This window comes from Pseudomonas sp. p99-361, from assembly GCF_003935475.1.
In the GTDB taxonomy this organism is placed as follows: Bacteria; Pseudomonadota; Gammaproteobacteria; order Pseudomonadales; family Pseudomonadaceae; genus Aquipseudomonas; species Aquipseudomonas juntendi.
The window spans coordinates 55,669-113,339 of the sequence record NZ_RHQO01000007.1; the positions used below are offsets into that span (position 1 = coordinate 55,669).

Here is a 57,671-nt window from a genome sequence, read left to right on the forward strand (position 1 = left end):
TTGGCCTTGAGCATCGGGTAGATCGCCGGCAGTACCGACTGGATCAGGTCGTTGATCAGGTGCGCCAGCGCGCAGAAACCGATGATACGCATCACCAGCGGCGTGGCCTGGTTGGCCGGTGCCTGGCTGGATGCGGTGGAGGCGCTACTGGTGGCCATTTGCCTAAATCTCCGTCCTCAGGTTTGGGATCCGATTATCGGGAAACAAATAGATACTTAGCTACCTTTTTTTCCCGCTGTCGCGACGTTCTTGAAAATGGTTCTCAATATAATTAGCATCCCTGTCTACTTCCCCTGTCATCGTTGGGCCCACTGGCCCCACTCGCGAGCAGACCGTACCCATGAGCCCGATGCCCGCCAAACAGCTGCAATCCGACCCCGAGCAGGAAGCGCTCGAGTGGTTCTCGGCGTTGCGCCACCCCAACTGTGACGACGCCCAGCGCCGGGCCTTCGCGGCCTGGTGCCAAGCCGCTGAAAACGCCCAGGCCTATGCCGAGCTGGAGCGTTTCTGGCAGCAGGTGCAGCCCTCACCCGCCCGCCCTCGCCCACGGCCGCCAAGCGAGCGCCGCAGTCACCTGGGCAAATGGGTGGCGCTGTTCTTTCTCCTGGGCCTGGCCGCCGCTACCTACCTTTACTGGCCGTGGATGCAGCGCCTGGCCAGCGAGCTGCACACCGATGTGGGCGAGCGGCGCAGCACGCGCCTGGCCGATGGCACGACCTTGAGCCTGGACAGCGCCAGTGCGATGAACGTGGACCTGCGCGGCCGTACCCGCCAGCTGCATCTGGTACAGGGCCAGGTGTACCTGCAGGTGGCGCTCGATGGGCGCGCCCTAGAGGTGGCAGTGGGTAACGCACGCATCCAGGTGTTCAGCACCCGTCTGCAGGTCACCCGCCATGCCGACCATGACGAACTGGTGGTCATCAGTGGCAAGGCCATGGTCGTGCAGGGGGGTGAGCAGCGCCTGGTCTCGACAGGTGAACGGGTAACCTTCGATGACACGCGCATCGGCACGGTACGCCCAGCGGACCTGAAAACCGTAGACAGTTGGCGCAGCGGCTACCTGAAGGCCAGCGACATGCCGCTGGGGCAGGTGCTGGAGCGCCTGGCCAGCTACCAGGGCCAGCGGGTATGGCTTATGGATGAACAACTGGCCCATCGCCGTGTAAGCGGCGATTTCAACCTCGACCGCGCCGGGAAAACCCTGCAATCCCTGGCCGCCGCCCAGCATCTGCAGCTACAAGGCGTGCTCGGGCACTGGCTTATGGTGCGCTAGAACCGGCCCTGGCCGCTAAGTTTTTGAAAGCGTGCAAATTTTTTTTGAAATGAGTGTTGACAGGGGGGGCGTTCAAGAGAATAATGCGCGCCATCGGCTACATAGCTCAGTTGGTTAGAGCATAGCATTCATAATGCTGGGGTCCGGGGTTCAAGTCCCTGTGTAGCCACCAAACAAGACGAAGGGCTTACCGCAAGGTAAGCCCTTTTTCTTTGCCTGCGAGAACTGCCGCATCTAAAGCAGCCCCGGGGCTACTCCTTCTTGCCCCTTGGGCGTCAGCGGATGCCGCTCACTGCCACAGTCAACCCGAGCCCGATCAGCGCCACGCCGATCACCCGGTCCACCAGCACTTGGCGGTCGATCATGGCCTTGCGCAAGGCAGTGCTGGAAAAAAACACCGCGACCAGGCTGAACCACAGCCAGTGCGCGAACGACATGAACGCACCATAGGCAAATGCCAGCTGCAACGAGCTGCCCGGTTGCACGACCTGGGTGTAGGCACTGACCACGAACAACATGGTCTTGGGGTTCAGTGCGTTGGTCAAAAACCCCGTGCGCAGGGCTTGCAGCACCGAGGCACTGTTAGGCGCCCCACCCTCAAGGCTGATGCGCCGGGTATTGGTGACCGACTTGTACCCCAGGTAGATCAGATACCCGGCGCCCACCACCTTCATGGCCAGGAACAGCATCGGGCTCTGGCTGATGATCACGGCAATGCCCAGTACCGTGTATAGCACGTGCACCTGGACCCCCAAGGCGATCCCCACTGCGGCAGCCAGCCCGGCCTTGCGGCCTTGTGCATAACTGCTGCGGGTCACCATGGCGAAGTCGGCACCGGGGCTGATGACGGCAAGCAGGGTGAATACGGCGACGGCGACGAGTTCGGTCATGGGGATAGCTCTCGATAGGCGATGAAAATGCACAGACCGAGGATTATCGCGAGCTTACGGTGCAGGAAAAATCGATTTATCGTGGCGTAAATCTGATAGTTTCAGTCACAGATAGCTAGCGCCTGCTCCAGCCAGCGTGTGATTGTGCAGGCTGCCCAACGCTGCAGTGCCGGCTTGGAGAACTGCCATGAAACTGCCCCCTCTCAACGCCTTCCGCTACTTCGACAGCGCCGCCCAAAGCGAAAGCTTCGTGCGCGCCGCCGAACACCTGCACGTCACCCACGGCGCCGTCAGCCGGCAAGTGCGCTTGCTCGAAGAAAGCCTTGGCGTAGAACTGTTCGAGCGCCGCAACCGGGCCATTTTTCTCACCGCCGCCGGCCGCGCGCTGCACGGCACCACCCAGGCGATCTTCGAACAACTGGAAGGCGCCGTGCAGCGCTTGCAACACCAGGCCCGCGACAATGTGCTGGTGCTGTCCTGCGAACCGACCATCGCCATGCGCTGGCTGATCCCGCGGCTGCCGCGTTTCCATGCAGCCCACCCCGATCTGCAGTTGCACCTGGTAGCCGCTGGCGGTCCGCTGGACTTCGCCCGCGGCGGCGTCGACCTGGCCATCCGCCGTGACGACTTCCATTGGGGTAACCAGTTGTTCAACCAGAAGGTCTGCGATGAGTGGGTCGGCCCGGTGTGCCGCCCCAGCGCCGGGTTCCGGCTCGACGGCCAACGCCTGCTGCACAGCACCACCCGCCCCGCTGCCTGGCCCACTTGGCTGCGCCTCAGCGGCCAACGGGCGCGGCACTGCGAACGCAGCGACTACGAGCATTTCTATCTGTCGATCCAGGCTGCCAGCGCCGGTTTGGGCGTGGCCATGGCCTCTGCCTTGATGGTGCGAGACGAACTCGACAGCGGGCAGTTGCAGGCGCCGTTCGGGTTTATCCGCGATGGCTCGGCCTACCACCTGCTCAGCCCCCAGCCGTTGAACGATGGTGGCAAGCGCCAGCGCTTCACAGGCTGGGTCATGGAAGAGTGTCACGCCTGTCTGGCTCATTTGGGCTTGTTGCAGCCTGACGCCCCGGCACCCCCGGTGCCGGGGCAGCCGCGCTAGGCGATGTTAACCAGGCAGCACGCAGGGTCAGTCTTCAAGCAGGGTACAAGCCATCACCAGGGCATCTTCACGGCCACCCGCCACGGGGTAATAGTCACGGCGACGGCCGATTTCATTGAAGCCGTAGCGCTCGTACAAGCGGTAGGCCGACTGGTTGCTGGCGCGCACTTCCAGGAAGCATTCGCGGCCATTTAGCTGGTAGGCACGGGCCATCAGGTGCTCCAGCAGGCGCAGGCCCAGGCCGCAGCCTTGGTTCTCGGGTTTGACGGTAATGTTGAGCAGGTGCGCTTCGTCGATGATCACGTTGATCACCCCATGGCCCACTTGCTGCTCGCCATCGAACATCAGCCAGACTTCGTAGGATTTGAGCGCATCCTGGAAAATCCCGCGGGTCCAGGGGTGGCTGAACGCGGCATATTCGATCTTAAGTACGGCATCCAGATCCGCCTCGGTCATCGGGCGAAAACTGATCGAGTCACTCATTCAACGCTCTTCCAGCGCGCCATCAGCTGGCGCATGGCTTTCCAGACGTCCGCCTTGCGCTGCGGCTCGTCCATCAACAGTTCAAGGCCCGGCAAGACCCAGGCGTCGCCCAGGCCGTCGAGCTTCAGGGTTTGATAGTAGGCCTGGGCGTCGGCGTTGGCGGCAAAGCGCACCGCTGGCAGGCCCACCAGCCAGAGGCAGGTGCAGGGCGCGTCTTCCAGGCGCGCCTGGACGAAGCCCTGGACAAAATCACGCGCTGCCTCCGGGCCCTGGTCCATGTTGCCGCGTACCAGCAACGGCCAGCGCACCGGCTCGCCGATGATCTGCGGTGCATCGGGTAGCCCGGCGGCGCGCAGCATGTCCTTGAGCAGCAGGTAGGAAGGGTCGCGGCTCTGGAACGGCTGGCCGGTGGCCAGTTCGACCAGCAGCAGGCAACTGCCGGCGCGCAGCAACTGCAGCGCGAAACGTGGCGGTGGCACCGGCGCCGGCCTTGGTGGTGCGGGTTGCGCCTCGGCCTCGACCGCCTTGACCGCCGGCTTGGGCCCACTGCCGGGCCGCGGGATCTCGATTTTGGGCCGCTCGGCGGAGCGCGCCTGGGGCGCGATTGGCTTTTCGTTGCCAGGGGGGGCCGGCCGCACATCGAAGTCGAGGTCCTCGACCGGGGCCACCGGCAGCAGCAACTCGGGGCGCGACGGCGCAGCGAACGGCAGTTCGGCGCGCGGCAGCCAGTGCACCACTTGCATGGCGGAAAGGAAGGCGCGGCGGCGGGGTTCGGTGAGCAAGGGGCGGGGTCCGAGGGGTGGAGGCAGTTGGGCATTCTAACGTGTACGCCTTGGTTTTTGCAGCGTCTATCAGACCGAGCGCCGCGCGGGCGGCGCTCGATCTCACTGTCACCACAAAAACCACGCCATACACCCATGTGACATGAGGTTATCCCCCCATTACAGACCAAGGGGTGAAACCCTGCCCCCCGGATGCAGTACAATCGCCCCTTTTTCTTGGCAACGAGTCGAAGCCAATGATCGAACCCAAGCGCGTCCTGCGCGCCCTAGCCGAACACTGGGCCCTGATCGAGCCGCTGTGCGAGCGTTTCGACCAGGGCACCCTGAGCCTGGTCGAGCTGCGCCAGCATGTGGCCCGCCAGCAAGTAGAAAGCACCCCGCAGGACATCACCCAGCTGCTCGACGTGTGGATCCGCCTGGACATCCTGGTCCCGGTGGCCAAAAGCCCGAACCGTTTCGAGCTCAATGCGCAGATACACGACTTTCTCGCCTACCTGCGCCGCGAGCACCGGCTGGGCCTGTGCCTGGAGATCGAAGCCTACCTGCGCCACCTGGAGCGCCTTGCCGGGCACATCCAGGATGCCTTCGACAACCGCGACAGCGACGACCTGGCGCGCCAGCTGCGCCTGCTCGACATGCGCGTGCGCGATGTGCTCAAAAAGCTCGACAACGACGAGCAGGCGCTGGTGGCCGTGGCCGAACGGGCCAAGACCAGCAACCGCCAGATCCCGCTGCGCCAGCGCTATGCCGAGGTCCTGGCCACCTGGGACGAGTACGTCGAGCCGATGATCCAGCTGGTCAACGCCGACGGCGCCTTCGAGCAAGGCGTGCGCAAGGTCGAGACCGTGCTGCTCAAGCTGCTGGGCGAACAGGCGCGCCTGGGCCACCTGGTCGATGACGACATGCTGCTGCGCACCCATGCGCGCATCCTGGAGATGCAGACCAACGCTCAGCTCACCCTGCGCCACGCCCGCGAACTGCTGTTGCCGCTGCGCGAAGAAGCCCGTCGGCACAACGCCGTGACCCGTGGCGCCGCACTGGCCCTGTCGGTGATCCGGCGCAAGGGCCTGGATGCCGTGCCGCAAGCGGCCATGCCGATGTTCACCCGCCCGCAAAGCACCTTTCTCGGCAGTGCCAGCCAGGTCGAAGCCTACGTGTACGCCCTGGCCCGCTTCGAGCCCAAGCCGGCGCGCTTCCCCAAGGCCCACAAGACGCAGTCCGGTGCCCTGCCCCGCGCCCCACGCACGGTCAAGGAAATGGCCGAACGTTGCGAACAGGCGCTGCCCCTGCCCGACCTGATGGTCTGGCTGCTGGAGCAGGAGCCCGAAGGCGCCACCGACGAGTTGCTGTACTGGTTCTCGCGCCTGTCGCGGGAAAAGCGCTTCAAGCGCGAACGCCTGGACCGGCGCGAGTACACCACCCAGGAACACTTGGTCAGCCTGCGCTCGTTCGCCCTGACCTCCAGCCGCGAAGACGCCAACAGCGCGCCTACCGACCCCAACGCGAGCCCAGCCCATGCATCTTGATCTTTCCGAACTGTCCCAGCTCGCGCCGATCTTTCGCGAGCTGTTCAAAGGCTTCCACATCAGCCGTCGCGACCCCGAGCTGTACGCTCAGCTGTCGAACTTCCAGGACCAGTACCGCACCCTGTTCAAGGCCCTGGGCTTCGAGCTGGTGTGCGACACCCGTGGTTTCTACTACTTCGTGCCGGACATGACCGCGGCGCAGGTCAACAAGACCGCGCAACGCCTGTCGCTGTTCACCTTCATCCTGGTCGAGCACCTGGCGGACCAGGGCCGCGACCCCATGGCAGTGCTGGACGGCGGCAGTATCGGCCGCGACGAGCTGCCCTCGTTGCTGGACAAGTACCGCGACCTGTTCCTGCAGGCCGAGGTGCAGACCGTCGACGAGCTTGAAGAGAAGATCCTGCGGCGCATGACCCAGCTGGGCTTCGCCCACGAAGAAGGCGGCATCTACCGCTTCCTGCCGCCCATGCACCGTTTCCTCGACGTGTGCCTGTCGGTGCAGCAGGACCGCGACCTGGCCGCCACGCTGCACAGCGACCTGCCGCTGCCGACCCCGGTATTGGTCGAGGAAGAAAGCCCCGAAGAACTCAACCGCACCGACGACCCGCTGGACCTCACGCCGTTCGAGGGCGAGGAAAGCGAAGAGGACGCCCTGGCCCGGGCCATCCGCGAAGAGCAACAGGAGATTGACGCATGAGCCAGGAACGCTACGGCATCCGCCGCTTCGCACTGCTCAACACTGCAGGCTACAGCCTTGGCCTGTTCCCGCTGGAGCACCCGCTGTCGGTCTACGGCGCCAACAACCTGGGCAAATCGGCGTCGATCAACGCGCTGCAGTTCCCGATCCTGGCACGCATGTCAGACATGAGCTTCGGCAAGTACAGCCTCGAGCAGTCGCGCCGCTTCTACTTTGCCAGCGACACCTCGTACATTCTCTGCGAACTGAGCCTGCCCCATGGCCCCCACGTGATTGGCGTGGTCGGCCGCGGGCCGGGCGGTGGTTTCGGTCACCAGTTCTTCGCCTACAAGGGCGAACTGGACCTGGCCCACTACCAGAAGAACGACACCTGCCTGCGCCAGAAAGAGCTCTTCACCAACCTCGAGCGCCTGGGCATAAAGGCTTACGAGGTCAAGCCCGACGAGCTGCGCCGGCTGCTGGTCGGCGGCCACACGTCGGTGCCGCTGGACCTGACCATGATCCCGCTGCGCTCCACCAGCGAGCAAAGCCTGAAAACCTTCCGCGCACTGTTCATCAACCTGCTGCACATGCGCGAGATCACTGCGGCCAAGCTCAAGCAACTGTTCCTCGATGCCTTCGAGCACAGCCTGCGCTCGGGCAGCGTTGACTACATCGCCGCCTGCGAAGAGGCCTTCCGCGACGTACGCCGCATGGAACAGGACTACAACGCCCTGGTCGCGGCCGGCCCGCTGGTCGAGGCGCTGGCGGGCGGCGTGGCCCAGCGTGACATCCTGCGCGGCAAGCTGCACCGCATTTCCCCGGTGCTCGACACCTTGCTGGGCACCTGGCAGGAATACGCCATGGCGCGCAAGGAAGAGCTGGTGATCCAGGCCGAGCACTACCGTGGCGAGCAGGACCGCCTGCAGAACGACCAGCGCGGCGGCACCCAGGAGCTGATGCGCCTGGAGCGCGAAATCACCGGTATCCAGCGCTGGCTGGGTGAGCTGTCGGCCCTCAAGCACCGCTTTGCGCTGGTCGATGACGTGAAGGTGCTGGAGCAGCAACTGCTGGCAGCCAAGGACGCGCACGACGAACTGGCCGGTGCCCTGGCCCAGTCGCGGCAGTTCAGCGCCGAAGACCTCGACGAGCGTGTGCGCGACCTGGAAAAGCGCCTGAAGCAGGTCAAGCAGCAGCTCGACCATGCCGACAACAACAGCTATGCGCGCCTGCGCGAAGAGTTCTCGCAGCAGGACGTCGACCGCCTGATGCGCCTGTTCAACGGTGCGCTGTTCAGCCTGCCATTGGGCGAGCGCGGCATCGAGCTGGACGACAGCGACCTGTGGGTAAAATCGCTGGAAGCGGTGCTCGACGGCTTCAAGGGCGAGCGCTTCGAGGCGCCGGGCCTGGCCATCGACCTGACCAACATCGACCCGCCGGCCCTGCAGGCCCTGGCCGACCGCGCCGCCCTGCGCGACCAGAAAGAGCGCCTGGAGAAAGAGCTGAAACAGCTCAAGACCCAGCAGGCCGTAGCCGCCGACCGCTCGGCCTCCAAGGCCCAGACCGAAACCCTGTATCAGGAAGTGCTGGACGCCCAGAAGGCCCTGGAAGACTACCGCCGCAGCCAGACCCTCGCGGCCGAAGAGCCGGAAAAACTCGAGCAACTGTCGCAACTGGAAGCCGCCCAGGACGAGCTCAAGCGCTCCAGCGACGCGTTCACCGAACGCGTCCAGCAACTGTCGGCCAAGCTGCAACTGGTCGGCCGCCAGCTCGGCGACCTGGAGTCCAAGCAGCGCACCCTGGAAGACGCCCTGCGCCGCCGCCAACTGCTGCCGGCCGACCTGCCCTACGGTACGCCTTTCATGGAAGCCATCGACGATTCGATGGACAACCTGCTGCCGCTGCTCAACGACTACCAGGACAGCTGGCAGAGCCTGCAGCGCGTCGATAACCAGATCGAGGCACTGTATGCCCAGGTGCGCCTGAAAGGCGTGGCCAAGTTCGACAGTGAAGACGACATGGAGCGCCGCCTGCAATTGCTGGTGAACGCCTATGCGCACCGCACCGACGAAGCCCTGACCCTGGCCAAGGCGCGCCGCGCGGCGGTGACCGACATCGCCCGCACCCTGCGCAACATCCGCAGCGACTACGACAGCCTCGAGCACCAGCTGGCGCTGTTCAACCGCGAGATCAACAAGCGCCAGGTATCCAACCTGGAAAGCTTCCGCGTGGTGCTGGCGCCGAACAAGGAAGCGCTCAAGCATATCGACCAGATCATCCACAGTGCCGGCCAGTACGAGGAAGGCGAAACCCTGTCGGTATTCGACCTGACCCAGAGCGCCGAGCAGGACAACAAGAACGAAGAGGCCAAGGAGTACCTGGCGCGCCTGGTGGCGGCCAACCACAACCAACTGGGTTTGAAGGACCTGTTCGAGCTGGCGTTCGAGATCACCAAGGTCAACGGCCAGCCGGTCATCCATGCCGACATCGATGGCGCGGCCTCCAACGGCACCACCATGACCATCAAGGCGCTGACCAACATGTACCTGTTGCTGCACCTGATGGACCGCGACCTGGCCGGCCGTATTCGCCTGCCGTACTACCTGGACGAAGCGGCCGACATCGACGAGCGCAACCAGGCGGCACTGCTGGAAACCAGCCTGCAGCTGGGCTTCGTGCCGATTCTGGCGAGCGTGAAGCCCCAGGTATCGGCACGTGTGGCGATCGACCTGGAAGGTGGCAGCGGGCCGAATGGCATCTACATCGACGAGGCGGACTGGAAGTTCATCAGCCGCTTGGATGAGGTGAAAGCGGTTGTGCGTGAGGACCAGGCCGAAGAGTTGGCCTGAGGAACCTGGGGCCGCTTTGCGGCCCTTTCGCGACACAAGGCCGCTCCCACATTGACCGGCATATGCAGGACCTTTGTGGGAGCGGCCTTGCGTCGCGATGGAGGCCAAAGGCCTCCCGGCCATCTACCAGGCGATCACTGCGCCCAAGGCAAGATCGGAATCGCCGTCACCGCATTCTGTGGGCTGCCCTCGACGATGCGGTCGCTGTACACCAGGTACACCAGGGTATTGCGCTTCTTGTCGAGGAAGCGCACCACCTGCATGGTCTTGAACACCAGCGAGGTGCGCTCCTTGAACACCTCCTCGCCATCCTTGAGCTCACCCTTGAAGCTGATCGGCCCGACCTGGCGGCAGGCGATGGAGGCCTCCGCCCGATCTTCGGCAAGGCCCAGCCCGCCTTTCACCCCGCCCGTCTTGGCCCGCGACAGGTAGCAAGTCACACCTTCGACCTTGGGGTCGTCGAAGGCTTCCACCACGATGCGGTCGTTCGGCCCAAGGAACTTGAACACGGTGGACACCTGGCCGATTTCCTCAGCCCCGGCCAGCATGGGCAAAGCCAACGCGGCAACGGCAATCATCCTTTTCAACACAGCCAAACCCTCAGACCAGAACCAGGTTGTCGCGGTGCACCAGTTCTGGCTCCGCAATGTAGCCCAAGGTGCTCTCGATGGCATCCGAAGGCTGGCCAATGATCTTCTGCGCCTCCAAGGCGCTGTAGTTGGCCAGGCCACGGGCGACCTCTGCACCGTCCGGGCCGACGCACACCACCATCTCGCCACGGCGGAAACTGCCTTGCACGGTTTTCACCCCCACCGGCAGCAAGCTCTTGTTGGCCTGGCGCAGCGCCTGCACGGCACCGGCATCCAGCACCAGGGTGCCACGGGTTTGCAAGTGCCCAGCCAGCCACTGCTTGCGCGCCGCGAGCATGCCGCGCTCGGGTGACAGCAAGGTCCCCAGACGCTCGCCAGCCTTCAGGCGGTCGAGCACGCGCTCGATGCGGCCACCGATGATGATGGTGTGGGCACCCGAGCGGGCCGCCAGGCGCGCGGCGCGCAGCTTGGTCTGCATGCCGCCACGGCCCAGCGCGCCACCGGTGCCGCCGGCCACGGCATCCAGCGCCGGGTCGTCGGCACGGGCTTCGTAGATCAGCTGGGCCTCGGGGTTGTTGCGCGGGTCGGCGTCGAACATGCCATCACGGTCGGTAAGGATCACCAACAGGTCGGCCTCGACCAGGTTGGCCACCAGCGCCGCCAGGGTATCGTTGTCGCCGAAACGGATTTCATCGGTGACCACGGTGTCGTTTTCGTTGATGACGGGCACCACACCCAGGTCGACCAGGGTACGCAGGGTGCTGCGGGCGTTCAGGTAACGCTTGCGGTCGGACAGGTCGTCATGGGTCAGCAGGATCTGCGCGGTGTGCTTGCCGTGCTCGCCGAAGCTCGACTCCCAGGCCTGCACCAGGCGCATCTGGCCGATCGACGCAGCGGCCTGCAGCTCGTTCATCGCGCTCGGTCGCGAGGTCCAGCCCAGCTGGCTCATGCCGGCAGCAACGGCCCCGGAGGACACCAGTACCAACTCCACGCCCGCCTCACGCAGCGCGACCATCTGCTCGACCCAAACGGCCATGGCCCCGCGGTCGAGGCCCTTGCCATCGGCGGTCAGCAGAGCACTGCCAATCTTCACGACCCAGCGCTTGGCGCCCGTCACCTTGCTTCGCATCTTCTTCCAACCTATGTCGAATCTGTAGATACCGTGGATACAAAAACGCCGCTCCAGAGAGCGGCGTTTAGTGTACTGCAACCGGTCAGTCGCGCACGTAAATGATTTCCGGGCCGTCTTCGTCGTCCTCGAAATCATCGTCCCAACCGTCATCGTCGCCGATGTCGTGCACGCTCTTGACGCCGGTGCGACGCAGGGTGCGGGCGTCGTCCAGGGCCTGCAGCTGGGCACGGGCTTCGTCTTCGATGCGCTGGTCGAGGTCGGCCAGCTCTTCGGCGTAGGCCGGGTCGTTGGCCAGGCGGTCGGCGCGGTCTTCGAGGTAGCGCATCAGGTCGTGGCTGAGCTTTTCGGTGCCCTGCTTGGAGATGGCCGAAATCACGTAGACCGGACCGTCCCACTGCAGGCGCTCGACCACTTCCTGCACGCGTGCGTCGCGCTCGTCGTCCATGACCATGTCGGCCTTGTTCAGCACCAGCCAGCGCTCACGCTCGGCCAGCGACGGGCTGAAGCGGGTCAGCTCGTTGACGATCACTTCGGCTGCGTCGGCAGGGCTGCTCTCGTCCAGCGGCGCGATGTCCACCAGGTGCAGCAGCACGCGGGTGCGGGCCAGGTGCTTGAGGAAGCGGATACCCAGGCCGGCGCCATCGGAAGCACCTTCGATCAGGCCGGGGATGTCGGCGATGACGAAGCTCTTCCAGCGGTCGACGCTGACCACACCCAGGTTCGGCACCAGGGTGGTGAACGGGTAATCGGCCACTTTCGGCTTGGCGGCCGAAACCGAGCGAATGAAGGTGCTTTTGCCGGCGTTTGGCAGGCCCAGCAGGCCCACGTCGGCCAACACCTTCATTTCCATCTTCAGGTCACGCTGCTCACCCGGCTTGCCTGGGGTGGTCTGGCGCGGTGCCCGGTTGGTACTGGACTTGAAGCGCGTGTTGCCCAGGCCGTGCCAGCCGCCTTGGGCGACCATCAATTTCTGCCCCGGGGTGACCAGGTCACCGATCACTTCCTGGGTGGAAGCATCGATCACGGTAGTACCGACCGGCACACGCAGGAACAGGTCTTCACCCTTCTTGCCGGTGCAGTCGGTGCTGCCGCCGTTGGCGCCGCGCTGGGCTTCGTGGTGACGGGTGTAGCGGTAGTCGACCAGGGTGTTCAGGTTTTCGTCGGCAACCATGTACACCGAGCCGCCGTCACCGCCATCCCCGCCATTGGGGCCACCGTTCTCGATGAACTTCTCGCGACGGAAGCTCATGCAACCGTTGCCGCCGTCACCGGCCTTGACCCGAATAGATACTTCGTCAACAAACTTCATTAAAACCGCCTCTCGTCGGCAGACGAGCTGAATGACTCAAAAACATGAGGCTCTTGCAAAAATGAGCGCGGCGGCCCCGTACGACCGTAGAAACCAACGCCGGCAACCCAGACAAACAGCTTTGCAAGAGGCTCACCACAAACGAAAAAGCCCCGTCGCATGACGGGGCTTCTGGAGCGACGTCGCGATTAAGCGGCGACGATGCTCACGTAACGGCGCATGAACTCGCCTTTCTTCTCGAACTTGATCACGCCTTCGATCTTGGCGAACAAGGTGTGGTCCTTGCCCATGCCAACGCCGTAGCCAGCGTGGAATTCGGTGCCGCGCTGACGGACGATGATGTTGCCTGGCTTGATAACCTGGCCGCCATACATCTTCACGCCAAGGCGTTTCGATTCTGAGTCGCGACCGTTACGAGTACTACCACCAGCCTTCTTGTGAGCCATGGTTCAATTCTCCAAATAAATTCAGGGGATCTAGGGGATTAAGCCTGGATGCCGGTGATTTTGATCTCGGTGAACCACTGGCGGTGGCCCATACGCTTCATGTGGTGCTTACGACGACGGAACTTGATGATGCGAACCTTGTCGTGGCGGCCTTGCGAAACGACTTCGGCCACTACTTTAGCGCCAGCAACAACTGGAGCACCGATGGTGACGTCTTCACCGTTGGCGACCAGCAGGACGCGATCGAAAGTCACGGATTCGCCAGTGGCGACTTCCAGTTTTTCGATCTTGAGGAATTCACCTTCAGCGACTTTGTACTGCTTGCCGCCGGTAACGATTACTGCGTAAGACATGGTATTTCTCCGATAATCCTGCTCACCCAGCGCTTTATATGATGAGTATTGGCTGGCATGGCTGCACAGGGCTGGAACGGCCCGGCGCAATTGCGTAAGGCAGGTGCTGCCCAGGAAGTTAGGGTGCGCGATTGTACGCAACCACGGTTTTGCTTGCAAGTGCCGCCCCCGGCCAGCTGGCACCGCGCCTTGACACACCGGGACCTGCGACCTAGCATGCCGCGCAACCTCACTGGAGCAGCCGATGCAACCCCAAACCTTCTACCGCGCGGTAGCTGATGATTTCAGCGCCGTCGACGAGATCATCAAGAAGCAGCTGACCTCGCGCGTGCCGCTGGTATCGAAGATCGGCGACTATATCACGTCCGCCGGCGGCAAGCGCCTGCGCCCCCTGCTGGTCCTGCTGTGTGGCAAGGCCCTGGGCCGTGAAGGCGACGACCTGCGCCTGCTGGCTGCCACCATCGAGTTCCTGCACACCGCCACCCTGCTGCACGACGATGTGGTCGACATGTCCGGCATGCGCCGCGGCCGTTCCACCGCCAATGCCCTGTGGGGTAACGCGCCGAGCGTGCTGGTGGGTGACTTCCTTTATTCGCGCTCGTTCGAAATGATGGTCGAGCTGGGCTCGATGCCGGTCATGCAGATCCTGTCCAAGGCCACCCGGGTGATTGCCGAGGGTGAGGTGCTGCAGCTGTCGCGGGTACGCGACGCCAGCACCACCGAGGAAGTCTACATGGAGGTCATCCGGGGCAAGACGGCCATGCTGTTCGAAGCCTCCACCCACAGCGCCGCGGCGCTGGCCGAAGCCACGGACGCGCAGCGCGAAGCCCTGCGAACCTTTGGCGACCACCTGGGCGTGGCCTTTCAGCTGGTCGACGACCTGCTGGACTACAAGGGCGACTCGCAGACGCTGGGCAAGAACGTTGGCGACGACCTGGCCGAAGGCAAGCCTACCCTGCCGCTGATCTACACCATGCGCGAAGGCACCGCCGAACAGGCGGCGCTGGTGCGCCAGGCCATTCAGAAGGGCGGCCTGGAAGACCTGGAGCAGATTCGCGTGGCAGTCGAGGAATCGGGTGCGCTGCAGTACACCGCAGAGCTGGCTCGTGATTACGTGAAGCGCGCCATTGCATGCCTTGAGGTGCTGCCAGCCAGCGAGTACCGCGATGCACTGGTTGAGCTGAGCGAGTTTGCAGTCGCGCGCACGCACTGACACACCGAGCCGCTTCTTCGCGGGCTTGCCCGCTTCCACAGGTTGATACCGACACTGTGGCAGCGGGCAAGCCCGCGGTTGCTTTTGTCCGGACATAATCCCTTCTGGAAAAATACCTTTTACAATGCGGGCTTTCTACCGCCCGTCTGTTTGTTTGAGGAACCGAAGTGAGCACTCTGCCACCCTGCCCGAAATGCAATTCCGAATACACCTATGAGGATGGCACTCAGCTGATCTGCCCTGAATGCGCCCACGAGTGGTCGGCCAGCGGCGATGCCGAGGCTGCCAGCGACGAGGTGGTGAAAAAGGATTCGGTCGGCAACATCCTGCAGGATGGCGACACCGTCACCGTGATCAAGGACCTGAAGGTCAAGGGTTCATCCCTGGTGGTCAAGGTCGGCACCAAGGTCAAGAACATCCGCCTGTGCGATGGCGACCACGACATCGACTGCAAGATCGACGGCATCGGCGCCATGAAGCTGAAGTCCGAGTTCGTTCGCAAAGTCTGATTCCATGAATTCCGCCAATTGGCGCTTGCTATTCTGATAATAAGAATTATTCTCATTGGAATCGATTTCCAAGGAGAGTAGCCATGACTTATCTGATCGACGCCTGGCTGGACCGCCCTCACCCCTACCTGCGCATTCTTCATCGGGAAACCGGCGAGGTGTGCGCGGTACTCGAAGCAGAAGCCCTCGACGAACTGCGTGATCAGGGCGACCTGGACATGAGCGGGTTGAATTCGAGTGAACCGGGGGTATTGAAGGAGCTGGTGCGGAATCTGTTTCTGTTCTGCTATGCGCGGGCGTTGCGCCCCGGGGGAACGGATTGGAATTGAGGTTGGCAGCGCCGGCCTCATCGCTGGCAAGCCAGCTCCCACAAGTACTGCTAACGCGACACCTGTGGGAGCGGGCGAGCCCGCGAATGGGCCGCAAAGCGGCCCCGGCGATCTTACAGAACGTCGAGCAGCTCGACGTCGAACACCAGCACGCTGTGCGGCGGGATGCTGCCCACGCCTTGGGCGCCGTAAGCCAGCTCGCTCGGCACGTACAGGCGCCATTTGCTGCCTGCGTTCATCAGCTGCAGGGCTTCGGTCCAGCCAGCGATCACGCCGCCGACCGGGAATTCAGCCGGCTGGCCACGCTCGTAGGAGCTGTCGAACACAGTGCCGTCGATCAGGGTGCCGTGGTAGTGCGTGCGCACGTTGTCTTCACGGCTTGGCTTGGCGCCGTCGCCGGCAGTCAGCACTTCGAACTGCAGACCGGAAGCCAGGGTAGTGATGCCGTCACGCTTGGCGTTCTCGACCAGGAATTCCTTGCCCGCGGCAGCAGCGGCTTCGGCCTTGGCCGCCGCTTCGGCTTGCATCACTTCGCGGATGACCTTGAAGCTGGCCGACAGGTCGGCTTCGCTGACGCGGCTGTCGGCGCCGTTGAAAGCGTCGGTCAGGCCGGCCAGGATCGCTTCCAGGCTGACGCCTGGTGGTGGGTTGTCGCGCAGCTGGCCGCCCAGCTGACGGCCAATGCCGTAGCTGACGCGGGTTTCGTCGGTGGACAGGTTGAGTTCGGACATTGTCGTGCTCCACTGCAGGGCGCAGTGCAGCCGCGCCCTTGATGAAAAGGGCGAGCAGCCTAGCACACTGGGCCGCCGCGAGCAGCTACCAGGCCGAAGGCTGCGCGCGCGAACAGCCCTGTACAACTCAGTGCTTGGTCAGCTTGTCCAGGTAGCCCATGCAGAACGCCGAAACCACGAAGGTCATGTGAATGATCACGTACCACATCAGGTAGTCGGTGGAGATGTTCTGTGCGTCCATGAACACGCGCAGCAGGTGAATGGACGAAATGGCCACGATCGATGCGGCCACCTTCATCTTCAGCGACGAAGAGTCCATTTTGCCCAGCCAGTTGAGTTTTTCCTTGCTTTCGTCGATGTCCAGTTGCGAGACGAAGTTCTCGTAGCCAGAAATCATCACCATCACCAGCAGGCCGCCCACCAGCGACATGTCGATCAGCGACAGGATCACCAGGATCAGGTCGGCTTCGCTGAGGGCGAAGACGTTGGGCAGGACGTGGACCACTTCCTGGAAAAATTTCAGCGCCAGGGCCAGCAGGCCGAGTGACAGGCCGAAGTAGATCGGGGCGAGCAGCCAGCGCGAGGCATACATCGCGTTTTCGAGGATACGTTCCATGAAGTTCGGGACTCATCAGATGACTAAAAAAGCGACGGCGAGTATAGCCAGCCACCTGTTGCAGCAAAAGCCCGATCCAGGCGACCACGACCCCCTGTAGGGCGGCCTTGCGTCGCGATCGGCCCGCAAAGCACCCCAGCGTACGCTCAGGTCTCCGGATGAAACTGGTAATCCCCCAGGTTCCGGCAGCGCTCGCCGTTGATCCGGCGCAGCTGCGCCTGCAGGTGCAAGCACCAGATCTGCGGGTCTTCTGCCACCTGGTACCCGTGCAGGGTCAGGCTGTCGACGATGGCATGCAGCACCGACTCGGCCACCATTGGCCCATGGAACGGCCCCTGGGCCTTGATTGCAGAGGGTTGTTCACCGGCCATGCCGGCGGCGAACAGCAAGGTCCACATGCCGGTGTCGCCGGCCAATGGGCGAATGCTGCATTCGATGCGGGTCACCAGGCCCAGGCACTGGCGTGTGAGGCTGAGGTTGCGCATGGCCGCGTCCCCTCCAATGAGCCTTGTTCAGCCTGAAACCCTCAGGCTGTTTCCATCCTGAACGCTGTTCCTTCCTTAAGTTCCAGCATAGAAGAGCAAAACAGAAAGTTGGAAAACCGGCGCTGAACGGTAGCACATGGCCGCCAGCGCCGGTTTATTGACTTAGGCGGGCTTGGCCTGGGCGATGACTTCCTCAAGGCGCTCCTTTTCCGCCTTTTCGATCTCTTCCTCGCTGATCATCTCGGCAATTTCCCGTAGGCGCTCCACCACCCGGGCGTTGACACTGCCCTCGGTGAACTGGCCCTTGTCATCCAGCACGCCGGCCTCTTCGCCCACCAGCAGGCTGAGCGCCTCGTCGGCCTGGCTGACGGCGTAGACGTGGAACATGCCGTTTTCCACAGCCTGCAACACACGCTCGTCCAGCATCAGGGTAGCCACGTTGGCACGCGGGATGATGACCCCCTGCTCGCCCGTCAGGCCACGCGCTTCGCACAGGCGGAAGAAGCCCTCGATTTTCTCGTTCACCCCACCCACGGCCTGCACTTCACCAAACTGGTTGATCGAGCCAGTAATGGCGAAGCACTGCTTGAGCGGTGTACGCGACAAGGCCGAGATCAGCGTGCACGCCTCGCCCAGCGAGGCGCTGTCACCGTCCACATAGCCGTAGGACTGCTCCAGGGCGATACTCGCGGAAATCGCCAACGGGAACTCCTGGGCGTAGCGGCTGCCCAGGTAACCAGTGAGGATCATCACCCCCTTGGAGTGGATCGGCTGGCCCAGGTTGACCTCTCGCTCGATGTCGACGATACCGCTGCCGCCCGGGTATACCGTGGCCGAAATACGTGCCGGCATGCCGAACGCCGAATCGCCGACTTCCAGCACCGTCAGGCCGTTGCACTTGCCGATCGCCGCACCTTCAGTGTCGATCAGGATGATGCCGGCAAGCATGTCGTCCAGTACCCGCTGCGATACCCGGCCGGTACGGGTGGCCTTGGCCTTGAGTGCCCGCTCGATATGGCCGGCGTCAGTCATTTCGTCACCGGCCAGCTGGCGGATGAAGTCGGCTTCGCTGACCAGCTGGAACAGGTCGCCGATACGGGCCGACAAGCGCGACTGGTTCTCCGCCAGGCGTGCGCTGAACGTGGCCAGGCGCGCCACCGCATCGCTGGTCAGCGGCGCCATGCCTTCTTCGTTGGTGCGGGTGCGCAACAGCTGGGCGAATTGCTCCAGGTTCTCGTCGACCATGGGCATGTCTTCGTCGAAGTCGACCAGCACGCGGAACATCTCCTGGAAGTCCGAGTCGTGGTCCTGCAGTGCGTAGTACAGCTGCCGCGAGCCGATGATCACCAGCTTGACATTGAGCGGGATCATCTGCGGCTGCAGGCTGACAGTAGCCACCCGGCCCAGCTCACCGATCGGCGATTCCATTTTCAGCTTGCGCGATTGCAGCGCACGCTTGAGCGCGTCCCACACGAACGGTTCGCCCAGCATCTTCTCGGCTTCGAGGATCAGGAAGCCGCCATTGGCCCGGTGCAGCGCCCCCGGGCGCAACTGGCGATACGAGGTATACAGCGCGCCCTGGTCGGTGCTGTATTCGATGCGGCCAAACAGGTTGTCGTAGGTCGGATGCGGCTCGAACACCACCGGTGCGCCACCGTTGGCGTAGTGGCCCACGACCAGGCTTGGCGCGTATTGCTCTTCCAGCAGCTTGCGGGCAACGGCGTCGGTCTTGCTGTCATCGACCAGTTGCTCGACCACGGTGCGCAGCAGGTTCAATTGCACCGATTGCAGGTAGGCGCAGACCGCGGCGTTCTCGGCGTACTTTTCCGAAAGCGGCGCCAGCAGCGGTTGCAGGGCCAGGGTGATGGTTTCTTCGTTCAGCTGGCGCAACTGGTTGTTCGACTCGCGCTTCCATTGCGGCAGGCTGGCCAACTCCTCGTTCAGCTGCTCCTCGAGCTGGGCGATGTCTTCGTGGAACTGCTCGCGCACCTCTTCCGGCAACTGGGCGAATTCCGCTTCGTCCAGCGCCTTGCCATCGGCCATGGGGGTGAAGGCGACGTTGCTGGAGTCGCGGTACAAGGCCACGTCCTTCTCCAGCGACGCCCGCTCGATCACATCCAGGGCACGGTCATAGCGCTGGTTGAAGGCGCGGTCGATGGCGCCCTTCTTCTGCTGGTACGACGGGTGCTCGAACACCGCCGGGAAGGTGGCCAGCAGGTTGTCGATCAGCCCGCCCATGTCGGCGATGAACTCGGTGGCGGTGCCGGACGGCAGCTCCAGTGCCCGCGGCTCGCGGGTGTCGTCGAAGTGGTTGACGTATACCCAGTCGGCCGGGGTCTGCTGGCGTTTGCCTTCGGCCTTGAGGTAGCGTTTGACGAATGAGAAACGCCCGGTGCCGGGCTCGCCCATCACGTACACGTTGTAACCAGGGCGTGGCATGGCCACGCCGAACTGCAGGGCCTCGACAGCACGCTCCTGGCCCAGGACTCCGCGAAACGGCTCCAGATCGTCGGTATTGGTAAAGGCAAACTGCTCGGATGAGAAACGCCGGGTCAGGGCTTCAGGCGCAAGACGCAGGCGCGCAGCGACAGGATCGGGCATTGGGTTTCCTTACTTCGGCGGGGCAGATACGCAGCATTCTGGCGCTGCCCGCGCGCGCCTTGCAAGGCTCCAGGGGACTTTATATCGCCGCACCTCACCGCCAGAGCAGGTATTCGAACAGCAAATTTTTCGCAATCAACAACGCAACCTTTAGATCGTGCCTAAACTCCAAGCTGCGCGGGTGGGTGAAATGCTTTCCCGACCTGGCAACCGAGTTGCCAGAAAACACTGACCCTTGGTTATGACAAAGAGAAAAAAGCTATGAAACGGATTCTTCTGGGTACTCTGTTCACCGTGGTCTCGCTCAACGCCATGGCAGAAGCGCCAGGCGGCCCGAACTGCGGCTGGGGCAATATGCTGTTCGAGGGCCAGCGCGGCACGCCGGCTCACTTCCTGGCTTCCACCACCAACGGCACCTCTGGTAACGCCACCTTCGGTATGACCTCCGGCACCAACGGCTGCTCGACCAAGGCTTCGCTGACCTACGGCGGCAAGTCCTGGTTCGCCATGAACGGCATGATGAACGAGCTTTCCGAAGACATGGCCATGGGCCAAGGTGAAGCACTGACCACCTATGCCGTGGTACTCGGCGTGGCCCCGGAAGACCGTGGCTACTTCAACTCGGTCACCCACCAGCACTTCAACCAGATCTTCAGCAGCGCCGACGTCACCGCTGAAACTGTCCACAGCAACACCCTCGCTGTACTGAAGGGCGACCCACGCCTGGCCAAATACGCTACCGAGGCCTAAGCTGCAGCTCCCGCCCCTTCGGGGGCGGGTTTCGCCTTTTTCGGCATCGTTCAGAAGTAGTTGCCCGATATGCTCAAACGCTTCGCTGCCCTCGCGCTGTGTGTCTGCACCCCTGTTCACGCCGCCCCTGTGCTGGATCAAGGCCGCCTCCAGCAACTGGCCAATACCCCCTACTGGATTGCCTTGGGTCATTACGAAACCGCCAAGCTCGGCGGCTGGCGCAGCTATGTGGACGATGACGCGTTCTTCCTGGCCAAAGACGGTGCGCACCACCCCGACCAGGAGCTGCAAGCCACGGTGCAAGCCCTGTACGCGCCGGCCAGCCTCGGCGACAAACATGCCCAGTGCGTATTCCCCGCACGCACCCGCTGGCTGCGTGAGCAACTGAATTTGCAAGGCTTGCCACAACCGGACTGCCAGGCGTTCAACACCTGGTACAAATCGGTCGACCCGCACAGCGCCGCGCTGATTTTCCCGGCGGCCTACCTGAACAGCCCCTCGTCGATGTTCGGCCACACCCTGCTGCGCATCGACCAGTCCACTACCCGCAGCGACGACACCACGCTGCTGAGCTACGCGATCAACTTCGGCGCCTACATCGAAGGCAGCGACAACAGCATCCTGTATGCCTGGAAAGGCCTGATGGGCGGCTACCCGGGGCTGTTCGCGCTGATGCCCTACCAAGAGAAGCTCTCCGAATACCGCAGCCTGGAAAACCGCGACCTGTGGGAATACCAGCTGGACCTGACCCCACAGGAAACCGGGCGCATGGTCGAGCATGTGTGGGAACTGAAGCAGATCCAGTTCGATTACTTCTTCTTCGACGAAAACTGCTCGTACCGCCTGCTGGAACTGCTGCAGGTGGCCCGCCCAAGCCTGGACCTGACATCGCAGTTTCCGCTGACCGCGATCCCCACCGACACGGTCAAGGCCGTGAAACAGTCCGGCCTGGTCGCCAGCGAAACCTACCGCCCTTCGCGCGAACGTGAACTGCTGGCCCGCGCCGAGCCGCTGGACCACAACGAAAAGCAACAGGTGCTGGCGGTCAGCGCCGACACCGCGCAACTGCAGAGCCCTGCGTTCAAGGCGCTGCCCCGCGAGCGCCAGGCGCTGGTGCAGGACGCCGCCTATCGCCTCGAGCGCTACCGTGCCAACGGTCAGGAGCGTGACCCGGGCCAAGCCAAGCGCAGCTTCGAACTGCTGCGGGCGATCAACGGCAACCCGCCCCCGCCGCTGCAGGTAGAGCGCCCCGGCCTGCCCGAAGACGGCCATGACTCACGTACCTGGCAACTGGGCGTGGGCACCCGCGAAGACCGTGCCTACGCCGAGTATGGCCTGCGCATGGCCTACCACGACCTGAACGACAACGCCTATGGCTTCCCGCTGGGCGCCCAGATCGAGATCCTGCAATTGAAGGTGCGCCAGTACGAAGGCAACGACTGGCAGGTACAACGCCTGGACTTGGCCACCATTCGCTCGCTGACCCCACGCAATGCGTTGCTCAAGCCTTGGTCATGGCAAGTGGCTGGCGGCCTGGAGCGGGTACCCGGCAAGCATGATGACGAGGTGCTGGTAAGCCATGTGAATGGTGGCGCCGGCGGCACCTGGCAACTGGCCGATGGCTTGCTCGGTTTTGCCTTGGGCACGGTGCGGGTCGAACACCACAACGACTTCGCCGAATTCATTGCCCCGGCCGCGGGGTTCAATGGCGGGCTGCTGTGGCGCAACGGGCTGGGCAACATGACCCTGGAGGCCAAAGGTGATTACTTCACCAATGGCGAAGTGCGGCGCAGCCTGAGCCTGAACCAGCAATGGGAAATCAGCCAGAACCTGGGGGTGAGGTTGAGTGCTTCGCGTGAGCTCAGCCACCTGGCCACTGCGCAGAATGAGGTGACGCTGGAGCTGAAGTGGTACCACTACTGAAGATTGCGGGTTGCCTGCACAGGCAACAGTGTGGCCCAACCAACTCTTTGACACTGTTTTGACACCAACCCGACAAATCGCCACCTAGACTTGCCCCTATCGACGGGAGGGTCAGGTGGTTATGTCGCGGTACTGGTTCGGCGTGTGCATTGCGTTGTTGCTGTCAGGTTGTGAAACCACCCACGAGCAAATGCTCGCCAACGGCTATCCCCCTGCCTATGCCGATGGCTTTCAGGACGGCTGCAGCAGTGGCCACCAGGCCGCCGGCACCATGGCCGGCGACTTTCGCAAGGACGTACCCCGCTACCTGCACGAGCGCCAGTACGAAACCGGCTGGGACGATGGCTTTCGCCAGTGCCAGGCCATGCAGAACACTGAAGAACAGCGCCAGTACCACGAGCGCTTCTGGGACCAGCGCGACCGCGAGTGGCAGCAGGAAAAGGACCGTGGCGCCGCCAAGGCCTATCGCCACGACTGAGGTCGTTAACGGACATTTCTTTAAACCTGCGGCCTGCCATGATGGTCTTCTGCACAAGGAGGCCTTGCATGAGCCGAGCATTCGTCAATGAGGACCAAGCCGCCGCCCAGGCCGATCAACCGGTAGAGCGGCGCGTCAGTGAGCAACCCAACTATGTGACCGCCAGCGGCCTGCGCCAGCTGCAGGAACGTGTGGCCGAGTTGAATGCCTTGCGCAGCGACCTGCAGGCGCAGGGCGAGCGTGTGGACAAGCAGCGGCTGGCCGATACCGAGCGCGACCTGCGGTACTTCAGCGCGCGGGTGCAGAGCGCCCAAGTGGTACCGCCCGCGACGTCGCACAGCAAGGTGCAGATTGGCAGCCGGGTACGCTTTGTCGACGCGCAAGACCAGGCGCATGAGGTACGGCTGGTGGGCGAGGATGAGGCGGATGCCGGGCGCGGCCTGATCAACTGGGGGTCGCCGTTGGGGCGGGCTTTGCTGGGGGCGGGGCCGGGGGATGAGGTGGTGTGGCAGCGGCCGGTTGGGGAATTGCTGATCGAAGTGACTGACGTGATCGCTGAAGGGTGAGGTGCCTTGTATCGCAACGGGCCGCAAAGCGGCCCCCTGCGATCCCGGATCAAACCACGCCCTGAGCCAACATCGCATCCGCCACTTTGACAAAGCCGGCGATGTTCGCACCTTTCACGTAATTGACCCGGCCATCCGCCTCTTCACCATAATGCACGCAAGCATGGTGGATCGATTGCATGATGTTGTGCAGCTTGCTGTCCACTTCGCCGGCAGTCCACAGCAGGCGCATGGCATTCTGCGACATTTCCAGGCCAGACACGGCCACACCGCCGGCGTTGGATGCTTTGCCCGGGGCATAGAGGATGCCGGCTTCCAGGAAGATATCCACCGCTTCCAGGGTGGTCGGCATGTTGGCGCCTTCGGCCACGCAGATACAGCCGTTGGCCAGCAAGGTACGGGCGTCTTCGGCGCCCAGTTCATTCTGCGTGGCGCACGGCAGGGCGATGTCGCATGCCAGGCTCCAAGGGGTCTGGCCCTTGCGGAACTCCAGGCCGAACTGCTCGGCCAGCTCGCTGATACGGCCCCGCTTGACGTTCTTCAGCGCCATCAATGCTTCCCACTGGGCATCGGTCAGGCCGGCTTCGGCATACAGCGTACCTTCGGAGTCCGACATGGAGATCACTTTGCCGCCCAGGTCCATCACCTTGCGCGCGGCATACTGGGCAACGTTGCCCGAGCCCGACACCGCCACGCGACGGCCGTCGATGCGCTTGTCCTGGCGCTTGAGCATTTCCTCGGCGAAATACACACAACCGTAGCCGGTGGCTTCGGGGCGAATCAGGCTGCCACCGTAGGTCATCCCCTTGCCGGTCAGTACCGACGTGAACTGGTTGGCAAGCCGCTTGTACTGGCCAAACATGAAGCCGATTTCGCGGGCACCCACGCCGATGTCACCGGCCGGCACGTCGCAGTCGGCGCCGATGTGGCGGTACAGCTCGCTCATGAACGCCTGGCAGAAGCGCATCACTTCGGCGTCGCTCTTGCCTTTGGGGTCGAAGTCCGACCCGCCCTTGCCACCGCCCATGGGCAGCGAAGTCAGGGAGTTCTTGAAGACCTGCTCGAAGGCCAGGAATTTCAGCACGCTGAGGTTGACCGAGGGGTGGAAGCGCAAGCCGCCCTTGTACGGGCCGATGGCGCTGCTCATCTGGATACGGTAGCCGCGGTTGACCTGCACTTTGCCCTGGTCATCGACCCACGACACGCGGAACAGCACCGCACGCTCCGGCTCGACCATACGCTCCAGGATGCCGGACTGCAGGTAATGAGGGTTGGCCTCAAGGAAAGGCCATAGCGTGCGCAGCACTTCTTCCACTGCCTGGTGGAACTCGGGCTGGCCTGGGTCTCTCTGTTGCAGGCGCACGAGGAAACTGTCGACAGATTCGATCATGGTAGACATCTCACCGAAGATTTTGGACTTATTGGTTTTTCGGGAATGTACCAAGAAGCAATCGCACCGGAACAGGGCGATATGTCGTTTTTTTGAATTTATTTGGTGCGTTTTATATAAGTGTATACAAAAAAATCCGCAATACTGGCCTTCAAACAGCCAGCCCCGTAAACGTCAGGCACAAAAATGGGGCCACCAACGGCCCCATTCCTGTGCATCAAGACACTGGCTTATTGGGCCAGTTTCTTGTGCCGTACCCGGTGCGGCTGGGCAGCAGCGTCACCCAGACGCTTTTTGCGGTCGGCTTCGTACTCGGTGTAGTTACCCTCGAAGAACACCACGTTCGAGTCGTCTTCGTACGCCAGGATGTGGGTCGCCACACGGTCAAGGAACCAACGGTCGTGGGAAATCACGATCGCGGCGCCCGGGAAGTCCAGCAGGGCTTCTTCCAGCGAACGCAGGGTTTCAACGTCCAGGTCGTTGGACGGTTCGTCGAGCAGCAGGACGTTACCGCCCTCCTTCAGCGTCAACGCCAGGTGCAGGCGACCCCGCTCACCACCGGACAGGTCCTTGACGAACTTCTGCTGGTCGCCGCCTTTGAAGTTGAAACGGCCAACGTAAGTGCGCGACGGGATCTCGTAGTTGCCGATCTTGATCATGTCGGAACCGTCGGACACCTGCTGGAACACGGTCTTGCTGCCGTCCAGGTCTTCGCGGCTTTGGTCGACGCAAGCCAGTTGCACGGTTTCGCCGATTTCGATGCTGCCCGAATCCGGCTGTTCCTTGCCCATCAGCATGCGGAACAGGGTGGACTTACCAGCACCGTTACCACCGATCACGCCGACGATCGCGCCTTTTGGCATGGCGAACGACAGGTTGTCGATCAGTACGCGGTCGCCATAGCCCTTGGTGACGTTCTTGAACTCGATGACCTTGTCACCCAGGCGTGGGCCGGCCGGGATGTAGATCTCGTTGGTTTCGCTACGCTTCTGGAATTCCTGCGACTGCATTTCTTCGAAGCGCTGCAGGCGGGCCTTGGACTTGGACTGGCGGGCCTTGGCGCCTTTGCGCACCCACTCCAGTTCCTCTTTCATGGCCTTTTCATGGGCGCTTTGCTGCTTGGACTCCTGCGCCAGGCGCTCGGACTTGGCTTCCAGCCAGCCCGAGTAGTTGCCTTCGTACGGGATGCCGGCGCCACGGTCCAGTTCCAGGATCCAGCCAGCGACGTTGTCGAGGAAGTAACGGTCGTGGGTAATCGCCACCACCGTGCCCGGGAAGTCGTGCAGGAAGCGCTCCAGCCAGGCCACCGAGTCGGCGTCCAGGTGGTTGGTTGGTTCGTCGAGCAGCAGCATGTCGGGGGCCGACAGCAGCAGGCGGCAAAGGGCCACACGGCGCTTCTCACCACCGGACAGGTGCTCGATGCGGGCGTCCCAGGCCGGCAGCCGCAGGGCGTCGGCAGCGACGTCCAGCTGGCGCTCCAGGTTGTGGCCATCGGCGGCCTGCAGGATGGCTTCCAACTTGGCCTGTTCGGCGGCCAGCTTGTCGAAGTCGGCATCTGGTTCGGCGTAGGCAGCGTACACCTCGTCCAGGCGGGCCTGGGCGTCCTTGATCACGCTGACCGCTTCTTCGACCACTTCGCGGACCGTCTTGCTCGGGTCCAGTTGCGGTTCCTGGGGCAGGTAGCCCACGTTGATGTCGGGCATCGGACGGGCTTCGCCGTCGAATTCCTTGTCGACGCCCGCCATGATCCGCAGCAGGGTCGACTTACCGGCGCCGTTCAGGCCGAGCACGCCAATCTTGGCGCCTGGGAAGAATGACAGGGAAATGTTCTTGAGAATTTCCCGCTTCGGCGGCACGACCTTGCTCAGCCGATGCATGGTGTAGACGTATTGAGCCAAAACCAAGCCCTCTAATCAGGTAAGTAAAGACATCGACGATCGCCCTGGCGCGCTGACCAGGGAGATGTGTGTTTGGGTGTAATTGAACAAAGGCGACCATTCTACGCCATCGCACGGCGTTTCATAGGCGGGGCGATGGTGGGCAGGGAACGGTGTGATCTATGGGGAAATGTGTTGCCTGTGGCGGCCCTTTCACGACTTTAGCCGCGAAAGGGGCGGCACAGCTGCCGAGATGGCTCAGACGTGACGCTGCCGGGCCTTGCCACGCGGCAACCGGCAACGGTCACCCTGCTCGGCCAGGCGCGCGGCCCAGGCAGACTTCACGCTGAAGCCACTGCTGCGGGCAGGCTGCTGCTCGGCAACATTCGCGGGTTTGGCGGCCGCAGGGGCAGTGCTGACCACCTTGGCTGCAGGCTTGTGGGCCGCAGCCACTGCCGGCGCTGCCGCCTTGGCGGTCTTGCGCAGTTCAGCCAGCGACGGGGCCTTGGGCTTGGCCGAACTGGCCGCTTCAGGTTTGCTCAGCGAACGCTGGCAAGACTTGCAGGATACGTCCTCGGTCACGGCAGTGCTGACAAGGGTCTGACTGCTACGCCCACAGGCGGAATCGAGGCCATTGGAGGAAAAGTGAGTAACCAAAAGCGAACATCTCCGATGCGTTGTCATGTAAAGCGGGCGGCATTCTCGCACAGGTTGCAGGGGCTTGCCGAACCGGCGGGCAGTCGCCATCGGTCCAGATAGCTGGCACTTTGCCATAATCGTAGGCATGCTAGCCGGTTTCGGGTGTCCGGCCTTATAGTGCGCCACCACGGTGTGACTGCCGGACATCGGTACATGCCGTGCACGTTTCGTCCCTGCCATCGCCAGCCCAATCGCAGGATCAGCGCTTGATCAATCTTACTCACCCGTCGTCACTGCGTTCCGCGCCTGAAGCACCCGCCTCTACCCTGCGCGGGTCGATCAAGGGCACGTTGGCGCTGCTGGCCCTGATCCTGCTGGGCCTGCTGCTGTGGCAACTGTTCGCCCAGTTCAACCACACCCAGGCCGACCTGCGCGCGCAGAGCCTGGATGCCAGCGTGGAAATGGCCGACCACCTGAACCTGAACATGGCCTTCAAGGCCCAGCAGGCGCTGAATGTGGTACAGCCCTACATCAACCCGCCGACGCCCGCAGCCATGCCCAGCCTGGTGGATACCCTGCGCCAGCGCCTGCCCGACCTGCAAAGCCTGGCCTGGCTGGACAGCACCGGGCAGTTGCGCGCCGACAGCCTGGCCGGCAGCCCGGACCGGCAGTGGCTGGACGAGTTGCTGGCGCTGAACCAGGGGCGTGCGTACTTCTTCACCAATTCGCCCGACAACCACGCGCTGTACATGCTGCTGCGCCAGGCCACCGAGCAGGAACGCGGCTACTGGCTGCTGCGCCTGTCGCCAGACTACTACCGCGAGCTCACCCTGCACCTGGACAGCGGCACCCACCCGTTATGGCTGCTGGAAAACAGCCGCACCGGCGAAGTGCTGCAGCGCCATGCCCCCACCGCTACCAGCGATGACCCGCTGCAAAGCGTGATGCTGGCCTTCATCGACAACAGCACCTGGCAACTGCGCGGCCTGTTCGACGCCAAGCTGATGCAACAGAAGCTGCTGCCGGCGCTGATCGGCAAATGCCTGCTGGTGCTGTTTTGCGCCCTGCTGCCGGTGCTGGCCCTGATCAACATGCGCCGGCGCCAGCGTGCGCTGCAGGAAGACCGCCGGCGCTACCAGGAAATTTTCGAAGGCACCGGCGTGGCCCTGTGCGTGCTCGACTTGTCGAGCCTGCCGGGCCAGCTGGACCGCTACCACCTGCGCAACCGCGCCGCACTCAAGCACAGCCTGGCCCTGGACCCAGGCCTGCGCCGGTCCCTGCTGCTGGAACTGAAGATCACCGAAGTCAACCAGGTGGCCCGCCAGTTACTGAACATCGACTGCCATGAAGGCGCCTGGCAGCGGTTGATCGACGGCACCGGCGATGGCCGCGACAGCATCGGCATGCAACTGATCGACGCGCTGATCGAACAGCGCCAGGTGCTGGAGCTGGAAGTACGCCTGCCGTCACCGCTGGGTGGCGAGTTGCACTTGTGGTTGATGGCGCGCCTGCCGCAACAACGGCGTGACTACCAGGCGGTGATCCTGAGCATCAGCGACATCACCAGCCGCAAGCAGGTCGAACTGTCGCTGCTGGAGCGCGAAAGCTTTTGGTCCGACGTGGTGCGCACCGTACCCGACCAGCTGTACGTGCAGGATGTGCTCAGCCAGCGGATGATCTTCAGCAACCGCCACCTCGGCCAGACACTGGGCTACGACCGTACCGAGCTGGCACACATGGGCGAGCGCTTCTGGGAACTGCTGCTGCACCCCGAAGACGCCGCGCACTACCAGGCTTTGCGCCAGCAACAGCGGAACAATGGCCACGACCAGCAATTGCACTGTCAGTTGCGCTTCCGACACCGGGACGGCAGTTGGCGCTGCTACGACATCCGTGAGCAGGTACTGACCCGCGACGACGAAGGACTGGTAACGCGCATCATCGGCGTTGGCAAGGATGTCACCGTACAGATCGAGGCCAGCCAGTCGCTGCGTGACAGCGAGCAGCGCTACCGCATGCTGGCCGAAAGCATCAGCGACGTGATCTTCTCCACCGACAGCCTGCTCCAGCTCAACTACGTCAGCCCGTCGGTGCAGAGCGTGCTGGGTTACCAGGCCGAGTGGATCTTCACCAACGGCTGGCAGTCGATCATCGCCAACCCGGCCCAGCTCACCGGCATCTACAGCCTGATGGAGCGGGTCAGCAAGGCCATGGGCGACGCCGAGCAGTTGGCCCAGCTGCGCAGCCAGCTGCCGACCCAGCTGTTCCTGTTCGACTGCCTGCGCGCCGATGGCCGCAAGATCCCGATCGAACTGCGCCTGGTGCTGGTGTGGGACGACGACCAGCGCTTCGAAGGTGTGCTGGGGGTCGGCCGCGACATCAGCCAGCAGCGCCGCGCAGAAAAAGACCTGCGCATGGCCGCGACGGTATTCGAGCACTCGACCTCGGCGATTCTCATCACCGACCCGGCCGGCTATATCGTCCAAGCCAACGAAGCGTTCAGCCGGGTCAGCGGCTACGCCGTCAGCGACGTGCTCGACCAGTTGCCCAGCATGCTCACGGTCGACGAACAGCAGGAAAGCCACCTGCGCTACGTGGTCAAGCAACTGCACCAGCGCGGCAGCTGGGAGGGCGAGGTGTGGCTCAAGCGCCGTGACGGCGACCACTACCCGGCCTGGGTCGGCATCACCGCAGTGCTGGACGATGAGGGCGACCTGGCCAGCTACGTGTGCTTCTTTACCGACATCAGCGAGCGCAAGGCCAGCGAGCAACGCATTCACCGCCTGGCCTACTACGACGCCCTCACCCACCTGCCCAACCGCACGCTGTTCCAGGACCGTTTGTATAACGCCCTGCAACAGGCCGAGCGGCAAAAGGCCTGGGTGGTGCTGATGTTCCTCGACCTCGACCGCTTCAAGCCGATCAACGACTCGCTTGGCCATGCCGCCGGCGACCGCATGCTCAAGGACATGGCCTTGCGCCTGCTGGCCTGCGTGGACGACGACGACACCGTGGCGCGCATGGGCGGCGACGAATTCACCTTGCTGCTGCAACCGCGCGCGACCCGGGAAATGGCCTTGAACCGCGCCATCCATGTGGCCGAGAACATCCTTGCCAGCCTGGTGCGGCCGTTCGTGCTGGAAAACCGCGAGTTCTTCGTCACCGCCAGTATCGGCATCGCCCTCAGCCCGCAGGATGGCAGCGAGCTGAGCCAGCTGATGAAAAACGCCGACACCGCCATGTACCACGCCAAGGAACGCGGCAAGAACAACTTCCAGTTCTACCAGGCCGAGATGAACGCCAGCGCCCTGGAGCGCTTGGAGCTGGAAAGCGACTTGCGCCACGCCATGGAGCAGAACGAGTTCATCCTGTACTACCAGCCGCAGTTCAGTGGCGATGGCAAACGCCTGACCGGTGCCGAGGCGCTGCTGCGCTGGCGGCACCCGACCCGCGGCCTGGTGCCGCCCGGCGACTTCATCCCGGTGATCGAGGAACTGGGCCTGGTGGTGGATGTGGGTGACTGGGTGCTGCGCGAGGCCAGCCGCCAGCTCAAGGCCTGGCACAAGGCCAAGGTGCGGGTGCCGAAGGTCTCGGTGAACATCTCGGCGCGGCAGTTCTCCGATGGCCAGCTGGGCACCCGGATTGCCACCATCCTCGAGGAATGCGGGCTACCGCCGGCGTGCCTGGAACTGGAACTGACCGAGAGTATCCTGATGCGTGAGGTGAACGAGGCGCTGCAGATACTGGCCAGCCTGAAGAACCTTGGCCTGAGCATTGCGGTGGATGACTTCGGCACCGGCTACTCGTCGCTGAACTACCTCAAGCAGTTCCCTATCGACGTGCTGAAGATCGACCGCACCTTCGTCGACGGCCTGCCCGAAGGCGAGCAGGACGCGCAGATTGCCAGGGCGATCATCGCCATGGCCCACAGCCTCAACCTGGCGGTCATCGCCGAGGGCGTGGAAACCCACGAGCAACTGGAGTTCCTGCGCGAGCACGGGTGCGACGAAGTGCAGGGCTACCTGTTCGGACGCCCGATGCCGGCGCATCAGTTCGAGGCACAGTTCGCCAACGAGACGTTGTTCATGTTCCATTGACGCTGCCTGCGCTGCCCTCATCGCAACTATTGATTTAGGAGGACCTTGTGGGAGCGGGCGTGCCCGCGAACACCGGCGTAGCCGGTGCCAGCCACCGCGCCGGGTTCTTCGCGGGCGTGCCCGCTCCCACACCGACCGCTCCAACTTCCAGCCATGTGCCAACCTGTGGGAGCCGGCTTGCCGGCGATGGGGCGCAAAGCCCCCCAGAAACCGGACTTCAGAGTCAACTCCAATCCCCGCCCAGCCCAGACACGGCGCGGGATGCAACATGAGACCCATTGGTCCGCGACTTGACGCCACTTCATATGCCAGCCGCGAATCAATCGGTTAGAATGCCCCCCCAAACTACCCCGATCCTTGAGGACCGCCATGTTCAGCCGTGATTTGACCATTGCCAAGTACGACGCCGAGCTCTTCGAAGCCATGCAGCAAGAAGCCCTGCGCCAGGAAGAGCATATCGAGCTGATCGCCTCGGAAAACTACACCAGCCCGGCTGTCATGGAAGCCCAGGGCTCGGTGCTGACCAACAAGTACGCCGAAGGCTACCCAGGCAAGCGCTACTACGGTGGTTGCGAGTACGTCGACGTCGTCGAGCAACTGGCCATCGACCGTGCCAAAGAGCTGTTCGGTGCCGATTACGCCAACGTCCAGCCACACGCTGGCTCCCAGGCCAACGCTGCTGTCTACCTGGCCCTGCTGTCGGCCGGTGACACCATCCTGGGCATGAGCCTGGCCCACGGTGGCCACCTGACCCACGGTGCTTCGGTAAGCTCCTCGGGCAAACTGTACAACGCCATCCAGTACGGCATCGACGGCAACGGCCTGATCGACTACGACGAAGTCGAGCGCCTGGCTGTCGAGCACAAGCCGAAGATGATCGTTGCCGGCTTCTCCGCCTACTCGCAAGTGCTGGACTTCGCCCGCTTCCGTGCCATCGCCGACAAGGTGGGTGCCTACCTGTTCGTCGACATGGCCCACGTTGCCGGCCTGGTTGCCGCTGGCGTGTACCCGAACCCGGTACCGTTCGCCGACGTGGTCACCACCACCACGCACAAGACCCTGCGCGGCCCACGCGGCGGCCTGATCCTGGCGCGCAAGAACGAAGAAATCGAGAAGAAGCTGAACTCCGCCGTGTTCCCTGGCGCCCAGGGCGGCCCGCTGGAGCACGTCATCGCCGCCAAGGCCATCTGCTTCAAGGAAGCCCTGCAGCCTGAGTTCAAGGCTTACCAGCAGCAGGTCGTGAAAAACGCCCAGGCCATGGCCGAAGTGTTCATCGAGCGTGGTTTCGACGTGGTGTCTGGCGGTACCCAGAACCACCTGTTCCTGCTGTCGCTGATCAAGCAGGAAATCTCCGGTAAAGATGCGGATGCTGCCCTGGGCAAAGCCTACATCACCGTCAACAAGAACTCGGTACCCAACGACCCACGTTCGCCGTTCGTCACCTCGGGCCTGCGTTTCGGCACCCCAGCCGTCACCACCCGTGGCTTCAAGGAAGCCGAGTGCAAGGAACTGGCTGGTTGGATCTGCGACATCCTGGCTGATCTGAACAACGAAGCGGTGATCGATGCCGTGCGTGAAAAGGTCAAGGCCATCTGCAAGAAGCTGCCGGTTTACGGCAACTGATCGCTGATCGCCAGAAGAAAAGCCCGGCTCGATGCCGGGTTTTTTTATGCCCGCCCACTCCTCACAGGATTTGCCGCCCGGCGCGGTGAATCACTGGAATTGCCTGGCCTCGATGCAATAGGTCAGCAGATCCTGATCACTGTCAACGTTGAGCTTGCGCATCGCCGAGATTTTCTGCGCACTGACTGTCTTGTTGCTGCGCGACAATTGCCGGGCAATATCGCCTACGGTCATACCGGTAACAAAGAGCCGAACGACTTCAAGCTCCCTGGGCGACAGTTGATTGAACCGCTCCTCGACCCTGACCGCTTCACGCACCACGGAAGTGGGCGCCGATAGCGGGCTTCGGTATCGACGCCGCTTGCGGATTGCACTGAGCGCTTTTTCGATTTCATCATGCAGGTGATTTTTCTGAATGACCCCGGCAACCCCCAACTCTTGGAGGCGGGAGAGGATCAGGTCGTTGGAGATCATGGTCAGAATGAGCACTTGAGTATCCGGGAAGTGGCGCAGAATGTACTCGATGAGTTTGAAGCCATCACCGTAGGTGCAATCGCCCGGCATATTGAAGTCAGTGATCAGGGTGCGAGGATTGTGCAGGCGCAGTTGTTCAATCAATTCGGAAGAGTTGGTGGCTTGGCCGACGACCTTATAGCGCCCGATGCGTTGAATGACTTCACGCACCCCTAGCAGAACAATGGGATGGTCGTCGGCGAGGACAACCTTGTGATGAGGCATGCAGAAATACTCCAATAGGGGACAAGGCTCATCCGGGAATCTCGTCTGACAAACGCTGCGCGACCTTGGCAAGGCGCCCGCACAGGGCAATGACTTGCTCGCTCACGCGTACGTCCAGCGGCAGCTCCTGCAACATGTTCTCCAGGCGTAGGCACTCGCTGCACAAGGCAGTGGCGTTAACGCTGGCCAAAGCACCGCCCAGGCTATGCAACCGCTGTTGCACCAGAACGGCATCGTGCTCGGTCACCCCCCCTTCCAACTGCGCAATATCGCTCGCCAACGTTTGGGCAAGCAGTTTGCGCATGGGCTGGGATAATGACAGCCAGCCCGAGAAATCCTCCTTGCCTGAATCGTTCGCAACGTAGGGTTCGCTCAACCCATGGCAATGGCTCATCAGCACCTGACGCAAAGCACCGAGGCTCAAAGGCTTGACTACCCAGGCGTTCATCCCCGCCTGCAGGCAGCGCTCGCCTTCTTCGCGCAACGCATTGGCAGTGATGCCAATGATGGGCGCCTGGACGCCTGCCTCTCGCAACTGGCGGGCCAGCTCGTAACCATTCACCTTCGGCATGTTGATGTCGGTGATGACCAGGTCAAACGTTTTGGATTGCCACAGTTGCAAAGCCTGCTGACCGTCAGCTGCTACGGTAGGGGAAACCCCGATGGCTTCAAGCTGCTCACGCAGCACAGCCTGGCTGACCGGGTTGTCCTCTGCCACCAACACACACAACTTCAATGGGGCAGACGCCGCCTGCGAGACCACCCGTGGGACAGCCTTCACGGCCTGGGATAGCGCGATAACGACGGGCAAACGGATGAACAGCGAAAAGCTGCTACCCAAACCAGGCTCACTGACCACTCGCATCGTGCCGCCCATCGACTCACTCAACCGCGCGCATATGGAAAGCCCGAGCCCGGCTCCTCCTTCCTGCCCTGCGGAAACCTGATAGAACGGTTTGAACAGGTGTTCGAGGGCTTTCTCGGGGATTCCCTTTCCGGTGTCTGTGACTTGCCACTGCAGCAGCACATCCTGGGCATTGCGTTCGTGAACGATCAGCCGCAGGCGTACCCGCCCGGAGGGGGTAAACTTGATTGCGTTGCCCAGCAAGTTGTGCAAGATCTGCCTGATCCGCCCGGCGTCGCCCTGGACCTGCGCGGGTACCTGTGCATCGATTTCAGCGTCAAGCTGCAACCCTTTCCCCTGAGCCGTGGCTTTGAAACTGGCCTGCGCGTCGTCTACCAGTTGCCGCGGATCGAAGGCCGCATGCTCGAAGGCCATCTGCCCAGATTCAATTTTGGTCACATCCAACACGTTACTGATCAACTGAAACAGCACGGCAGATGAATTCTCGATGATCTGCAGGTAATGCCTCTGCCGCTCATTGAGCTCGGTCAGCGACAGCAATTCGAGGTTGCCCAGCACGCCGTACAGCGGGGTTCTGATTTCATGGCTCATGGTAGCCAGGAAAACCGTCTTGGCCTCATTGGCAGCCGTTGCACGTTGATGGGCCTGGTTGAGTTGAAGTTGCTCGTCAACGTGGCGAGTGATGTCATTACAACCGCATAGAAACACGTCTTCGCCGTCGTAACGCGTAGCCACAGCCACGACCTGTACATAACGCTCATCCACCAGCAAGCACAGTTCACCGGGGGCCTCGTCACCATGGTTGTCCCGCAGCAGTTGCAGTACCGCTGCGGTAACGCCCAACTGCGCTGCACGCTCATTTTCCAACAGCACGCGGTGGTCGTGACGACGAACAACGCACAAACCTACCGGCACGTTGTGCAGGATGATGCGGCTGAAGGCTTCGCTTTCGGCAAGCCGGACCTGTGCTCGCTGAGCAGGCCGGACGATGCGCGATTTGTACCAGTGATTGACCCACAGCCCCAACAGGACGGCGGCGATGATCGTCAGGCCAAGACCAAGAAGCGGCCACTTGGCATAGCGCAGGAAATCCCTGTAGCTGATGGCATACAGCCCCGTCCATGAGTCGCCCGACGACGAGATCATCTTGAAACGCAAGCCGTTGCGGTTGAAGCTCAACCCAAGCGGCGCCGGGTCCCCATCACTGCGCTCGCCCATCAACACCTTGCCGTCCGGCGAGATGAGGGTGAACTGGTTGTAGACCGACAACCTGAGCACGCGCTCGAATTCGTCCACCTGCTCGGTGTCCATCACTGCGGCCAAGGCCATCAAGTGTTCACCCGTTGCGCTCGGCTTGAGGGTATGCGCTGGCCCTAGCCCCATGAGCGCGACCATACGCAGGTTGTCGTTGTACAGACGGGCAGGCGCTCGCACCCAATGAACACGCTGATCAAGCGGTAGATCGGGCTGGGCCAGCAACTTCACCAAGCGATCTACCACGGTTACATAGTGGCGAGGCAGCAGCGGCTGATGCTGACGCTGGTCACCGGCAGCAGGCACGGCGATACTCGCGCCCGTTCCCTGCTCGAGCACGAACAGTTGCGGCGATGCGTAGAAGGAGCGAGCCCAGAACCCGCCGTAGTAGTCGGTCAGACGCAGCCCAAGCCCCAGAGCGCCGCTTACTTCCTCGGGTCTGAAGTCCCCCGTGTAGGCAATTGTGAAGGGTAATGAAAGTTCGAAGCCTTTAGCCTTGGTCAACGTTCTGCCGTCAGTGCTGACCGAATCGAGCAACATGACGCCCTGCCTCACAGGCGGGGGAAGCTCGCCATTGGGTGGCAGACTATTGGTCAGGTTACGCAGAAACAGCTCATGCTCATGGATGATTTCGATCACCCTGGCAAAGTGCAGTTCGAGTCTTTGCTGTTCCGATTCCAGAAGACGCGATACCGCCCAATAACATGTACTGGACAACAACAGTAAAAGCCCGCTGAGCAGCAGGATGGCTTTGTTCAGACGTTGAGAGCTGCGCGCAAGTTTATCCATGCGCAAGCTTGCATTTTTCATGGTGTTGATCGTCGACATCACTCTATGAAGGTAGGAGTGCTCTCCTGGACACAAAATTCATGCCAAATGGCTTCATTATCTTAAAGCTGAAACGTTTCATCCGGGTTTTTGATGCGTTTTACTCATAGCTATGCCCGTTCAGCAGCGCAGGCATCCTTGTACCGTCTACCGCTGGGGAAATAATGAACCCCTGCACTTGGTTACACCGTGCCTTGCGGACAACTTCAAGGTCCTCTCGGGTTTCGACGCCCTCTGCTACCGTAACCATTCCCAGTGCTCGCCCGAGTTCAGCCGCACTGGCCAGGGCGATAGCCATGTCAGGACTTTTTGCACACCCATTGACCAAGGAACGATCTATCTTCATTTCGGTAAAAGGCGTAGTTATCAAGTTGGAATAGGAGCTGTACCCCTTGCCAAAATCATCCTGGGCCAGACCGAAACCCATCAAGCGCAACCGGCACGTGCCCGCTAGATAGTCACTGGAATGGCGAGTGGTAGACGTCTCTGTCAACTCGAAGGTGATGGTTTTGGGATCAGCGCCTCGCGCTCGCACTGCCCTGTGCAACGTGTCGACCAGGTCGGGCTGGTCAAGCAGATGCGTGGGAAGGTTGATCGAGACCGGTAACCTGTGCCCCTGAGCCGCCCACAGCGCCTGAACGGCAAGCGTTTGCTCAAGCATGCTGTACAGCAGCTGCAGGTCGAGCCCCGCTGACTCCAGCTCGGCCAGAAATGCCCGAGGCATCAGGATACCTTCGACCGGATGCAGCCACCTGGCTAGCGCCTCCGCACCGACGATCCGGCCGTCGAGCAGAGACTTCTTGGGCTGGAACCAGGCCTGTATTTCGCCTGACTGGAGCGCATGGGTCAGGACTCGCGCCGAATGCACGCCAGGGCAGGCAACAGGTTGCCGGTTGGCTTGGGTGCGCCCGCGGTCCAGGTAATGGCGCAGTGCAAGAACGTGATGAATCTGCAAAGGTTTACTGATCATGCCTGCGACGCGCATACCGAGATTCTCGGCAACCTTGGCGACGCCGCCGAGCATGCGCGTAGAAGCGGCTGTCATCAGCCCCAGGGCCGGTGGCGTAGGTAACAGGCTCATCTTCTGAATGAACTGTACACCGTCCAGCTGGGGCATCATGAGGTCCGTCACGACCAGGTGGTAAGCCTGGTTGCGCAAGCTTTCGATCGCCATACTGGCATTCCCTTGCAGCTCGACATCAAACCCGCCGACGGATCGGAACAGTTGTGCCAGGTGCTGGAGTTGAAACGGATGATCCTCGACGATCAAGACGCGGTAGAGCATCAGGGCGAGACCTTTCGGTACGGCAACAGGCACTGATAGAGCGCATGCAACGTGAACGGTTTGACCAGAAATTGATCCATCCCGGCGCCCAGGCAACGCTCTGCCTCATCGAGCATCGCGTTCGCGGTGGCGCCCACGATGGGTATGGCCTGGCCTAGCTGGCGCAGGCGTTGCGCCAGTTGGTACCCGTTGATCCTTGGCATGTTCACGTCGGTCAGCACCAGATCGAAAACGTGCATCTGACAGAGGGCGAGTGCTTCCTCGCCATCACTGGCCAGGGTAACGGTGCAGCCCAGTTTTTCCAGCTGGTCACGCAATATGAGCTGGTTGATGACATTGTCCTCAGCCACCAGTACATGAATGCACAGCTTGGTTTCGATCATGGCCTGGCGGGCAGTTGCATTGTGACGCGCCTCTATACCCTGGGCTTGGCTCACAGCCCGGTTGAGCAACTGAAGATCATTCAACGCCACCTGCCAACATTGAGCCGCAGGACGCGATAGGCCATGACCATCGGCGCATGCGCGTATCACCGGACCTGGCCAATGCTCGATGGCTGCCGAGCTGGCCGGCCCGGGGCATATCTCGACCAGCACGGTGCCTGGCTCATGAGGCACGTCCCGCGCGGTCGTTACTTGCGCTCGCGCCCCCCAGCGACGCAGCCAGCCTGCGGCGTGCTCGGCCAGTTCGGGAACACCGGAATAGACAGCTACTTCCTGATTGAGCAATGGCTGTGCCCAGTACTGGTCTTCATCAAGCGCCAATTGGCCAAGCGGCAGTGTGAACGAGAAGCTGCTGCCCAAGCCCGGCTCACTGAACACCCGTATAGAGCCGCTCATCAATTCGACCAGTCGCTTGCAGATGGAAAGGCCAAGGCCCGTTCCTGCAACAGTGTTCGTACTCGGGCCACTCTGGAAGAACGGCTCGAACAAGTACTGCTGGTCCTGTTCAGGTATGCCCTGCCCGGTATCGACCACTTGCCAGCGCAACATCATGCGCTCACCTTCGACCCCAACCATGTGGAGCCTGACCATTATCCGGCCACTGCTGGTGAACTTCACCGCGTTACTGAGCAGGTTGCCAAGGATCTGACGGGTGCGCATTTTGTCGCCCAGGACCTGTTCAGGAAGCTGCGGGTCCATGCAACTGAGCAACTGCAACCCTTTTGTATGGGCGGCGCCCATATAGCCCTTCATCACTTCCTGTGTCAGTTCGATCGGGGAAAACGCACTTGTTTCCAACGCCAGTTGGCCTGCCTCGATCTTGGACACATCCAGCACGTCGCAGATCAGTTGCAGCAAAGTGGCAGATGAACCTTCGATGGCATTGAGATACCCTCGCTGCTGGCTGTCGAGGTGGGTACGGGAGAGCAATTCAAGCGTGGCCAGCATGCCGTACAGGGGCGTACGGATTTCATGGCTCATCGTCGCCAGGAACAGTGTCTTCGCTTCATTGGCGGCATCGGCCAGGGCCCTGGCCTGCTGCAACGACAGCTCGGCGGTTTTGCGCTCGGTAATGTCGCTGAAGGCGCAGATCAGAACGTCTTCACGCCTGTAGCGAGTGGGGGCATAGCTCAGACACAGATGACGGCCGTCGGCCATTTGCAGCTCTTCTGTACAACTGGTCTGCGCAGGCTTGCTGAAGGCACGGGTGATCCAGTCCCGGCAGGCTTTGGTGCGTTCATCGCCCATGACCAGCCATTGCTCGCTCAGCCGATTGGCCAAAACCACTTCGCCGTCACTACGACGCAGCACACACAGCGCTACCGGGGCGGTGCGGATGACAGCACTGCTGAACGCTTCACTTTCGACCAATGCATCGATTCGCGCCGCTGCCGGGCTGATCAGTCGCACGTCGACCCGACGAACCAACCACAGCATTAACAGCGTAACAGCGACGCTGATCAGCACTGCCAACCCGAACGGCAGAATCAGCACGGGGACCAACGACGCCAAGGGCATGCTGTAGACGATCTGCCAGTCCGAATGATCAAGTTGTTTGCGGATGGTCAGCCGATCCGGAAGCCAATGTCCGCCTTCCCAACCAAAGCCGTCATCGATAGGCGTTGCCGTATAGCGCCGAGCGCTCAGTTGTTGCTCCCGATCGTTGCTGGCGATGATCTGGCTTGCGCTGTCCACGAGCTGGAAATCGCCGGCCTGCTCATGCGACAGCGCTGCGAGCAGTTGCGAGCCTTCCACCTCAAGGCCCAGCCACCCTGAAGCCCGGTCGCGCTCATCCATGGCAATGAAAATATAGAGCGGAGGCGATTTTCCATCTCCAGCGTCTGCCAGCAAGATCTGCTCCTGGCCAGGCTCGCCAGTCGAGCCGCGCAGCCGTTGCAACACAGTGTTGGGGACCAGAGGAGGACGCTGAGGCTGACTGAAAAGCCATTGCACCGGCCCATCAAGGGCGTGAGGGACATACAACAGGCTGGTCTGCTTGGTTCGCAGGAAATCCAGCATGCGCGGCGTCAGCCACAAGCTCCATGTACCGCTGGGCTGGCGCAGGAAAACATGGACTTCCTCGCCTGGAATGTACGCCTCGCCACCCGAGGAGCCAGCATGCCTGACCGTCGACAGCCCTAGCGATTTAAGCAAGGTCTGACGGCTGACAAAGAAATCCTGGGCGTTGAAAATGGCCTCGTTCATGTACCTGCGCCGAGACGAGATTTCCTCGTTCAAGGTCATGCGCATGTAACCGTAGGCGCCAATGTAGAACCCCGCGACGAGGGTGATCGCGAACAGGCGCAACAAATTGCGTGCGGCAATAGGCGTCGACAGGTTCCACTGAGCGGCAGGTAACAGGTTGGCTAGCTTCATGCAGCCAGCCTAGGGGCACCAATGCCATTGCTGAATAGGACGAATCTCAATCTGCTGCAGCGGCCTCTGGCGTTGGTTCGACGCTGTGGGGCATCGCGCCCAGGACAGGGCGCTCGCCGGTCTGCGCATTGCCATCATCATCCAGCCATGTGTAGTGGAACGTCGCGTCGCTGGGCACGTTACCGCCCACTGTCTGGCGCTGCGTACTGAATGGCGTCAACAACGGCGCATCAAGCACGATCGAGCGTTTGCCATCGCCGATCTGCGCCTGCGCCAGGGATATGTAAAACGGCGTCGGGTTATGCAACTGCACAGTGCGGCCCTGGGCTTTGACCACCAGTTGCAAAGGCGCTGTCTCGGCCTTCTTCGACAAGCCTTGGGGGCGATAGATGACTTTCAGCTGGGTGCGCAGCGTGATCGTCAGCCGGGTCGAGCCCTCGCCCAGCGCCTCGCGCGGCCGGGGTGGAATCTCGTACACATTCAGCCAGTACAGGGACTCTCGATCCTGTGCGAACGCCTGCCCGGTAGTCACCAGGCGTAGGCTTCGCTGTTGCCGGGGCTCGAGCCTGAACATTGGCGGAAGCGGCATGATGGGTGCAGTTGCGGTGTCCGGCGTAACATTCAGCTCCCCATTGTCGACCCAGGCCTGAACCACGACTGGATAGGCATTTTGATTGACCAGTGCCAAGGAAGTGTCACGCTGACCTTCACGCACGATGACCCGGGTACGCTCAGCAGTGACACCCGCGCAGGTGACCGTACTGACCAGCGCGACGACGACCAGCAGCAGGCCCTGCGCGTAGCTACTGGACACGTATCACCACTTGCGCAGTGGCCTCGACCCGACCAGGCCTTACCGTCGGCATGGTGCCGATGGAGAGCTTTTCCAATCGAGCTCTGAACGTCTCGGTGTACTGGCCGATACCATTGATAGTGCCTGTGAGGTTGGCGGTATTGCTGACAACCGGGTACCACCCTCGACCCGCTGCACCACTGCCATTGGCAGAGTCTTCATTGGCCAGCAAGTTGATGGGAGCGCCGCCGCGCAGCACGCGAATGCCCACCCCCTGCGCCATTCCCGCCTGGCCATAACGGTCCGACAGCAAGTAGGCCAGACCACCTTGGGCGTTGATCAGGCCCAAGGAAGAGGACGCAGCCAGGGCGCCGGAAGAAACCTTGATGCCAATGGCTGTACCGTTGGTGCTGGCGCTGTTGAGAACAGTGCTCTGGCAGCGGAAATTGATCTGAAAAGGCACCTCGCGGCTGCCCCCGGCGTTGATCTCGCTCACGCTGATCGAGGGAAACACCACATAGGGTGTAACGCTCGACACGCTGCAGGTGGGGTAACGCTTTAGCGTGACCTGGTTGTACAGGCCCAATGCACCAGGCCAGTTCCCATACCAGCCACTCCAGTTACCGTAGTGGGTTTGCCCTACCGTCGGATAAGCAAGGCCCGGCCCCTTGATCGCGATGTAGGCCGCCGGTTGGGCATAGGCATAGAGCTGCGACGAGACCGTGTCGCTGTAATAGTTGTAAGTAGGGTCCCTCGGTGCGCTGAAAACCTCAGCACGCACGGCGCTGAGGTTCTTGGCCTTGACCAGCTGATAGCCGCGAGAATCGATGTCCAGGCCAGTGAGCCTGCGCTCACGCCAGATGTGAGTGAACGGCTCGCCGCTTGCAAGATGGGTCAAGCGCAACAGCACATTCGGCCAGGCCGTTCTGTAGGCGTCCTGCAAACCCAGGCTCAGGCCGACGCTGTCGCCCCCTTGGAACCAGCCACTGTAGACATCATCGCCATTGGTAGACCACATTTCGTAAACCGCATCTTGCCCCTCGCAGCGAAAAAATACGTACTCCGGATTGTAGCCAGCCGTAGCGCCATACTGGGTGAAGGGGACCACGGAGCTCGCGATCAACGTGCCATAAGGTTGAAAGCTTGGGTCACTGACGTTGATCACACTCGGTATGCCCAATGACCCATTGCACGTGTCGCATGCACCGGCCCAGGCGCCGGCAGTACCCTCCCCGGGCCTGATCGCAGCGTTGGCCGTGGTGTTGGCGGCGCCCACGGAGGTCACTCTGTAGCAGGTCGCCCAGGCGTGTTGAGCAGGGATGAGCAGGATGGCCGTCAGCAGCCAGGACCTAAGCGTCATGATGGTTCCTCATTGAGCGTGCATATGCTTTTCAGGTGAATGAAGCCCTGACTGTTGGCGGCTGTGGCGCTGTTGACGTCGTAGGGCAGCTGACATCGCTGGCTAGGGCCGGCGCCCCAACGCACCAGCAAGCGCCCGCTGTCGGCCTGGGCACGTGCATACACTTGCCCGCCCTGACCTACCATGCCAAGGGTCGTGCCCTGTTCGTCGACCACGTCGGCTCCCAGGGGGATTGCCCTACCGCCCGGCAAGCTGGCCTGGATCAACAAGGCATGCCCAAGCAAGGTCTTGAAGTCGACCAGCACGGAAGCACCGGCATAAGGGGCCACCTTTCGCTCGGTTTCGATCAACTCGGCCTGTTCACCCATTCCACTGGGGTCAAGCCCCACAGGGTTGTATCGGTAAGGTGACAAAGAGGGCACCACCGCATACCCATCAGCGTTCACACGTGCCCCCTGCCCACCCCGGATGATCGCGCCGCCCGCGCCCTTGGCCCGCACCAGCGCGAAGGTATCCCCGACGTAGGGACCCAACGTGAGACCACCCTCATGCACCACGGCCGCTCCGCGAATGCCGCCATTGATCTGCCGATAGTCGGCGCTTTGCGAAAAGCCGCCATTGAAGGTGGCAACGGCACTCTGCGCCTGCAGGTTGCTGGTCCAGTTCGTCCCGCGCCCGGCGCTGTCACGGCTGGCCGCGATCGCGTAGCTCATGTCACGCTGTGCGCCCATCGTACCGTTGATACCTGTCTGGAAACTGCTGCCTTTCGTATCACCTGAGCGCCGGGTCACCATTGAGCTGATGGTCGGTGCCCGGCTTGAGCTGCCCAAGGGCATGGAGAAGGTCAGCGTCAGGGTATTGCTGCTATTGCTGGTGTCGTACACGTCCGCCGGGTTCGTGAAACTGAGTTCTGAACTTTCCGCCTTATCGCGGTACCAGGTGGTGCGCTGACGTGAATAGGCCAGGCTGTAGTTAAGCTGTCGCCAGGTATTCGAGTAACCGAACTGCACCTGCGTATCACGGCTCTTGCCGTCGTAATAATCGCTTCGCGACCCGGACAGATACAGGTTTCCATACCCGCCCAGCCCTTGACTGACCAGCACGGTCAGCTGATTCCGCTGCTTGAAGCTGGTCGAGTCCCAACGTTCACCGCGCACGGTGGCCTGCCGGGCACCCAGTGCGTCGGCCAAATCCCGATAACCCTGAGTTGAGTATCTGTACCCGGCAAGATTGAGCGTGGTGTTGGTAGGCTGGAAGGTGCGGCTGTAGCTCAGCCCCATGCGCCAGCCTTGCCTGTGCTGACGGTTTTCTACCGTGGCACTGGAAAAGGTACTGTTGAGCCCGAACGCGCCATAAGGCGTTGCCAGCACGCCGCCGCCCAGCACAGCCAAATAGTCCTGCGCTACCCGAGCCCCGAGGTTGGCGGACACTGCGTTGGTCAGGCCCCGTTGGTAAGTGGCCTCGGCAAAGACGCCCTGGTTGGTATCAGTCTGGCGGACCTGGCCTAAGGTTGCGCTATAGCGCGAGATGCCCGGGCGGATTGAGTCGGGCACTGCCGCATAGGGCACGGTGAAGCGCGTGATACTGCCGTCAGCTTCGATCACCTGCACGTCCAGGTCACCGTTGTAAGCCGTGCCGTACAGGTCGTCGATAACGAATGGCCCAGCCGCTACGGTGGTTTCTTGAACCTTGCGGCCATTCTGGCTGATCACCACGCGTGCATTGCCCGCCGCCGTGCCGCGTACCTGCGGAGCATACTGACGCTGAGAGTCCGGCAGCATGCGGTCGTCGCTGGCCAGGCGCACGCCGCGAAAGCCGATGCTGCCAAACAAGTTGCCTTCGGTGAAGCTGTCGCCCACCGTCAGCTCGCTTTGCCAGGGCGCGATTGCGCGCTGTGCATAGGTGCGAATGCTGTTCCAGCGGCTGACCGCGGTGCCACCGAAACTTGAGTAGCTGTAGTTGGACTGATGCCGCAAACGCCACAGCCCGACGTTCAAGCCCGTGTTCAGCCCCAGGTAACCATAATTGGCAGCTTCGCTTTCTGACGCTTGATAGCGAGAGTTGTAAAGGCTGGCGTCATAGTTGACGAAGCCCATGGCACTGCCCGCGTCCCAGTCCTGCGGGTCGACGTAGCCACGCGGCTTGATGTAGAGCAATGCCTGGGGTACTGAAAGGTCCAGGCGCAAGCGGGCGGAGTCGTATTGAAACATTGATCCCGGCAGCCGCTTGCTCAGGGCCATGCATTGGGTCGAATCGACGATGGGCGTCTCGACCTTGCGCGCGTTCATGTGCTGGTGCAGGAACTGCTCGGACAAACAGGGTTCGACCACATCGTTTTGCGGCCGAAAGCTCACTTCACTTCGGTTGACGTATTGCGTGTTCACATACACGTCGACAAGGTAAGTACCTGGATCGACCTGCTGCGCCTGGTTGAAACGCTCCAGGTTGCCGCCGGCCAGACCCGAGCCGAGTAGCAGGCTGTCATCGAAGCGGTAATCGCCTTCGCCGTGGGCTAACCGCGCCATCAGTAAGGCAACACCACCTAGCAGGGCCGTGTTGCGCCGCAGGTTAGCGCTGCAACACATGAGTGATGCCCACGCGTGCGCCATAGTCGTTGATCAACTGCGCCCTGAGCTCGGGGGCTTTGCCCTCGAGCAGGCCGCCCCCCTCCGGCGCCCAACGCACCGAGCCGTAGGGCGGCACCATGGTGGCATGCAGCGTTACCTGGCGGTTACCCGCGGTGAGCGTCGCAGCCCCGAATGAGGCATAGAACCCCGTTGGGTTATCCACAAGCACCTGCCAGCTGGCGCCCTGGCCCACGAGGCTAAAACGCAGTTTTTCAGGCAATTGCTCAACCGTTCCGGCAATGGCAGCAGGGCGGTAGAACAGCTTCAGGCGATTACGCAGGATGAGCAACATCTGGTTTCTGTCGGCGTGCGCGGTATTGCGTGGCGGGATCTGCAGCACGTTCAGATAAAAGACCGATTCCCGGTCGCCGGGTAACGCCGAGCCGGTATAGATGAGCCTGAGGGACTGCCCGCTACCCGGGGCCAGACGTGACACGGCCGGGTTGACCATGAACGGGGCCCTGGCAGTTTCGGGCGTGGAGGCCGGGTCACCGGAATCCACCCAGGCTTGCACGACATTGGCGAAGGCATCCTGATTGGTGAGTTGCAGCGTTTTTTCCTTTGCATCCCCGGGGTAGATGACCCGGGTACCTGTCACCACTACGCTGGCCTGGACGAATGCGGTACCCGTCATGCCCAGCACCAGCGCAAGCGCAATGGCGACCGAACGAAGCCGACCTGCTGACGAAGTTCTCATGCATTTACCTCGAAGGCCTGCCGCCATGAGTACTGTCCAATGGCGGCAGTCAGAAAGCTTGGCGTGCACGCATCACTCGTAACGCAGGGTGTAAGTGACGGCGCCCAGGACAGGGCCTGCGGTGACGGTGGCTGCCTCGGAGACATAACGCACGGCATAGTCATGGCTTGTAGACGTCTGGCCGGCGCTCAGGACGATTTGCCCCGCGCTGACTGCCGCCCCACCTGCCAGGTTTACCGGGCTGCCGCCGGGTGCATCGAGCAACTGCAACGCAACGCCTGTGGCGCCGTTGGTGGCCGTGTTGGTCAGGTTGCCCAGCGTTGTAGGGTTGGTAGCTTGAAACAGCGTCGTGAATTGCTCGTTGGCGTCGGCTGGCGCAGCGCAACCGGTCAGGCGCAACGTGAATTTGGTTTCCCCGGTGTTCTTGCCGGAGCCGCCGATCAGCGCACTGGCTGGCACACTTTGCATGACGACGGTTGGCTCGGTGTTGCCATCGACGACAGCCGAGCAAGTCTGGTCAGTGACCTCCCCGCTGAACGTAATGGTATTGGCCGCGCTGGCCAGGCCAGGGGCAGTCATGGTTGCAGCTACGGCGATAGCGATGGCACGAATGTTCATTACGACGTCCTGTGGTTGTTGTGTAGGCTGCACATAGAATGCAGCGATGGCGCTGGCGGATAACTCAGACGAGTCTTAAAACAACCACTGGCTGCAGTGCCCGGCACCGCATGGCCCGCACTTTTTTCAGCAGGTAATTTCTTGACCAGAGACCAACTCGAATCCCGGCAAACGCTGATCTATTTCGCCACCGTGCTGGCGGCCTGCGCTTTCGGCCTTTTCACCAGTGGGGGTGCTTCAGTGCTGGAAGTGCTGATCACACCCGCCATCGCCATGCTGATGTACGCCATGTTCTTGCAGATACCCTTTCTGGACCTGGGCGCGAGCCTGGCCAATCGACGCTTCATGGTTGCCTTGTTGCTGGCCAATTTCGTGCTGGTGCCCTTGCTGGTGTGGGGCCTGACGCGCGGGCTGACGGGCCAGCCGGCCTTGCTGGCAGGCGCCCTGCTGGTACTGCTGGCACCTTGCATCGACTATGTGGTGGTGTTCACACACATGGGCAAAGGCGATGCGCGGCTCATGCTGGCCGCCACCCCCGTGCTGTTGCTGCTGCAACTGCTGCTGTTGCCGTTTTACCTGGCGCTCATGCTCGACGATGGCCAGGCGTTGAACCTGGCGATAGGGCCCTTCGTGCAGGCGTTCGTGGCGATGATCGTCGTGCCGTTGGCCTTGGCCGTGTGGACCAGTGCCCTGGTCGGCAAGTGGCGGCGGGTGAGCCGATGGAACGATGCCTGGGCCTGGATGCCCGTACCGGCGATGGCGCTGGTGCTGTTCGTGGTGATCGCTTCACAGATCCGGGTCGTGTTGCACGACCTGCCGCAACTGCTGCCCGTAGTGCCGGTTTACCTGGGCTTTGCGCTGGTGGCACCGGCCATCGGCTGGGCAACAGCGAGGCTGCTGGGCTTGCCGGCACAGCAGAAGCGCGCCGTGATGTTCAGTGCGGCGACGCGCAACTCGCTGGTGGTGTTGCCGCTGGCGCTCGCCTTGCCAGAGCAGTGGCGCACGCTGGCGGCAGCGGCGGTGATTACCCAGACATTGGTCGAGCTGGTCTGCGAGCTGGTCTACGTGCGGGCGATTCCGGCGATCGCCCGCACGTAAACGGCATCAGCTCACCACGTGCAGGTAATGCAGGTGGCGCTCGTACTGGTCGAGGATGTCGCCGATCACATCCTCACGGCTCCAGCCCATCACATCGTAGTCCTGCCCGCCTTCGCGCAGGTACACCTCTGCCCGGAAGTATTTGCGCGCATCGCTGTTGTCATCGGCGTCGCGCATGACGAAGCTCGGCGTATTGAATGCCCGGGGGCGTACCTCGTACTTGAAGCGCCCTTCACCGGCATGGGAAAGCTCGAGCGTGATGCGGCCGTCGTCACGCTCGTCCACGGTCACCTCATAGCCCTGTTTGCGCAGTTCCTGGGCCACTTCTTCGCATGCGGGCTTGACCACGTCGGCGATGAAGCGGGTAACGTGCGCCCTGCGCGGCATCATGGCGATGTTGCGCAAGCGGCGCTGCCAGCCGCCGTGGTTCTGACGGCCCTGCCGCTGACCTGGCAGTGCCTGGGTGCGCAGCCCACGCCGTGTGGCGTCCAGCCCCAGGGCCTTGAACAAACCCCAGATGGAAAACAGCAGGATGATCGCGAACGGCAAGGCGCTGGCAATGGTGGCCGCCTGCAATGCTTTCAGGCCGTTGGCCAGCAGCAGGGCAATGGCCACCGCGCCCATGGTGACCGACCAGAACACGCGCTGCCAGAGCGGTGAATGGCCCCTGCCGGAGGACGCCAGCATATCCACGACAAGCGCACCCGAGTCGGCCGAGGTAACGAAGAACACGACCACCATCAGCACTGCCAGCATCGAGATGGCCGTAGACCAGGGGAAGTGCTCGAGGAACGCGAACAAGGCCAGCGAGCTGTCCTGATCCACCACCGTGGCCAGGTCCTTGACACCGCCGTGCAGGATCATATGGATGGCGGAGTCGCCAAACACGGTCATCCACAGCAACGTGAAGCCGGCCGGGACGAACAGCACGCCACACACGAACTCGCGAATGGTGCGCCCACGGGAAATGCGCGCAATGAACAGCCCCACGAAGGGCGACCAGGACAACCACCAGCCCCAGTAGAGCAAGGTCCAGCCGCCAATCCAGTCGGTAGGTTCGTAGGCAAACAGGTTGAACGTCTTGTTGACGATATCGGACAGGTAGGCCCCTGTGTTCTGCACATAGGCCTGCAGCAGGAATACCGTAGGGCCTACCGCCAGCACGAAAAGCATCAGGACCACCGCGAGGCCCAGGTTGAGCTCCGACAGGATACGGATGCCCTTGTCCAGGCCGCTGGCCACCGACAGCGTGGCCAATGCACAGGTAACGGCAATCAGAATGACCTGCACCGAGGTGCTGATCGGAAGGCCGAACAACTGGTTCAGCCCACTGTTGATCTGCAGCACACCGTAGCCCAGCGAGGTGGCGACGCCAAATACCGTGCCCAGGATGGCGAAGATGTCCACTGCATGGCCGATAGGGCCGTAGATACGCTCGCCGATCAAGGGGTACAGCGCCGAGCGCAGGGTAAGCGGCAGACCGTTGCGGAAACTGAAGTAGGCCAGGATCAACGCCACGATGGCGTAGATCGCCCAGGCATGCAGCCCCCAGTGGAAAAAGGTGATGTTCATGGCTTCGCGGGCGGCGGCCACCGTGTTGGGGTCACCCACGGGCGGGTTGATGAAGTGCATCACCGGTTCGGCCACACCGAAGAACATCAGGCCGATGCCCATGCCGGCAGAGAACAGCATGGCGAACCAGCTTTTGTTGGGGTAGTCGGGCTCGCTATGGTCCGGGCCCAGCTTGATGTCGCCGTAGCGGCTTACGGCCAGGAAGACGACGCTGATCAGCACCAGTGCGACGGTGAGGATGTAGAACCAGGCTGCATTGGTGACGATCCATTGTTGAACCTGCTCGAAGACGCTTTGGGCATGCGCCTGGAACATTGTGGCGTACAACACCAGTAACAGCACCAGTACTGCACTGGTGAAAAAGACAGGTGGGTTGATGGTGCTCCTGCGTTTCTGGTTTTCAGGCATAGGCGTTACTCCTTCGGGCGTTCAGCGCTGCGCTCCATCACTGGGCAGTCCGAACACGACTGCCCGTGGCGCATGATGCATGGAAGATGCTGAAACCTTACCGTCAGTTCCAGCAATTCCAAAACTTAGCCGCTTCGCTTGCCGTACAGAAGCCTTTGAACCTGTCAGCCGAGGTTACGCTTCAGCTCGGCAATGTGCTCGGGGCCGATGCCGCAGCAGCCGCCCACCATGCTGGCGCCGCGTTCACGCCAGTCCTTGGCCCAGGCAAGGTAGCCCGGTGGGTCCAGGTCTTCACGCAGCTCGTCCAGCCCATCGTTGGCGGTAGCCTCTTTGGGCTGCGGGGGGAAGGCGTTGGCGTAGGCACCGATGGCCACCCCTGCCCCTTGCTTGTCGATAACGGCACGGGCGACGTCAATGGCCGCGCCGATTACTTCCGGCTGGCTGCAGTTGAACAGCACCGCTGCGGCGCCCAGCCCGACTACCGCTTGCACGGCATCAGCCACCGGCTCACCGGAACGCAGGCGCGGCACCGTATCCACGTCCTCGTCCTGCAAAGTGAACGACACCCAGAACGGGCGGCCGTCTTTGGGCAGGTGCGCGTGGATGGCACGTACTTCGGCGATGGCGCTCTGGGTTTCGGCCAGCCACAGGTCAACGTGCGGCGCCAGGCCGGCGAGCAGCGGCTTGAGGACTTCTTCGACCCGCTCAGGTTGGAACAGGTCAGGGCGGTAAGAGCCGAACAGCGGTGGCAGCGAACCCGCTACCTTGACCGGGTGTGCAGCATTATCGGCGGCATGACGCGCCAGCTGGCCGGCGGTATTGGCCAGTTGCTGGCCTTCTGTAGCAAAACGTTGCTCGCCAATGTGGAACGGCACGACCGCATAGCTGTTGCTGGTAATGACCTGGGCACCCGCGGCAATGAACGCCGCATGTACACCTACCACGGCCTCGGGCGCCTCGGTCAGCGCCAGCGCCGACCATTCGGGCTGGCGAAACGGTGCGCCGCTGCGCTGCAGTTCACGGCCCATGCCCCCGTCGAGAATAACCATCGCGCGCTGTGTCATATAACTACTCTGAAGGTGGTTATGAATAAAATTCATTATGAGAGAAAGGTTTATAACTATTAAATACACTTTCTCTTTTTTGGCAAACTTTTCAGGTATGTACATGCGCTTTTCTACTGTGCTCGGCGCGGGCCTCGTGTTGCTCGCCACTGCGTCCCAGGCCCTGGCAGGCACCACGCTGGAGCGGGTTGAATCGCGCAAGGAAATGGTCAACGTGTTGATGGAGAGCTACCCGCCGTTCTCCTTCCTCAATGATCAGAACCAACTCGACGGCTTCGACGTGGATGTGGCCAAGGCTGTGGCCGACAAGCTTGGCGTGAAGCTGCGCCTGGAAACCCCGTCGTGGGACGTGATCGCCGCCGGCCGCTGGAGCGGCCGCTACGACATCTGCATCTGCTCGATGACGCCCAGCAAGGCGCGCGCCGAAGTGTTCGACTTCCCGGTGGAGTACTACGCATCGCCGGCAGTGATCGTGGTCAATGCCAAGGATGAGCGCATTCATGGGGCCAAGGACCTGGATGGGCGCAAGGTAGGCTTGACCAGCGCCTCCAGCTACGAGAGCTACCTGAACAAGAACCTGGTGATCGAAGGCAAGGAAGACCAGAAGATCGACTACCCCTTCGACTTTGTGCAGATTGCGCCTTACGACACCGACAACGTCGCTTTCCAGGACCTGGGCCTGGGCGCGGGCGTGCGTCTGGATGCCATTCTTACCAACCTGGTGACCGCGCAGCCGCGCCTGACCCAGGACAAGCGCTTCAAGCTGGCCGGTGCCCCACTGTATGAAGAGCCCAACTCGGTGGCCATCGAGAAAGGCGACCCTGAATGGGATGCCAAGGTGCGCCAGGTGTTTGCCGAACTGAAAGCCGATGGCACGCTGGCCAAGCTGTCGCAGAAATGGATTGGCGCCGACATCAGCAAATGAGCACCTTCCCTTCTTCCCCCAAGCCCGCGGCCAAAGCCACGGGCGCCAGCCTGTTCGGCTTTCGCACCCGGCTGCTGCTGACCTGGCTGGCGCTGTTCGGTCTGTTCGTGGCGTTCTTCCTCAGCTTCGACCTGAAGTTTGCGATCATTGTGGAGAAGTTCCCCAACCTCGCCGGCTTCAAACTGGGCCCTAACGGCTTTTTGCAAGGCGCAGCGCTGACCCTGTTCCTGTGCCTGTGCTCGATGGTGGTCTCGGTGCTGCTGGGCTTTGCCGCAGCCCTGGCGCGCTTGTCCGGCAGTGCGGTGCTGGTCGGTATCGCCAGTTTCTACACGTCGTTCTTCCGCGGTACGCCGCTGCTTATCCAGATTCTGCTGATTTACCTGGGCCTGCCACAGGTCGGCCTGGTGCCCGGCGCAATCAGCGCAGGCATCATTGCGTTGTCGCTGAACTACGGCGCCTACCTCAGTGAAATCTTCCGCGCCGGCATTCTCGGCGTGGCGCGCGGCCAGCGCGAAGCGGCGCTGGCGCTGGGCATGCGCCCGCCGCAGACGTTCTGCTACATCGTGCTGCCCCAGGCCATGCGGGTGATCATTCCGCCCACGGCCAACCAGTTCATCTCGATGCTGAAGGATTCATCGCTGATTTCGGTGATGGGGGTGTGGGAAGTGATGTTCCTGGCCCAGTCGTACGGGCGCTCCAGCTACCGTTACCTGGAAATGCTGACCACCGCGGCAATCATCTACTGGGTACTGTCGATTCTGCTGGAGCTGGTGCAAGCGCGCCTGGAACGGCACTTCGGCAAGGCGTACCAGCGCTGAGCAGCGCCTGGGCGCAGCAGGCACATGCAAGAACGGTCGCCCGAAGGCGACCGCTGGTGGGTGGGGCGACAGTCGGCTAGTCCTTGCTGACGGCGTCCTTCACATCGCCAACCACTTGTTGGGCTTCACCCTTTTTCTCCTGCACCTTGCCCTTTACCTCCAGCTCGGTATTGCCAGTCGCTTTACCGACGGCTTGCTTAACCTTGCCAACCACTTCGTTGGCCATGCCTTTGACTTTGTCAGACGTGCTGCTCATGGTTTTTCTCCTTCAACGACATCCGTACATGTGGGTTGGGGTTACACCAGTGAAACGGGCAAACCTGGGCGGGTGATCACACATTCACGACCCGGGTCTTGCGTGACGACAGGGCGAAGCGGCCTGCCACAACGCTCAAGGCAGCGCCAAGCAGCAGGGTTACCAGCGTGCCCCAGGCGGCTTTGGACACGTTGCTGGCCGCTACCTGGGCAGCTTCACGCGCCTGTTGCTCTGCCTGGTCTTTCAGCACCTGCACCTGCTCGGCGGCTTGCTGGTAGGCACGGGCATAGTTATCCACGATCTGCTGGGCCTCCTGCTGGCTCTTGCCCGTGCGCGCCGCCACGATGTTGACCAGGGCCTGCTTGTCTGCCGCGCTCAGCGCAGGCTCACCGGCCTTGCGTACCCGGTCGAACCATTGCTTGAGCTGGTCAACGGCCTGGGTCGGGTCCTCGGCGGCAATACGGCCCGCCGACTCACCCTGCGCCTGCGCCTGATCGGCCTGCTGCTCCAGGTTCGACGGGTTCAGTTCGGCCTTGCCGGACTGCTGCAGGGTCTTGTTCAGCTCCGCTTCCAGGCTGTCCCAGTCGAGCGAAATGCCCTGCTTACCCAGGCGCTCTTTGATGCCTTGGCCGACTGCCGGTGCGGCGGCAGCCACACCATCCGCGGCAAGCGACAGGCCTTTACCGGCAATATTGCCGGCAGTGCCGACCACGCCCCCGGCCAGCGAAGCCAGCAGCCAGGTCGCCAGCAATGTGGTCACCGTCCAGCTCAACAGGCCATGCAGGCCACCGCGGCCCGGCGCCGTGCGGCCGGCAACCCAGGCACCGGCGGCGACCGAAACCAGGGTGCTGACGAACAACCACACCCCCGCACCTGTGCCAAAGCCACGCAGCGGGTTGCCATCGGCCATCGCGTCAACGGCTCCGGCCCCGATGGCGGTGCCCAGCACACTGAGTACCAGGTAGGTAGCCAAGGCAATGGCCCCCCCGGCGAAAACTGCACTCCACGACACCCGCAGCGGGCTCACGGCATTTGCCGGGGTGCTTACATAGGCTTCAGTCATCTATGCATCCTCGTCAATGGGAACTGGCTGCACCGGCCACGGGTGCCTGATGCAACGTCATGGCCAGTTTGCGGGTCCCATGCAAGGGTGTATTGATGCATCTGCCCCACCAGCACTAGTGCATTGGCACCAATCTGCCGGTGCCTGCTGCGTTTATGCTCAACGCCAGTCACAACACCAGCCACTACCGACCGGGGGACGCCCATGAGCGACGCCGTGCTTGCCCGTGAAACCAACCGCCGCCAGCTGCAGCAGATAATTGCCGGGCTTTCGGATGGCGTGATGCTGCTGGAAGTGGACCAGACCATCATCTGGGCCAACGAAGCCGCCCTGCGCATGCACGGGGTCGACAGCCTGGAACAGCTGGGCGGTGACGCCGAGGGTTATCGCCAGCGTTTTGCCCTGCGCTACCGCAACAACCATCCACTGGAAGCCGACCAGTACCCCATTGCCCGCGTGGCGGCGGGGCAAGTGTTCAGCGATGTCGTGGTCGAGGTTTCGCCGGTTGGCGATGAGGAGGCGCGCAGCCGGGTACACCGGGTGCGCAGCATGGTGCTGGAAGACAGCAAGGGCGAGGCCGAATCGTTGGTGCTGATACTGGCCGACGCTACCGAGTGGGCCAGCGCAGAGCAGCGCTTTGAAAAAACCTTCAACGCCAACCCTGCCCCCGCCGTTATCTGCCGCCTCAGCGACTTGCGCTTCATCAAGGTGAACCAGGGCTTTCTGGAAATGACCGGGCATGTGCGGGAAAACGTCATTGGCCGCTCGGTGTATGAAGTGGACGTGCTGGAAAACGCCGAGCGCAAGGAGTTGGCGATCGAGCGCCTGATAGAAGGCGCGACCATCCCGCAGATGCAGGCCGAGCTGCGCTTGCCAGAAGGCGGCACCAAGCTGGTGATCGTGGCCGGGCAGCCGCTGGACATGCACGAAGAGGATTGCATGCTGTTTTCGTTCACCGACCTGGAGCCCCGGCGCAAGGCGGAGAACGCCCTGCGCCAGAGCGAAGAGCGCTTTGCCAAGGCGTTTCGCCTGAGCCCGGTGCCGACCTTGCTGTGCAGCGCCGACAAGCAGCAACTGATCGATGCCAACGAAGCGTTCCTCGACAGCCTGGGCTACACCGCCCAGGAGCTGATCGGTAGAACCGTGGCCGAAATCGACTTCTTTGCCGACTGCGCGGTGGCAGCGCAGGTGTTCGATGCGCTGGAAAAGAGCGGGCGTATCGAGGCGCTGGATGTGAAGCTGCGCAAGAAAGGTGACGACCCGCTCGACTGCATGCTGCAAGCCGACACCGTGAGCCTGCTGGACACCCCGTGCTACCTGCTGGTGCTGATGGACATCACCGAGCGCAAGCGCTCGGAGCTGGAACTGGTCGAGGCGATCGAGACCGTCATGCAGGATGCATCGTGGTTCAGCCAGACCTTGATCGAGAAGCTGGCCAATGCCAAACGTATCAGCACCGGCCGGTTGCCCGATGCCTCGTTCACCGACCTTACCCGCCGCGAGCGGGATGTGCTGGCGCTTATCTGCGAAGGGCTGGCCGACAAGGAGATTGCGGCGCGCCTGAACCTGGCGCTGAACACGGTGCGCAACCACGTGGCAACGGTTTATTCCAAGCTCGATGTGCACAGCCGCAGTGAAGCGATCGTATGGGCGCGGGAACGGCGTTTGTTTAGTACCTGATGGGTTGTTCGCGGCTGGGCCTGGCGCTGCCGCTGCCGCTGCCAGGGCCTACCCTTGACAGTATCCCGGTTGACCGCAAATACTCTGGGCAGATTCATATAGATGACCAAATAACAAGGTGAATCTTTCCATGACCGCACTCCTCGTCCCGATGCCTTTGCATGCTGGCCAGCCCGCACATTTGATTGCCCTGCCCGCACATTTGATTGCCCTGCCTGCACCTTCTGTTTGCCGCTGACGCGCCTGCCCAACCGAGACTCCTTGCATGACTCCCTTAGATATTCAGCTGTTGCTGACCGCCCTGGTCAGTGTTCTGGTGCTGGTGGCGCTGATCGTATCGCGCCTGAAGATGCACCCGCTTCTGGCCCTGCTGGTGGTGTCCATTGGCGTGGGCTTCGCGACCCATATGCAACCCGGCAGTATCGTTTCGCACCTGCTCACCGGTGCTGGCAAGACGCTGGGTGCGGTCGGGGTGGTGATTGCCCTTGGCGCCATGCTGGGCACGATCCTGGCGGATGCTGGCGTTACCGAACAGGTCGCCGATGTGATCCTCAAACGCACCCCCGACCGGCTGATCCCCTGGGCGATGATGCTGGTGGCCTTCGTCATCGGCATCCCGATGTTCTTTGAGGTGGGCCTGGTGATCATGCTGCCGTTGATTTTCAGCGTGGCACGCAAGCTGGAGGGCAAGGCGCGCTTTAAGGGCTCTGCCTATGTGTACGTGGGAGTGCCAGTGATTTCCGCCTTGGCGGCCATGCATGGCATGGTCCCTCCGCACCCTGGCCCACTGACCGCCATCGCCGTGCTCAAGACCTCGGTTGGGCCGACCATGCTTTACGGCTTCCTTGCCGCGATCCCTGCCATGGTCCTGGGCGGCCCGTTGTACGGCATGTTCATTTCCCGGCGCATGAGCACCCGCCCCGATCAGGCACTGCTGGACCAGTTCACCCTGGCTGAGCAGGCCGACGGCCAACCCCGCCCCGGTGTATTGATCGGCATGCTGGCCGCGCTGCTGCCGGCGATCCTGATGCTGGTGCATGCCGTTGCCGAAATGCTGCTGCCCAAGGGCAATGCGCTGCTGGAATTGGCCAGCTTCCTTGGCAACCCACTGATCGCCATGCTGCTGGGCGTGCTGTTCGCAGGCTTCAGCCTGGTACTGGCGCGCGGTGGCAACGCCGAGCAGTTGCGCGATGCGCTGGGCAAAAGCCTGAAGCCGATTGCCTCGATCATCATGATCATTGCCGGCGGCGGCGCTTTCCAGGAGATGCTGACCAGCGCCAAGGTTGGCGATGCCATCGTGCACCTGACCCAGCAATCGGCATTCCCGCCGTTGATTCTGGGGTGGCTGATCGCCATGCTGCTGTCGGTGTCTACCGGCTCGGCCACCGTTGGCATCGTCGGCGCTGCCGGCCTGCTGGCCCCCTTGGCAGGTGCCGACCCCAGCCTGAACCTGCCCTTGCTGGCCCTGTCCATCGGCTGTGGTTCGCTGTTCTTCAACTATGCCAACCATGCCGGTTTCTGGATGGTGAAAGAGTCGTTTGGCATGACCATGGGGGAAGCGACCAAGACCATCTCGGTGGTGCAGTCGATCGTGGCGGTGGTGGGGTTGATCGTGGTGTTGGTGCTGAATGCGGCGGTTGCGGTGGGCTGAGCCGGGTGAGC

At 62.3% G+C, this 57,671-nt stretch carries 48 protein-coding genes and 1 tRNA gene (1 of these 49 running past the window's edge); 20 read left to right on the top strand and 29 right to left on the bottom strand.

Annotation, left to right across the window (positions count from 1 at the left end; translation table 11 throughout):
* A protein-coding gene (locus tag EGJ22_RS05260) for an MFS transporter (protein ID WP_009686117.1) crosses the window boundary here: on the bottom strand, positions 1-158 show its 5' end (the start). Its footprint begins 1,057 nt before the window's first position; the window shows 158 of its 1,215 coding nt (coding positions 1-158); it begins with the start codon at positions 156-158; its stop codon lies off the left edge, out of view.
* A 191-nt stretch (positions 159-349) separates the two neighbouring features.
* On the opposite strand from EGJ22_RS05260, the gene EGJ22_RS05265 reads away from it, so the two are divergent.
* Both EGJ22_RS05265 and EGJ22_RS05270 read left to right on the top strand, forming a co-directional pair.
* Positions 350-1,273 (top strand): FecR family protein, encoded by a 924-nt coding sequence (locus EGJ22_RS05265; protein WP_029887536.1) that lies wholly within the window; start codon positions 350-352, stop codon positions 1,271-1,273.
* Positions 1,274-1,368: 95 nt separating this feature from the next.
* A tRNA-Met gene (locus EGJ22_RS05270) sits at positions 1,369-1,445 on the top strand.
* A 103-nt stretch (positions 1,446-1,548) separates the two neighbouring features.
* Here EGJ22_RS05270 and EGJ22_RS05275 read toward each other — a convergent pair.
* Positions 1,549-2,163 (bottom strand): LysE family translocator, encoded by a 615-nt coding sequence (locus EGJ22_RS05275; RefSeq protein WP_009686115.1) that lies wholly within the window; start codon positions 2,161-2,163, stop codon positions 1,549-1,551.
* A 187-nt stretch (positions 2,164-2,350) separates the two neighbouring features.
* Between EGJ22_RS05275 and EGJ22_RS05280 the strand changes: the two genes are divergently transcribed.
* Complete coding sequence (locus EGJ22_RS05280; RefSeq protein ID WP_029887537.1) at positions 2,351-3,268, top strand: LysR substrate-binding domain-containing protein; 918 nt, start codon at positions 2,351-2,353, stop codon at positions 3,266-3,268.
* 27 nt (positions 3,269-3,295) lie between these two features.
* On the opposite strand, the gene rimI is transcribed toward EGJ22_RS05280, so the two are convergent.
* Positions 3,296-3,751, bottom strand: coding sequence for a ribosomal protein S18-alanine N-acetyltransferase (rimI, locus tag EGJ22_RS05285; RefSeq protein WP_029887538.1), 456 nt, complete (start codon positions 3,749-3,751; stop codon positions 3,296-3,298).
* Positions 3,748-4,533 (bottom strand): hypothetical protein, encoded by a 786-nt coding sequence (locus EGJ22_RS05290; RefSeq protein ID WP_029887539.1) that lies wholly within the window; start codon positions 4,531-4,533, stop codon positions 3,748-3,750. Before EGJ22_RS05290 ends, rimI begins: the two co-directional genes overlap by 4 nt.
* Before the next feature lie 236 nt (positions 4,534-4,769).
* Between EGJ22_RS05290 and mksB the strand changes: the two genes are divergently transcribed.
* Genes mksB through mksF form a run of 3 tightly spaced genes read left to right on the top strand, consistent with a single transcriptional unit; the run spans position 4,770 to position 9,584 of the window.
* Positions 4,770-6,059 carry an Mks condensin complex protein MksB gene (gene mksB / locus EGJ22_RS05295; protein WP_009686111.1) on the top strand — a complete coding sequence of 430 codons (1,290 nt, stop codon included), beginning with the start codon at positions 4,770-4,772 and terminating at the stop codon, positions 6,057-6,059.
* Positions 6,049-6,756 (top strand): Mks condensin complex protein MksE, encoded by a 708-nt coding sequence (gene mksE, locus EGJ22_RS05300; protein WP_009686110.1) that lies wholly within the window; start codon positions 6,049-6,051, stop codon positions 6,754-6,756. The genes mksB and mksE overlap by 11 nt, the downstream gene beginning before the upstream one ends.
* Positions 6,753-9,584 carry an Mks condensin complex protein MksF gene (gene mksF / locus EGJ22_RS05305; RefSeq protein WP_029887540.1) on the top strand — a complete coding sequence of 944 codons (2,832 nt, stop codon included), beginning with the start codon at positions 6,753-6,755 and terminating at the stop codon, positions 9,582-9,584. Before mksE ends, mksF begins: the two co-directional genes overlap by 4 nt.
* A 134-nt stretch (positions 9,585-9,718) precedes the next feature.
* Here the strand turns inward: mksF and EGJ22_RS05310 are convergent, their stop codons facing one another.
* The 5 genes from EGJ22_RS05310 to rplU form a co-directional block, all read right to left on the bottom strand.
* On the bottom strand, positions 9,719-10,162 hold the full coding sequence (locus EGJ22_RS05310) for a CreA family protein (protein ID WP_161892746.1): 444 nt from the start codon (positions 10,160-10,162) through the stop codon (positions 9,719-9,721).
* A 22-nt stretch (positions 10,163-10,184) separates the two neighbouring features.
* The gene (gene proB / locus EGJ22_RS05315; RefSeq protein WP_009686107.1) at positions 10,185-11,303 is read right to left on the bottom strand and encodes a glutamate 5-kinase; all 1,119 of its coding nucleotides are present in this window, start codon (positions 11,301-11,303) and stop codon (positions 10,185-10,187) included.
* An 85-nt stretch (positions 11,304-11,388) separates the two neighbouring features.
* The gene (gene cgtA, locus EGJ22_RS05320; protein ID WP_029884881.1) at positions 11,389-12,615 is read right to left on the bottom strand and encodes an Obg family GTPase CgtA; all 1,227 of its coding nucleotides are present in this window, start codon (positions 12,613-12,615) and stop codon (positions 11,389-11,391) included.
* Positions 12,616-12,803: 188 nt separating this feature from the next.
* Positions 12,804-13,061, bottom strand: a complete 258-nt coding sequence (rpmA, locus tag EGJ22_RS05325; RefSeq protein WP_003247464.1) for a 50S ribosomal protein L27 — start codon at positions 13,059-13,061, stop codon at positions 12,804-12,806.
* A 38-nt stretch (positions 13,062-13,099) separates the two neighbouring features.
* Positions 13,100-13,414, bottom strand: a complete 315-nt coding sequence (rplU, locus tag EGJ22_RS05330; RefSeq protein WP_029884882.1) for a 50S ribosomal protein L21 — start codon at positions 13,412-13,414, stop codon at positions 13,100-13,102.
* A gap of 244 nt (positions 13,415-13,658) precedes the next feature.
* Between rplU and EGJ22_RS05335 the strand changes: the two genes are divergently transcribed.
* The 3 genes from EGJ22_RS05335 to EGJ22_RS05345 all read left to right on the top strand — a co-directional run bounded on the left by EGJ22_RS05335 (position 13,659) and on the right by EGJ22_RS05345 (position 15,465).
* Positions 13,659-14,627 carry a polyprenyl synthetase family protein gene (locus tag EGJ22_RS05335; protein WP_029884883.1) on the top strand — a complete coding sequence of 323 codons (969 nt, stop codon included), beginning with the start codon at positions 13,659-13,661 and terminating at the stop codon, positions 14,625-14,627.
* Positions 14,628-14,794: 167 nt separating this feature from the next.
* A complete protein-coding gene (locus EGJ22_RS05340; protein ID WP_009686103.1) occupies positions 14,795-15,136 on the top strand; it encodes a zinc ribbon domain-containing protein YjdM in 342 nt (113 codons plus the stop codon).
* A gap of 83 nt (positions 15,137-15,219) precedes the next feature.
* Positions 15,220-15,465 carry a hypothetical protein gene (locus tag EGJ22_RS05345; protein WP_009686102.1) on the top strand — a complete coding sequence of 82 codons (246 nt, stop codon included), beginning with the start codon at positions 15,220-15,222 and terminating at the stop codon, positions 15,463-15,465.
* Between the two features lie 113 nt (positions 15,466-15,578).
* Here the strand turns inward: EGJ22_RS05345 and EGJ22_RS05350 are convergent, their stop codons facing one another.
* From EGJ22_RS05350 to EGJ22_RS05365, 4 genes are all read right to left on the bottom strand, one after another.
* On the bottom strand, positions 15,579-16,196 hold the full coding sequence (locus EGJ22_RS05350) for an FKBP-type peptidyl-prolyl cis-trans isomerase (RefSeq protein WP_009686101.1): 618 nt from the start codon (positions 16,194-16,196) through the stop codon (positions 15,579-15,581).
* A gap of 127 nt (positions 16,197-16,323) precedes the next feature.
* Positions 16,324-16,812 (bottom strand): TIGR00645 family protein, encoded by a 489-nt coding sequence (locus EGJ22_RS05355; protein ID WP_003247486.1) that lies wholly within the window; start codon positions 16,810-16,812, stop codon positions 16,324-16,326.
* A gap of 146 nt (positions 16,813-16,958) precedes the next feature.
* Positions 16,959-17,297 carry a hypothetical protein gene (locus tag EGJ22_RS05360; protein ID WP_009686099.1) on the bottom strand — a complete coding sequence of 113 codons (339 nt, stop codon included), beginning with the start codon at positions 17,295-17,297 and terminating at the stop codon, positions 16,959-16,961.
* Positions 17,298-17,459: 162 nt separating this feature from the next.
* On the bottom strand, positions 17,460-19,898 hold the full coding sequence (locus EGJ22_RS05365) for a Lon protease family protein (RefSeq protein ID WP_029884884.1): 2,439 nt from the start codon (positions 19,896-19,898) through the stop codon (positions 17,460-17,462).
* A gap of 261 nt (positions 19,899-20,159) precedes the next feature.
* On the opposite strand from EGJ22_RS05365, the gene EGJ22_RS05370 reads away from it, so the two are divergent.
* From EGJ22_RS05370 to EGJ22_RS05385, 4 genes are all read left to right on the top strand, one after another.
* Entirely contained in the window at positions 20,160-20,648 is a 489-nt protein-coding gene (locus EGJ22_RS05370) for a DUF3015 domain-containing protein (protein WP_009686097.1), read from the top strand.
* 69 nt (positions 20,649-20,717) lie between these two features.
* Positions 20,718-22,571, top strand: coding sequence for a DUF4105 domain-containing protein (locus tag EGJ22_RS05375; RefSeq protein WP_029884885.1), 1,854 nt, complete (start codon positions 20,718-20,720; stop codon positions 22,569-22,571).
* A gap of 121 nt (positions 22,572-22,692) precedes the next feature.
* Positions 22,693-23,049 (top strand): hypothetical protein, encoded by a 357-nt coding sequence (locus EGJ22_RS05380; RefSeq protein WP_009686095.1) that lies wholly within the window; start codon positions 22,693-22,695, stop codon positions 23,047-23,049.
* A gap of 68 nt (positions 23,050-23,117) precedes the next feature.
* Positions 23,118-23,615, top strand: coding sequence for a GreA/GreB family elongation factor (locus EGJ22_RS05385; protein WP_029884886.1), 498 nt, complete (start codon positions 23,118-23,120; stop codon positions 23,613-23,615).
* Positions 23,616-23,664: 49 nt separating this feature from the next.
* Here the strand turns inward: EGJ22_RS05385 and gdhA are convergent, their stop codons facing one another.
* From gdhA to EGJ22_RS05400, 3 genes are all read right to left on the bottom strand, one after another.
* On the bottom strand, positions 23,665-25,005 hold the full coding sequence (gene gdhA / locus EGJ22_RS05390) for an NADP-specific glutamate dehydrogenase (protein WP_029884887.1): 1,341 nt from the start codon (positions 25,003-25,005) through the stop codon (positions 23,665-23,667).
* 230 nt (positions 25,006-25,235) lie between these two features.
* On the bottom strand, positions 25,236-26,903 hold the full coding sequence (gene ettA, locus EGJ22_RS05395) for an energy-dependent translational throttle protein EttA (protein ID WP_009686092.1): 1,668 nt from the start codon (positions 26,901-26,903) through the stop codon (positions 25,236-25,238).
* A 237-nt stretch (positions 26,904-27,140) separates the two neighbouring features.
* The gene (locus EGJ22_RS05400; protein WP_029884888.1) at positions 27,141-27,539 is read right to left on the bottom strand and encodes a hypothetical protein; all 399 of its coding nucleotides are present in this window, start codon (positions 27,537-27,539) and stop codon (positions 27,141-27,143) included.
* Between the two features lie 248 nt (positions 27,540-27,787).
* Between EGJ22_RS05400 and EGJ22_RS05405 the strand changes: the two genes are divergently transcribed.
* Together EGJ22_RS05405 and glyA are read left to right on the top strand one after the other, a co-directional pair.
* On the top strand, positions 27,788-31,618 hold the full coding sequence (locus tag EGJ22_RS05405; RefSeq protein ID WP_029884889.1) for a bifunctional diguanylate cyclase/phosphodiesterase: 3,831 nt from the start codon (positions 27,788-27,790) through the stop codon (positions 31,616-31,618).
* 369 nt (positions 31,619-31,987) lie between these two features.
* Positions 31,988-33,241 (top strand): serine hydroxymethyltransferase, encoded by a 1,254-nt coding sequence (gene glyA, locus EGJ22_RS05410; protein WP_009686086.1) that lies wholly within the window; start codon positions 31,988-31,990, stop codon positions 33,239-33,241.
* A gap of 90 nt (positions 33,242-33,331) precedes the next feature.
* Here glyA and EGJ22_RS05415 read toward each other — a convergent pair whose 3' ends face one another.
* The 9 genes from EGJ22_RS05415 to EGJ22_RS05455 form a co-directional block, all read right to left on the bottom strand.
* Positions 33,332-33,979 (bottom strand): response regulator, encoded by a 648-nt coding sequence (locus EGJ22_RS05415; RefSeq protein WP_029884890.1) that lies wholly within the window; start codon positions 33,977-33,979, stop codon positions 33,332-33,334.
* Between the two features lie 28 nt (positions 33,980-34,007).
* On the bottom strand, positions 34,008-36,926 hold the full coding sequence (locus EGJ22_RS05420) for an ATP-binding protein (protein ID WP_223809638.1): 2,919 nt from the start codon (positions 36,924-36,926) through the stop codon (positions 34,008-34,010).
* A 100-nt stretch (positions 36,927-37,026) separates the two neighbouring features.
* Positions 37,027-38,211, bottom strand: a complete 1,185-nt coding sequence (locus EGJ22_RS05425) for an EAL domain-containing protein (RefSeq protein ID WP_029884892.1) — start codon at positions 38,209-38,211, stop codon at positions 37,027-37,029.
* Positions 38,211-41,030, bottom strand: coding sequence for an ATP-binding protein (locus EGJ22_RS05430; protein WP_029884893.1), 2,820 nt, complete (start codon positions 41,028-41,030; stop codon positions 38,211-38,213). The genes EGJ22_RS05425 and EGJ22_RS05430 overlap by 1 nt, the downstream gene beginning before the upstream one ends.
* 46 nt (positions 41,031-41,076) lie before the next feature.
* Positions 41,077-41,844 (bottom strand): molecular chaperone, encoded by a 768-nt coding sequence (locus EGJ22_RS05435; RefSeq protein WP_064314582.1) that lies wholly within the window; start codon positions 41,842-41,844, stop codon positions 41,077-41,079.
* Entirely contained in the window at positions 41,834-43,183 is a 1,350-nt protein-coding gene (locus EGJ22_RS05440) for a fimbrial protein (protein ID WP_029884895.1), read from the bottom strand. The genes EGJ22_RS05435 and EGJ22_RS05440 overlap by 11 nt, the downstream gene beginning before the upstream one ends.
* Entirely contained in the window at positions 43,180-45,768 is a 2,589-nt protein-coding gene (locus EGJ22_RS05445; RefSeq protein WP_029884896.1) for a fimbria/pilus outer membrane usher protein, read from the bottom strand. The genes EGJ22_RS05440 and EGJ22_RS05445 overlap by 4 nt, the downstream gene beginning before the upstream one ends.
* Positions 45,752-46,507: a molecular chaperone gene (locus tag EGJ22_RS05450; protein ID WP_029884897.1), complete on the bottom strand. Its 756-nt coding sequence runs from the start codon at positions 46,505-46,507 to the stop codon at positions 45,752-45,754. The genes EGJ22_RS05445 and EGJ22_RS05450 overlap by 17 nt, the downstream gene beginning before the upstream one ends.
* A 72-nt stretch (positions 46,508-46,579) precedes the next feature.
* The gene (locus EGJ22_RS05455; RefSeq protein WP_064314581.1) at positions 46,580-47,125 is read right to left on the bottom strand and encodes a fimbrial protein; all 546 of its coding nucleotides are present in this window, start codon (positions 47,123-47,125) and stop codon (positions 46,580-46,582) included.
* A 141-nt stretch (positions 47,126-47,266) separates the two neighbouring features.
* Between EGJ22_RS05455 and EGJ22_RS05460 the strand changes: the two genes are divergently transcribed.
* Complete coding sequence (locus EGJ22_RS05460; protein WP_029884899.1) at positions 47,267-48,223, top strand: arsenic resistance protein; 957 nt, start codon at positions 47,267-47,269, stop codon at positions 48,221-48,223.
* A 6-nt stretch (positions 48,224-48,229) separates the two neighbouring features.
* Here EGJ22_RS05460 and EGJ22_RS05465 read toward each other — a convergent pair whose 3' ends face one another.
* Together EGJ22_RS05465 and EGJ22_RS05470 are read right to left on the bottom strand one after the other, a co-directional pair.
* Positions 48,230-50,203, bottom strand: a complete 1,974-nt coding sequence (locus EGJ22_RS05465; protein ID WP_009686084.1) for a choline BCCT transporter BetT — start codon at positions 50,201-50,203, stop codon at positions 48,230-48,232.
* Between the two features lie 164 nt (positions 50,204-50,367).
* Positions 50,368-51,252: a homocysteine S-methyltransferase family protein gene (locus tag EGJ22_RS05470; protein WP_029884900.1), complete on the bottom strand. Its 885-nt coding sequence runs from the start codon at positions 51,250-51,252 to the stop codon at positions 50,368-50,370.
* A 118-nt stretch (positions 51,253-51,370) separates the two neighbouring features.
* Between EGJ22_RS05470 and EGJ22_RS05475 the strand changes: the two genes are divergently transcribed.
* Complete coding sequence (locus tag EGJ22_RS05475; protein ID WP_009686082.1) at positions 51,371-52,192, top strand: ABC transporter substrate-binding protein; 822 nt, start codon at positions 51,371-51,373, stop codon at positions 52,190-52,192.
* Positions 52,189-53,010: an amino acid ABC transporter permease gene (locus EGJ22_RS05480; RefSeq protein ID WP_029884901.1), complete on the top strand. Its 822-nt coding sequence runs from the start codon at positions 52,189-52,191 to the stop codon at positions 53,008-53,010. The genes EGJ22_RS05475 and EGJ22_RS05480 overlap by 4 nt, the downstream gene beginning before the upstream one ends.
* Before the next feature lie 76 nt (positions 53,011-53,086).
* On the opposite strand, the gene EGJ22_RS05485 is transcribed toward EGJ22_RS05480, so the two are convergent.
* The gene (locus EGJ22_RS05485) at positions 53,087-53,266 is read right to left on the bottom strand and encodes a CsbD family protein (protein ID WP_029884902.1); all 180 of its coding nucleotides are present in this window, start codon (positions 53,264-53,266) and stop codon (positions 53,087-53,089) included.
* Positions 53,267-53,342: 76 nt separating this feature from the next.
* Positions 53,343-54,329, bottom strand: coding sequence for a hypothetical protein (locus EGJ22_RS05490; protein WP_009686079.1), 987 nt, complete (start codon positions 54,327-54,329; stop codon positions 53,343-53,345).
* A gap of 204 nt (positions 54,330-54,533) precedes the next feature.
* Here EGJ22_RS05490 and EGJ22_RS05495 point away from each other — a divergent pair, with 204 nt between their 5' ends.
* Together EGJ22_RS05495 and EGJ22_RS05500 are read left to right on the top strand one after the other, a co-directional pair.
* Positions 54,534-56,009, top strand: a complete 1,476-nt coding sequence (locus tag EGJ22_RS05495; protein WP_029884903.1) for a PAS domain S-box protein — start codon at positions 54,534-54,536, stop codon at positions 56,007-56,009.
* A gap of 265 nt (positions 56,010-56,274) precedes the next feature.
* Entirely contained in the window at positions 56,275-57,660 is a 1,386-nt protein-coding gene (locus EGJ22_RS05500) for a GntP family permease (RefSeq protein ID WP_029884904.1), read from the top strand.
* Positions 57,661-57,671: the final 11 nt, after the last annotated feature.

What these genes read in the sequence shown, in the direction of transcription:
- EGJ22_RS05265 (WP_029887536.1), top strand. Translation starts at nt 350, where the DNA reads ATGCCCGCCAAACAGCTGCAATCCGACCCCGAGCAGGAAGCGCTCGAG.
- EGJ22_RS05275 (WP_009686115.1), bottom strand. Translation starts at nt 2,163, where the DNA reads ATGACCGAACTCGTCGCCGTCGCCGTATTCACCCTGCTTGCCGTCATC.
- EGJ22_RS05280 (WP_029887537.1), top strand. Translation starts at nt 2,351, where the DNA reads ATGAAACTGCCCCCTCTCAACGCCTTCCGCTACTTCGACAGCGCCGCC.
- rimI (WP_029887538.1), bottom strand. Translation starts at nt 3,751, where the DNA reads ATGAGTGACTCGATCAGTTTTCGCCCGATGACCGAGGCGGATCTGGAT.
- mksB (WP_009686111.1), top strand. Translation starts at nt 4,770, where the DNA reads ATGATCGAACCCAAGCGCGTCCTGCGCGCCCTAGCCGAACACTGGGCC.
- mksE (WP_009686110.1), top strand. Translation starts at nt 6,049, where the DNA reads ATGCATCTTGATCTTTCCGAACTGTCCCAGCTCGCGCCGATCTTTCGC.
- mksF (WP_029887540.1), top strand. Translation starts at nt 6,753, where the DNA reads ATGAGCCAGGAACGCTACGGCATCCGCCGCTTCGCACTGCTCAACACT.
- EGJ22_RS05310 (WP_161892746.1), bottom strand. Translation starts at nt 10,162, where the DNA reads ATGATTGCCGTTGCCGCGTTGGCTTTGCCCATGCTGGCCGGGGCTGAG.
- proB (WP_009686107.1), bottom strand. Translation starts at nt 11,303, where the DNA reads ATGCGAAGCAAGGTGACGGGCGCCAAGCGCTGGGTCGTGAAGATTGGC.
- cgtA (WP_029884881.1), bottom strand. Translation starts at nt 12,615, where the DNA reads ATGAAGTTTGTTGACGAAGTATCTATTCGGGTCAAGGCCGGTGACGGC.
- rpmA (WP_003247464.1), bottom strand. Translation starts at nt 13,061, where the DNA reads ATGGCTCACAAGAAGGCTGGTGGTAGTACTCGTAACGGTCGCGACTCA.
- rplU (WP_029884882.1), bottom strand. Translation starts at nt 13,414, where the DNA reads ATGTCTTACGCAGTAATCGTTACCGGCGGCAAGCAGTACAAAGTCGCT.
- EGJ22_RS05335 (WP_029884883.1), top strand. Translation starts at nt 13,659, where the DNA reads ATGCAACCCCAAACCTTCTACCGCGCGGTAGCTGATGATTTCAGCGCC.
- EGJ22_RS05345 (WP_009686102.1), top strand. Translation starts at nt 15,220, where the DNA reads ATGACTTATCTGATCGACGCCTGGCTGGACCGCCCTCACCCCTACCTG.
- EGJ22_RS05350 (WP_009686101.1), bottom strand. Translation starts at nt 16,196, where the DNA reads ATGTCCGAACTCAACCTGTCCACCGACGAAACCCGCGTCAGCTACGGC.
- EGJ22_RS05355 (WP_003247486.1), bottom strand. Translation starts at nt 16,812, where the DNA reads ATGGAACGTATCCTCGAAAACGCGATGTATGCCTCGCGCTGGCTGCTC.
- EGJ22_RS05360 (WP_009686099.1), bottom strand. Translation starts at nt 17,297, where the DNA reads ATGCGCAACCTCAGCCTCACACGCCAGTGCCTGGGCCTGGTGACCCGC.
- EGJ22_RS05365 (WP_029884884.1), bottom strand. Translation starts at nt 19,898, where the DNA reads ATGCCCGATCCTGTCGCTGCGCGCCTGCGTCTTGCGCCTGAAGCCCTG.
- EGJ22_RS05370 (WP_009686097.1), top strand. Translation starts at nt 20,160, where the DNA reads ATGAAACGGATTCTTCTGGGTACTCTGTTCACCGTGGTCTCGCTCAAC.
- EGJ22_RS05375 (WP_029884885.1), top strand. Translation starts at nt 20,718, where the DNA reads ATGCTCAAACGCTTCGCTGCCCTCGCGCTGTGTGTCTGCACCCCTGTT.
- EGJ22_RS05380 (WP_009686095.1), top strand. Translation starts at nt 22,693, where the DNA reads ATGTCGCGGTACTGGTTCGGCGTGTGCATTGCGTTGTTGCTGTCAGGT.
- EGJ22_RS05385 (WP_029884886.1), top strand. Translation starts at nt 23,118, where the DNA reads ATGAGCCGAGCATTCGTCAATGAGGACCAAGCCGCCGCCCAGGCCGAT.
- gdhA (WP_029884887.1), bottom strand. Translation starts at nt 25,005, where the DNA reads ATGATCGAATCTGTCGACAGTTTCCTCGTGCGCCTGCAACAGAGAGAC.
- glyA (WP_009686086.1), top strand. Translation starts at nt 31,988, where the DNA reads ATGTTCAGCCGTGATTTGACCATTGCCAAGTACGACGCCGAGCTCTTC.
- EGJ22_RS05415 (WP_029884890.1), bottom strand. Translation starts at nt 33,979, where the DNA reads ATGCCTCATCACAAGGTTGTCCTCGCCGACGACCATCCCATTGTTCTG.
- EGJ22_RS05420 (WP_223809638.1), bottom strand. Translation starts at nt 36,926, where the DNA reads ATGTCGACGATCAACACCATGAAAAATGCAAGCTTGCGCATGGATAAA.
- EGJ22_RS05425 (WP_029884892.1), bottom strand. Translation starts at nt 38,211, where the DNA reads ATGCTCTACCGCGTCTTGATCGTCGAGGATCATCCGTTTCAACTCCAG.
- EGJ22_RS05430 (WP_029884893.1), bottom strand. Translation starts at nt 41,030, where the DNA reads ATGAAGCTAGCCAACCTGTTACCTGCCGCTCAGTGGAACCTGTCGACG.
- EGJ22_RS05440 (WP_029884895.1), bottom strand. Translation starts at nt 43,183, where the DNA reads ATGACGCTTAGGTCCTGGCTGCTGACGGCCATCCTGCTCATCCCTGCT.
- EGJ22_RS05445 (WP_029884896.1), bottom strand. Translation starts at nt 45,768, where the DNA reads ATGTGTTGCAGCGCTAACCTGCGGCGCAACACGGCCCTGCTAGGTGGT.
- EGJ22_RS05450 (WP_029884897.1), bottom strand. Translation starts at nt 46,507, where the DNA reads ATGAGAACTTCGTCAGCAGGTCGGCTTCGTTCGGTCGCCATTGCGCTT.
- EGJ22_RS05455 (WP_064314581.1), bottom strand. Translation starts at nt 47,125, where the DNA reads ATGAACATTCGTGCCATCGCTATCGCCGTAGCTGCAACCATGACTGCC.
- EGJ22_RS05465 (WP_009686084.1), bottom strand. Translation starts at nt 50,203, where the DNA reads ATGCCTGAAAACCAGAAACGCAGGAGCACCATCAACCCACCTGTCTTT.
- EGJ22_RS05470 (WP_029884900.1), bottom strand. Translation starts at nt 51,252, where the DNA reads ATGGTTATTCTCGACGGGGGCATGGGCCGTGAACTGCAGCGCAGCGGC.
- EGJ22_RS05475 (WP_009686082.1), top strand. Translation starts at nt 51,371, where the DNA reads ATGCGCTTTTCTACTGTGCTCGGCGCGGGCCTCGTGTTGCTCGCCACT.
- EGJ22_RS05480 (WP_029884901.1), top strand. Translation starts at nt 52,189, where the DNA reads ATGAGCACCTTCCCTTCTTCCCCCAAGCCCGCGGCCAAAGCCACGGGC.
- EGJ22_RS05485 (WP_029884902.1), bottom strand. Translation starts at nt 53,266, where the DNA reads ATGAGCAGCACGTCTGACAAAGTCAAAGGCATGGCCAACGAAGTGGTT.
- EGJ22_RS05490 (WP_009686079.1), bottom strand. Translation starts at nt 54,329, where the DNA reads ATGACTGAAGCCTATGTAAGCACCCCGGCAAATGCCGTGAGCCCGCTG.
- EGJ22_RS05495 (WP_029884903.1), top strand. Translation starts at nt 54,534, where the DNA reads ATGAGCGACGCCGTGCTTGCCCGTGAAACCAACCGCCGCCAGCTGCAG.
- EGJ22_RS05500 (WP_029884904.1), top strand. Translation starts at nt 56,275, where the DNA reads ATGACTCCCTTAGATATTCAGCTGTTGCTGACCGCCCTGGTCAGTGTT.